The sequence below is a fragment of the Sulfitobacter sp. NFXS29 genome (assembly GCF_040148765.1).
Lineage (GTDB): Bacteria > Pseudomonadota > Alphaproteobacteria > Rhodobacterales > Rhodobacteraceae > Sulfitobacter.
The window spans coordinates 167,988-223,143 of record NZ_JAGDED010000005.1; the positions used below are offsets into that span (position 1 = coordinate 167,988).

At 62.5% G+C, this 55,156-nt stretch carries 59 protein-coding genes and 2 tRNA genes (2 of these 61 only partly in view); 34 read left to right on the forward strand and 27 right to left on the reverse strand.

All coding sequences use genetic code 11. The features are described from left to right. The 7 genes from J3456_RS10410 to J3456_RS10440 form a co-directional block, all read right to left on the reverse strand. Window positions 1-243, reverse strand: the 5' portion of a protein-coding gene (locus J3456_RS10410; protein ID WP_349580191.1) for a hypothetical protein. Its footprint begins 264 nt before the window's first position; 243 of the gene's 507 nt are visible here — the first part of the coding sequence; the start codon lies at window positions 241-243; the stop codon falls past the left edge of the window. Window positions 244-490: 247 nt separating this feature from the next. After that, window positions 491-961, reverse strand: a complete 471-nt coding sequence (locus J3456_RS10415; protein ID WP_349580192.1) for an Hsp20 family protein — start codon at window positions 959-961, stop codon at window positions 491-493. A 149-nt stretch (window positions 962-1,110) separates the two neighbouring features. Continuing rightward, the gene (locus tag J3456_RS10420; protein ID WP_120349946.1) at window positions 1,111-1,941 is read right to left on the reverse strand and encodes a trypsin-like serine peptidase; all 831 of its coding nucleotides are present in this window, start codon (window positions 1,939-1,941) and stop codon (window positions 1,111-1,113) included. A gap of 49 nt (window positions 1,942-1,990) precedes the next feature. After that, the gene (gene glcF / locus J3456_RS10425) at window positions 1,991-3,319 is read right to left on the reverse strand and encodes a glycolate oxidase subunit GlcF (RefSeq protein WP_349580194.1); all 1,329 of its coding nucleotides are present in this window, start codon (window positions 3,317-3,319) and stop codon (window positions 1,991-1,993) included. Between the two features lie 10 nt (window positions 3,320-3,329). Next, window positions 3,330-3,701, reverse strand: a complete 372-nt coding sequence (locus J3456_RS10430) for a hypothetical protein (RefSeq protein ID WP_349580195.1) — start codon at window positions 3,699-3,701, stop codon at window positions 3,330-3,332. Then, a complete protein-coding gene (locus J3456_RS10435; protein WP_349580196.1) occupies window positions 3,698-4,813 on the reverse strand; it encodes an FAD-binding protein in 1,116 nt (371 codons plus the stop codon). The genes J3456_RS10430 and J3456_RS10435 overlap by 4 nt, the downstream gene beginning before the upstream one ends. Further along, entirely contained in the window at window positions 4,810-6,261 is a 1,452-nt protein-coding gene (locus J3456_RS10440) for an FAD-linked oxidase C-terminal domain-containing protein (RefSeq protein ID WP_349580197.1), read from the reverse strand. The genes J3456_RS10435 and J3456_RS10440 overlap by 4 nt, the downstream gene beginning before the upstream one ends. A 185-nt stretch (window positions 6,262-6,446) precedes the next feature. On the opposite strand from J3456_RS10440, the gene J3456_RS10445 reads away from it, so the two are divergent. Next, entirely contained in the window at window positions 6,447-6,803 is a 357-nt protein-coding gene (locus J3456_RS10445) for a hypothetical protein (protein WP_349580198.1), read from the forward strand. 10 nt (window positions 6,804-6,813) lie between these two features. Here the strand turns inward: J3456_RS10445 and rlmH are convergent, their stop codons facing one another. The 3 genes from rlmH to J3456_RS10460 all read right to left on the reverse strand — a co-directional run bounded on the left by rlmH (window position 6,814) and on the right by J3456_RS10460 (window position 9,219). Further along, a complete protein-coding gene (gene rlmH, locus J3456_RS10450) occupies window positions 6,814-7,284 on the reverse strand; it encodes a 23S rRNA (pseudouridine(1915)-N(3))-methyltransferase RlmH (RefSeq protein WP_349580199.1) in 471 nt (156 codons plus the stop codon). A gap of 23 nt (window positions 7,285-7,307) precedes the next feature. Next, window positions 7,308-7,679, reverse strand: coding sequence for a ribosome silencing factor (gene rsfS / locus J3456_RS10455; protein WP_067631153.1), 372 nt, complete (start codon window positions 7,677-7,679; stop codon window positions 7,308-7,310). A 184-nt stretch (window positions 7,680-7,863) separates the two neighbouring features. Further along, on the reverse strand, window positions 7,864-9,219 hold the full coding sequence (locus J3456_RS10460) for a mechanosensitive ion channel family protein (RefSeq protein ID WP_120349938.1): 1,356 nt from the start codon (window positions 9,217-9,219) through the stop codon (window positions 7,864-7,866). A 278-nt stretch (window positions 9,220-9,497) separates the two neighbouring features. Here J3456_RS10460 and leuC point away from each other — a divergent pair, with 278 nt between their 5' ends. Then, window positions 9,498-10,904: a 3-isopropylmalate dehydratase large subunit gene (gene leuC / locus J3456_RS10465; protein ID WP_349580200.1), complete on the forward strand. Its 1,407-nt coding sequence runs from the start codon at window positions 9,498-9,500 to the stop codon at window positions 10,902-10,904. A 38-nt stretch (window positions 10,905-10,942) separates the two neighbouring features. Here the strand turns inward: leuC and J3456_RS10470 are convergent, their stop codons facing one another. Next, a complete protein-coding gene (locus J3456_RS10470; RefSeq protein ID WP_349580201.1) occupies window positions 10,943-11,158 on the reverse strand; it encodes a hypervirulence associated TUDOR domain-containing protein in 216 nt (71 codons plus the stop codon). Window positions 11,159-11,238: 80 nt separating this feature from the next. Between J3456_RS10470 and leuD the strand changes: the two genes are divergently transcribed. The 5 genes from leuD (at window position 11,239) to J3456_RS10495 (ending at window position 15,382) form a co-directional block, all read left to right on the forward strand. Further along, window positions 11,239-11,844, forward strand: a complete 606-nt coding sequence (gene leuD, locus J3456_RS10475; protein WP_349580202.1) for a 3-isopropylmalate dehydratase small subunit — start codon at window positions 11,239-11,241, stop codon at window positions 11,842-11,844. Between the two features lie 275 nt (window positions 11,845-12,119). Beyond that, the gene (locus J3456_RS10480; protein ID WP_349580203.1) at window positions 12,120-12,950 is read left to right on the forward strand and encodes a hypothetical protein; all 831 of its coding nucleotides are present in this window, start codon (window positions 12,120-12,122) and stop codon (window positions 12,948-12,950) included. Continuing rightward, window positions 12,833-13,939: an endonuclease/exonuclease/phosphatase family protein gene (locus tag J3456_RS10485; RefSeq protein WP_349580204.1), complete on the forward strand. Its 1,107-nt coding sequence runs from the start codon at window positions 12,833-12,835 to the stop codon at window positions 13,937-13,939. The genes J3456_RS10480 and J3456_RS10485 overlap by 118 nt, the downstream gene beginning before the upstream one ends. A 70-nt stretch (window positions 13,940-14,009) precedes the next feature. After that, a complete protein-coding gene (gene leuB / locus J3456_RS10490; protein WP_259947081.1) occupies window positions 14,010-15,116 on the forward strand; it encodes a 3-isopropylmalate dehydrogenase in 1,107 nt (368 codons plus the stop codon). 189 nt (window positions 15,117-15,305) lie between these two features. After that, window positions 15,306-15,382, forward strand: a tRNA-Pro gene (locus tag J3456_RS10495). A gap of 52 nt (window positions 15,383-15,434) precedes the next feature. On the opposite strand, the gene J3456_RS10500 is transcribed toward J3456_RS10495, so the two are convergent. Next, entirely contained in the window at window positions 15,435-16,193 is a 759-nt protein-coding gene (locus J3456_RS10500) for a MauE/DoxX family redox-associated membrane protein (protein WP_349580205.1), read from the reverse strand. Between the two features lie 146 nt (window positions 16,194-16,339). Next, window positions 16,340-17,737: a sensor histidine kinase gene (locus J3456_RS10505; protein ID WP_349580206.1), complete on the reverse strand. Its 1,398-nt coding sequence runs from the start codon at window positions 17,735-17,737 to the stop codon at window positions 16,340-16,342. Window positions 17,738-17,955: 218 nt separating this feature from the next. Between J3456_RS10505 and queC the strand changes: the two genes are divergently transcribed. From queC to J3456_RS10530, 5 genes are all read left to right on the forward strand, one after another. Further along, the gene (gene queC, locus J3456_RS10510; RefSeq protein WP_349580207.1) at window positions 17,956-18,657 is read left to right on the forward strand and encodes a 7-cyano-7-deazaguanine synthase QueC; all 702 of its coding nucleotides are present in this window, start codon (window positions 17,956-17,958) and stop codon (window positions 18,655-18,657) included. Further along, a complete protein-coding gene (gene queD, locus J3456_RS10515) occupies window positions 18,657-19,010 on the forward strand; it encodes a 6-carboxytetrahydropterin synthase QueD (protein ID WP_349580208.1) in 354 nt (117 codons plus the stop codon). The genes queC and queD overlap by 1 nt, the downstream gene beginning before the upstream one ends. Further along, entirely contained in the window at window positions 19,007-19,714 is a 708-nt protein-coding gene (gene queE / locus J3456_RS10520; protein WP_349580209.1) for a 7-carboxy-7-deazaguanine synthase QueE, read from the forward strand. The genes queD and queE overlap by 4 nt, the downstream gene beginning before the upstream one ends. A gap of 15 nt (window positions 19,715-19,729) precedes the next feature. Further along, window positions 19,730-20,194 (forward strand): preQ(1) synthase, encoded by a 465-nt coding sequence (gene queF / locus J3456_RS10525; RefSeq protein WP_067624216.1) that lies wholly within the window; start codon window positions 19,730-19,732, stop codon window positions 20,192-20,194. A gap of 217 nt (window positions 20,195-20,411) precedes the next feature. Further along, a complete protein-coding gene (locus J3456_RS10530; RefSeq protein WP_349580210.1) occupies window positions 20,412-21,077 on the forward strand; it encodes a L,D-transpeptidase in 666 nt (221 codons plus the stop codon). Between the two features lie 46 nt (window positions 21,078-21,123). On the opposite strand, the gene J3456_RS10535 is transcribed toward J3456_RS10530, so the two are convergent. Next, window positions 21,124-21,396: a hypothetical protein gene (locus tag J3456_RS10535; RefSeq protein ID WP_349580211.1), complete on the reverse strand. Its 273-nt coding sequence runs from the start codon at window positions 21,394-21,396 to the stop codon at window positions 21,124-21,126. Window positions 21,397-21,504: 108 nt separating this feature from the next. Next, a tRNA-Arg gene (locus J3456_RS10540) sits at window positions 21,505-21,581 on the reverse strand. 172 nt (window positions 21,582-21,753) lie between these two features. Between J3456_RS10540 and J3456_RS10545 the strand changes: the two genes are divergently transcribed. Continuing rightward, entirely contained in the window at window positions 21,754-22,791 is a 1,038-nt protein-coding gene (locus tag J3456_RS10545) for a LacI family DNA-binding transcriptional regulator (RefSeq protein ID WP_349580212.1), read from the forward strand. Next, window positions 22,788-24,002 (forward strand): winged helix-turn-helix domain-containing protein, encoded by a 1,215-nt coding sequence (locus tag J3456_RS10550; RefSeq protein WP_349580213.1) that lies wholly within the window; start codon window positions 22,788-22,790, stop codon window positions 24,000-24,002. Before J3456_RS10545 ends, J3456_RS10550 begins: the two co-directional genes overlap by 4 nt. On the opposite strand, the gene J3456_RS10555 is transcribed toward J3456_RS10550, so the two are convergent. Further along, a complete protein-coding gene (locus tag J3456_RS10555) occupies window positions 23,999-24,694 on the reverse strand; it encodes an aspartate/glutamate racemase family protein (protein ID WP_349580214.1) in 696 nt (231 codons plus the stop codon). The genes J3456_RS10550 and J3456_RS10555 overlap by 4 nt on opposite strands. A 163-nt stretch (window positions 24,695-24,857) precedes the next feature. On the opposite strand from J3456_RS10555, the gene J3456_RS10560 reads away from it, so the two are divergent. The 8 genes from J3456_RS10560 to J3456_RS10595 all read left to right on the forward strand — a co-directional run bounded on the left by J3456_RS10560 (window position 24,858) and on the right by J3456_RS10595 (window position 32,504). After that, window positions 24,858-26,099, forward strand: coding sequence for an NAD(P)/FAD-dependent oxidoreductase (locus tag J3456_RS10560; RefSeq protein WP_349580215.1), 1,242 nt, complete (start codon window positions 24,858-24,860; stop codon window positions 26,097-26,099). Between the two features lie 38 nt (window positions 26,100-26,137). Next, window positions 26,138-27,127, forward strand: a complete 990-nt coding sequence (locus J3456_RS10565; protein ID WP_349580216.1) for a TRAP transporter substrate-binding protein — start codon at window positions 26,138-26,140, stop codon at window positions 27,125-27,127. A 76-nt stretch (window positions 27,128-27,203) separates the two neighbouring features. Next, window positions 27,204-27,728, forward strand: coding sequence for a TRAP transporter small permease (locus J3456_RS10570; protein WP_339637471.1), 525 nt, complete (start codon window positions 27,204-27,206; stop codon window positions 27,726-27,728). Window positions 27,729-27,732: 4 nt separating this feature from the next. Further along, window positions 27,733-29,049, forward strand: a complete 1,317-nt coding sequence (locus tag J3456_RS10575; protein ID WP_349580217.1) for a TRAP transporter large permease — start codon at window positions 27,733-27,735, stop codon at window positions 29,047-29,049. Between the two features lie 6 nt (window positions 29,050-29,055). Beyond that, entirely contained in the window at window positions 29,056-29,991 is a 936-nt protein-coding gene (locus tag J3456_RS10580; protein ID WP_349580218.1) for a hypothetical protein, read from the forward strand. After that, window positions 29,984-30,712 carry a 5-oxoprolinase subunit B family protein gene (locus J3456_RS10585; protein ID WP_349580219.1) on the forward strand — a complete coding sequence of 243 codons (729 nt, stop codon included), beginning with the start codon at window positions 29,984-29,986 and terminating at the stop codon, window positions 30,710-30,712. The genes J3456_RS10580 and J3456_RS10585 overlap by 8 nt, the downstream gene beginning before the upstream one ends. After that, window positions 30,709-31,740, forward strand: coding sequence for a 5-oxoprolinase subunit C family protein (locus tag J3456_RS10590; RefSeq protein WP_349580220.1), 1,032 nt, complete (start codon window positions 30,709-30,711; stop codon window positions 31,738-31,740). The genes J3456_RS10585 and J3456_RS10590 overlap by 4 nt, the downstream gene beginning before the upstream one ends. Beyond that, window positions 31,737-32,504, forward strand: coding sequence for a LamB/YcsF family protein (locus J3456_RS10595; protein WP_349580221.1), 768 nt, complete (start codon window positions 31,737-31,739; stop codon window positions 32,502-32,504). Before J3456_RS10590 ends, J3456_RS10595 begins: the two co-directional genes overlap by 4 nt. On the opposite strand, the gene J3456_RS10600 is transcribed toward J3456_RS10595, so the two are convergent. Next, complete coding sequence (locus tag J3456_RS10600; protein ID WP_349580222.1) at window positions 32,501-33,370, reverse strand: branched-chain amino acid aminotransferase; 870 nt, start codon at window positions 33,368-33,370, stop codon at window positions 32,501-32,503. The genes J3456_RS10595 and J3456_RS10600 overlap by 4 nt on opposite strands. A 171-nt stretch (window positions 33,371-33,541) precedes the next feature. Between J3456_RS10600 and J3456_RS10605 the strand changes: the two genes are divergently transcribed. The 5 genes from J3456_RS10605 to dxs all read left to right on the forward strand — a co-directional run bounded on the left by J3456_RS10605 (window position 33,542) and on the right by dxs (window position 37,966). Then, window positions 33,542-34,054 carry a MarR family winged helix-turn-helix transcriptional regulator gene (locus J3456_RS10605; protein ID WP_067264985.1) on the forward strand — a complete coding sequence of 171 codons (513 nt, stop codon included), beginning with the start codon at window positions 33,542-33,544 and terminating at the stop codon, window positions 34,052-34,054. Continuing rightward, window positions 34,051-34,752, forward strand: coding sequence for a response regulator (locus tag J3456_RS10610; RefSeq protein ID WP_349580223.1), 702 nt, complete (start codon window positions 34,051-34,053; stop codon window positions 34,750-34,752). Before J3456_RS10605 ends, J3456_RS10610 begins: the two co-directional genes overlap by 4 nt. A gap of 108 nt (window positions 34,753-34,860) precedes the next feature. Beyond that, window positions 34,861-35,103, forward strand: coding sequence for an exodeoxyribonuclease VII small subunit (locus J3456_RS10615; RefSeq protein WP_067264990.1), 243 nt, complete (start codon window positions 34,861-34,863; stop codon window positions 35,101-35,103). An 8-nt stretch (window positions 35,104-35,111) separates the two neighbouring features. After that, a complete protein-coding gene (locus tag J3456_RS10620; protein WP_349580224.1) occupies window positions 35,112-35,996 on the forward strand; it encodes a polyprenyl synthetase family protein in 885 nt (294 codons plus the stop codon). A 41-nt stretch (window positions 35,997-36,037) separates the two neighbouring features. Next, the gene (gene dxs, locus J3456_RS10625) at window positions 36,038-37,966 is read left to right on the forward strand and encodes a 1-deoxy-D-xylulose-5-phosphate synthase (protein WP_349580225.1); all 1,929 of its coding nucleotides are present in this window, start codon (window positions 36,038-36,040) and stop codon (window positions 37,964-37,966) included. Here the strand turns inward: dxs and J3456_RS10630 are convergent. From J3456_RS10630 to J3456_RS10660, 8 genes are all read right to left on the reverse strand, one after another. Further along, a complete protein-coding gene (locus tag J3456_RS10630) occupies window positions 37,963-38,559 on the reverse strand; it encodes an exopolysaccharide biosynthesis protein (RefSeq protein WP_349580226.1) in 597 nt (198 codons plus the stop codon). The genes dxs and J3456_RS10630 overlap by 4 nt on opposite strands. Window positions 38,560-38,585: 26 nt before the next feature. After that, window positions 38,586-39,440: an SDR family oxidoreductase gene (locus J3456_RS10635; RefSeq protein ID WP_349580260.1), complete on the reverse strand. Its 855-nt coding sequence runs from the start codon at window positions 39,438-39,440 to the stop codon at window positions 38,586-38,588. A gap of 51 nt (window positions 39,441-39,491) precedes the next feature. After that, a complete protein-coding gene (locus J3456_RS10640; protein ID WP_349580227.1) occupies window positions 39,492-40,190 on the reverse strand; it encodes a YjbF family lipoprotein in 699 nt (232 codons plus the stop codon). Further along, the gene (locus J3456_RS10645; protein WP_502989502.1) at window positions 40,187-41,818 is read right to left on the reverse strand and encodes a YjbH domain-containing protein; all 1,632 of its coding nucleotides are present in this window, start codon (window positions 41,816-41,818) and stop codon (window positions 40,187-40,189) included. The genes J3456_RS10640 and J3456_RS10645 overlap by 4 nt, the downstream gene beginning before the upstream one ends. Continuing rightward, the gene (locus J3456_RS19410; protein ID WP_502989503.1) at window positions 41,751-42,497 is read right to left on the reverse strand and encodes a YjbH domain-containing protein; all 747 of its coding nucleotides are present in this window, start codon (window positions 42,495-42,497) and stop codon (window positions 41,751-41,753) included. Before J3456_RS19410 ends, J3456_RS10645 begins: the two co-directional genes overlap by 68 nt. A 12-nt stretch (window positions 42,498-42,509) precedes the next feature. After that, a complete protein-coding gene (locus J3456_RS10650) occupies window positions 42,510-44,393 on the reverse strand; it encodes a polysaccharide biosynthesis protein (RefSeq protein WP_349580228.1) in 1,884 nt (627 codons plus the stop codon). Window positions 44,394-44,636: 243 nt separating this feature from the next. After that, the gene (locus J3456_RS10655) at window positions 44,637-45,248 is read right to left on the reverse strand and encodes a sugar transferase (protein WP_349580229.1); all 612 of its coding nucleotides are present in this window, start codon (window positions 45,246-45,248) and stop codon (window positions 44,637-44,639) included. Between the two features lie 10 nt (window positions 45,249-45,258). After that, on the reverse strand, window positions 45,259-46,143 hold the full coding sequence (locus tag J3456_RS10660) for an NAD-dependent epimerase/dehydratase family protein (RefSeq protein WP_349580230.1): 885 nt from the start codon (window positions 46,141-46,143) through the stop codon (window positions 45,259-45,261). A gap of 152 nt (window positions 46,144-46,295) precedes the next feature. On the opposite strand from J3456_RS10660, the gene J3456_RS10665 reads away from it, so the two are divergent. Beyond that, a complete protein-coding gene (locus tag J3456_RS10665; RefSeq protein WP_349580231.1) occupies window positions 46,296-47,414 on the forward strand; it encodes a polysaccharide biosynthesis/export family protein in 1,119 nt (372 codons plus the stop codon). Between the two features lie 6 nt (window positions 47,415-47,420). Here J3456_RS10665 and J3456_RS10670 read toward each other — a convergent pair whose 3' ends face one another. Continuing rightward, the gene (locus J3456_RS10670; protein WP_349580232.1) at window positions 47,421-48,665 is read right to left on the reverse strand and encodes a glycosyltransferase family 4 protein; all 1,245 of its coding nucleotides are present in this window, start codon (window positions 48,663-48,665) and stop codon (window positions 47,421-47,423) included. A gap of 123 nt (window positions 48,666-48,788) precedes the next feature. Here J3456_RS10670 and ade point away from each other — a divergent pair, with 123 nt between their 5' ends. From ade to msrA, 6 genes are all read left to right on the forward strand, one after another. Beyond that, the gene (gene ade / locus J3456_RS10675; RefSeq protein WP_349580233.1) at window positions 48,789-50,591 is read left to right on the forward strand and encodes an adenine deaminase; all 1,803 of its coding nucleotides are present in this window, start codon (window positions 48,789-48,791) and stop codon (window positions 50,589-50,591) included. After that, window positions 50,588-52,051, forward strand: coding sequence for an AMP nucleosidase (locus J3456_RS10680; RefSeq protein WP_067624625.1), 1,464 nt, complete (start codon window positions 50,588-50,590; stop codon window positions 52,049-52,051). Before ade ends, J3456_RS10680 begins: the two co-directional genes overlap by 4 nt. A gap of 127 nt (window positions 52,052-52,178) precedes the next feature. Further along, window positions 52,179-52,466, forward strand: coding sequence for an HU family DNA-binding protein (locus tag J3456_RS10685; protein WP_007118569.1), 288 nt, complete (start codon window positions 52,179-52,181; stop codon window positions 52,464-52,466). Between the two features lie 355 nt (window positions 52,467-52,821). Next, complete coding sequence (locus J3456_RS10690) at window positions 52,822-53,691, forward strand: DMT family transporter (RefSeq protein ID WP_067942611.1); 870 nt, start codon at window positions 52,822-52,824, stop codon at window positions 53,689-53,691. Window positions 53,692-53,770: 79 nt separating this feature from the next. Next, complete coding sequence (msrB, locus tag J3456_RS10695; RefSeq protein WP_067624619.1) at window positions 53,771-54,220, forward strand: peptide-methionine (R)-S-oxide reductase MsrB; 450 nt, start codon at window positions 53,771-53,773, stop codon at window positions 54,218-54,220. Next, window positions 54,217-54,726 carry a peptide-methionine (S)-S-oxide reductase MsrA gene (gene msrA / locus J3456_RS10700; RefSeq protein WP_067942613.1) on the forward strand — a complete coding sequence of 170 codons (510 nt, stop codon included), beginning with the start codon at window positions 54,217-54,219 and terminating at the stop codon, window positions 54,724-54,726. The genes msrB and msrA overlap by 4 nt, the downstream gene beginning before the upstream one ends. A 29-nt stretch (window positions 54,727-54,755) precedes the next feature. On the opposite strand, the gene J3456_RS10705 is transcribed toward msrA, so the two are convergent. After that, a protein-coding gene (locus J3456_RS10705) for a hydantoinase/oxoprolinase N-terminal domain-containing protein (protein ID WP_349580234.1) crosses the window boundary here: on the reverse strand, window positions 54,756-55,156 show its 3' portion. The gene runs 1,606 nt beyond the window's last position; the window shows 401 of its 2,007 coding nt (coding positions 1,607-2,007); the start codon falls outside the window, past its right edge; it ends in the stop codon at window positions 54,756-54,758.

The window sequence follows — 55,156 nt, forward strand, 5'->3', positions numbered from 1 at the left end:
CAGTGCAATATCGGCATCCGCATCAATGCCCGAGGTCGCGGTTTGGTCGATGGCCTGTTCGGTGGTCAAAGTGCCATTCACCTCGGCCCCGGCTGTGGTGTCCAGCTCTGTGCCCGCCAGATCGGCGGTCGCATCGGTGCCGACACCGGCGTCCAGCGTTTGTGCGGCAACTGGGGCAGCCATAAGGGCGGCGACAGCCGTCGTCAGGGTCAGCTTGCGTAGGGAATTTGCATAGTTAATCATGGTTCTTCCTTTCATTGCGCGTGCGGTACTCTGCACGCTGTTGCCCGGGCACGCCTGCCCGGTCCCCCACTCAACCCGACAGCTTTCGCATGGTTTCCCCCGCCCTGCTGCGCAGCAGAAAGCCGCCGTTTTCGCGCCGCACCCTCGGCAGATATTCTCCCACGAAGGGGCCCCCTCACGCGCCACAGCCAACAAAAAAAGGCCCGCCGGATAGCGGGCCTTCAAAAAGCTCGGAACGGAACCGTGCTTAGTTCACGGATTTGGCGTCAACCACGTCTTTGTCGATCGACTTCACCTCGGAAGAGATGGCGATCTGGCGTGGTTTCAGGGCCTCAGGCACCTGACGCTCAAGCTCGATATGCAACATGCCATTGGCATGGGCCGCGCCGATCACCTGAACGTGGTCCGCCAAATGGAAGCGGCGTTCAAAGGCGCGGGTGGCGATGCCACGGTGCAGGTAGGACTTGGCCTCATCCTCATCCGCCTTGCGGGCCGAGACGATCAGCGCTTTCTCCCGGACTTCGACGCTCAGGTCGCTGTCAGAGAAACCAGCCACGGCGATAGAAATGCGGTAGGCATCGTTATCGAGCTTTTCGATATTATACGGGGGATAGCTGGGGGTGGCCCCATCATTTGTCAGAACCCGGTCCATCATATTGGCGATCTGGTCGAAACCAACGCTGGAGCGGTAAAGGGGTGCGAAATCAAACGTACGCATGTGTTCATCCTCATCAGTGAGCGATTGACATATCGGGCCTTCCACCATTGGACAGGCCCGCGTTTTTAAACGCCGAAGCCCTATTGAGGCACCTCGGCAAAGCTCATGTGGGATGGGTTCTGCGCGCTTTCAAGTCTTGGGTCGCAGATTTAAGGCCGGATGAATTTCGCACCGGTGCCGCGCTCTTCTCCGACCCGGATGCGCTTGCCTGCGGGGTTGGAATCCAGAAACACACCTTTGCCCGCCACCAGTTCCGCTTGCAGCAGCGCCAAGGGCGCGCCCAAAGCGGTGCCGAGAGAGACCTGCGTGCCTTCGACCTCGGCCTTGGCCGAAACAACCGAGACGATATGCGCCTCGCCCGCGACAATGCTAAAGATCGGCGCGCCGCTGGAGCCGAAATCGACCGCGCAGGAGGTCACCAGTACCCCCTCCTGCTGGGCCAGCACCTTGCAGACCTCTTGCAGGGACGGCGCCTCGGCCCGGTCGCGGGCATAGCTGACCACACCCACACTGTCGCCGGGACGCGGGCGCGCGGCGGTGCCAAAGGGGCGGATCGTGGTGTTGCGGATCGGGCGAGAGAGTTCCAAGAGCGCCAGATCATTGCGCACCCGGCCCGAGGAGACCTCACCATCATAGACGTAGTCGGGATGCACCACGGCGCGGCGGATATCGCGGTAGGCCCCGGCGCGGCCATTGCGCCATCCGGCAAGGAATTGCACCTCGCCATGGTCGATCCGGGCCTTGGTTTCGCGGTCAAACAGGCAATGCGCGGCGGTCAGCACCAGACGCGGAGCGATCAACGTGCCGGTGCAAAACCCGGTGCCGCCGATGTCGAGACGGCCCACGGCTTCCCAAGCAGCGGCGTCCACACCGTTGTCGAGCGCCTTGAGCGCACTGTCTTGGGCCAGCGCCGCCGTGGCGAGGGTAAATACGCCGAGAATAGCCGCCAACAATTGTCGCAAAATGCACCTCAAAACCATGTCCACTTTGGCGGATATAGGGGAGTTGCGGCGAAAATACGGCGCAGGCTTAACGCAAACGCGGCACCTGCGCGGGCGCATCGGGATCACGGCTGAGCGCGGGTGGTTTCGGCCCGCCGCAGGCCCAATCCAGCAGTTCGACGCTATGCACCACCGGCACCCCGGTGCCCGAGCCGATCTGCATCATGCACCCGATATTGCCCGCCGCGATGACGTCTGGGGATTTCGCCTCTAGCGTCTTGATCTTGCGCTCTTTCAACTGCGCCGAAATCTCGGGCTGCATCAGATTATAGGTGCCCGCCGACCCGCAGCAGAGGTGACTGTCCGCCGGTTCCACCACCGTGAAACCGGCCTGTTTCAGCAGCGTCTTTGGTGTGGCCTTGATCTGCTGGCCGTGTTGCAGCGAGCAAGCCGCATGATAGGCGACGACCATGCCCGGCTCAGCCGGTTCGACAAAAGGCAGGTCTAGATCCGCGAGCAGCTCTGTCACATCCTTTGCCAAGGCCGAGATCCGCGCTGCATCCGCGGCCAGCGGGTCATTGCGGAACATATGGCCGTAGTCCTTGACCGTGGTGCCACAGCCCGAGGTGTTGATCACGATGGCATCCAGCCCCCCGCCATCCATCTCAGCACGCCATGCCCGGATATTGCGCGCGGCATGGGCGTGGCTTTCATCGGTCTTGCCCATGTGATGCGTCAGAGCGCCGCAACAGCCCGCGCCTTCGGCCACCACCACCTCGCAACCCGCGCGGGTCAGCAACCGGATCGTCGCGTCATTGATATCGGTGTTCAGCGCCTTTTGTGCGCAGCCGGTCATCAGGGCCACACGCCGCAGCGGTTTGCCCTTTGCCGGGAAGCTTTGCGGATCGTCATTGCGGCTGACCGGAGGGATCGTTTTTGGGGCCATCTCAAGCATGGCGCGCAGCCGGGCGTCCGGCATCAGCCGCGCGAAGGGCCGCCCGATCTTGGCCCCCAAAAGCGCCAGTCGAAAGCGTGTCGGATAGGGGAGGATCCGCGCCAGCATCCAACGCAGCGCGCGTTCGCCTAGGGGCCGTTTATACCGTTCCTCGATGTAGCTGCGGGCGTGGTCGACCAGATGCATGTAATGCACGCCCGAGGGGCAGGTCGTCATACAGGCAAGACAGGACAGGCAGCGGTCGATGTGCTGGACCGTCTTTGGGTCAGGATCGCGGTCGTTCTCAAGCATGTCCTTGATCAGGTAGATACGCCCGCGCGGGCTGTCCAACTCATCGCCCAAGACCTGATAGGTCGGGCAGGTCGCCGTGCAGAAACCGCAGTGCACACAGGCGCGCAGAATGTCGTTGCTGCGCTGCGTGTCAGGATCCTGCAGTTGCTCGGGGGTAAAGGTGGTTTGCATAGATGCTCCGTTACGATGTGCTGCGCATCAGATTGGCGAGGACAAGGCCGAACCACGGCACCGTTGTGCCTATGGCCCCCAAAACCCCGCTCCACCGGCGCATGGCGGGGCGCGGATCGGCGCGGCGCAGTGCTTGGACGACCAGTGCGATCACCCCGATCCAAGCGGCCCAGAGGGTGAGGGCGATGACCCCCAGCAACCACGGGCTGTCGCTCCAATAGCGCAGCAGTCCATAGCGCAGGCCGGTGGCGAATAGAAAGGTGGCCAAGACCATCGCCCCCAAAGTGCGGACGGCCCGCAGGGAAGGCGGCACGGAGATCAGCGCCTTGAACAGAAACGGGCCAATCAGAAAAACGATGAGAAAGACCAGCACCAATGTCATGGGGTCAGCGCCAAAGCTTCGGCGTTGAAGATGCCGCGCGGGTCGAACTTGGCCCTCAGCCCCGCCGTCAACCGCGCCACCCCCGGCGCTTCGGGTTCCTGCCGGGGCAGCGTCTGCGCCGCGCTCTCGGCCCGCAAGAACGTCGCGTGACCGTCATACCGGCCCAACCGGGCACGCAGGTCTGTGCCGGGTGCCATGCACAGCCAGATCAGCCCCCCAGCCCAGTCATAAAGATGTGCCTCGGCCCCGGCCTTTGCCGCTAGCGCCGATGCCTCAGTCGGGCGGCAGTGCACCCGCCAGACATCCCCCGCCGCCCCATGAAAGGCCGCAACATCGCGCAAATCGCGCCAAAGGGTCGCGGAGGGCTCTGCGCCCAGCACCTCAAGCTCGGCCCCCGTTGCGGCCAGCAAATCCTTCAGCCGCCCCGTTCGGTAGGAGACCGAGGTCTCAAACCCCTCCAACCGCAGAAATGACAGCCCCTGCGCCGGATCATGTGCCGCGCCGGTAACCTCAAAGGGGCTGCGCATGGCCAGCGCCATGGCGGCGATGGCAGCGGCGTCGTCCAGCCCCGAAAGCACGAGCGTTGCGCTGGTTTCCGGGGTGGGCAGCACCTTTAGCGAAACCTCGGTCAGCGCGCCCAATGTTCCACGCGACCCGGCCATCAGCTTGACCAGATCATAGCCGGTGACGTTCTTCATCACCCGGCCCCCGTTTTTGATAACGCTCCCCTGCCCATCGACAAAGCGCACGCCCAAAAGGAAGTCCCGCGCCGCGCCGATGGCAAGCCGCCGCGGGCCGCTAACGTTCGCCGCAAAAACCCCGCCGATGGACGGCGTGCCGCTGCGGCCCATAAGCGCGCGGTGGTCCATCGGTTCAAAGGCGAGCCGCTGCCCTTCGGCGGCCAGTGTCGTCTCAATCTCGGAGACCGGCGTGCCCGCCTGCGCCACCAGCGTCAGCGCGCCCGGCTCATAGAGGCTGATGCCCCGCAATCCGGCAAGCGACAGGTCCGCCCCCGGCCCGGCCATGCCGCGCGTATTGCCGCCCCGCAGGGACAAGGGCGCCTGCGCGGCTCGGATCGCCTCGACCACTTCTGCTTCGGTCGTTACCGTCACGCGGCCACCGATGCGCCGCTGCCGCGCCGCCCTTCCGTGACATCCAAAGGAAAGACCTTGGCCGGGTTCAACAGCCACGCCGGATCAAACACGTCCTTCACAGCCAACTGCGCCTCCAGATCCGCCGGAGCATACTGCACATGCATCAGATCGCGCTTTTCGATGCCCACGCCATGCTCTCCGGTCAGACAGCCGCCCGCCTCGACACAAAGCCGCAGGATATCCGCGCCGAAGGCTTCGCATTTTTCCAGATCGCCGGGTTTGTTGGCGTCAAACAGGATCAGCGGGTGCATATTGCCGTCGCCTGCGTGAAAGACGTTGCCGACTTTAAGGCCATAGCTGTCCGACATCTCGCCAATGCGCCGTAGCACCATTGGCAGTTCGTTCACCGGGATCGTGCCATCAAGGCACATGTAATCGTTGATCTGCCCCATCGCACCAAAGGCCGATTTGCGCCCCAGCCAGATCGCCGCGCTTTCTTCGGCGCTGGTGCTTTCGCGCAGTTCCACCGGGTTGTGGTGGCGGGCGATCTCGGTGATCAGGGCAAGCTGGTGGTCGATCTCGGCGTCGGAGCCTTCGACCTCGACGATCAGCAGCGCCTCGCACATCGGGTAGCCTGCATGGGCAAAAGCCTCCGTTGCCTCGATACAGGGGCGGTCCATGAATTCGATCGCCACCGGCAGCACCCCGGCCTTGATGATGTCGCTGACACAGGCCCCCGCCACGGCGTTATCGTCAAAGCCCATCAGCACGGGCCGCGCGCCTTCGGGCTTGGGCAGAATCCGCAGCGTCGCCTCTGTCACCACGCCCAGCTGACCTTCGGAGCCGCAGACCAGCCCCAGAAGGTCCAGCCCGCCTGCATCCATATAGCCGCCGCCGATCTCTACCACTTCGCCATCCATCATCACCATCGTAACGCCCAGCAGATTGTTCGTGGTGACCCCATATTTCAGGCAATGCGCCCCGCCTGAGTTCATCGCGATATTGCCCGCGATCGCGCAGGCCAACTGGCTGGACGGGTCAGGGGCGTAGAAAAAGCCATCCTCCTCTACCGCGCCGGTCACGCTGAGATTGGTGCGCCCGGTTTGCACCCGCATCAGGCGGTTGTCATAATCGACCTCAAGCACTTCGGCCATCCGCGCCACGCCCAGCACCACACTATCGGCGGTCGGCAGCGCCCCACCGGCAAGCGAGGTGCCCGACCCGCGCGGCACGACAGGCACGCCTTCCTCATGACATATCCGCAGCACGGCGGAGACTTCTTGGGTGCTGGCCGGAAGGGTCACGGCCAAAGGGGGGCATTTATAGGCCGTGAGCGCGTCGCATTCATAGGCGCGGGTCTCATGCTCGTCGTCGATGACGGCATTGCGGGGCAGCGCCGCACGCAGCCGCGCCACAACTCGCGCCTTGCGCGCAATGATCCCGGCATCCGGTGTTGGCATCTGCATCGCGGTCCCTCCTCTTGACCCGCAGCATAAAGACTATGCCGCCGGTTTGACCAGACTGCCGCGCGCTTGGTGCAATTGCACCACTAATTTGCAGCCTCACGGTGAATTGCGCGGAGCCGCCCTGTGCTTGCCTTGGAACCCTTCCGAAATGCGCTATATTCAGTTTGTTGTTTTATTGGTGCCACATGTTCAAACGCAGCCTCATTCTCTCCCTATTGGCAGTTGCCATGCCGGCCTTGGCCGATCCGCCCGACATTTTGAATGTCACGGTCGATCGACAGGGGGATCTGTGGAAATTTGACGTTACCATCCGCCACAACGACAGCGGTTGGGATCACTATGCTGATGCTTGGCGCATTCTGGACCCCGAGGGGGAGCCTTTGGGCACGCGCAATCTGGCGCATCCGCATACCAAAGAGCAGCCCTTCACCCGCTCGCTGTCGGGCGTGCGCATCCCGGATGGGATGACTGAAGTCAGCATTCAGGCGCGCGACAGTGTGAGTGGCTGGTCGCCGGAATTGGTGACGATCCCGCTGCCCTGATCCCTAAGCCTCAGACCCGGTGATAAGGCCCGCCCGATAGAATCGCGGCGGCGCGGTAAAGCTGTTCGGCCAGCATGACCCGCACCAGCATATGCGGCCAGACCATCTTGCCAAAGGACAGCGCGTGATCCGCCTCGGCTCGGAGACTGGGATCAATGCCATCCGCCCCGCCGATGACCAAGGCCAAATCGCCCCGCCCGGCATCACGCCATGTGCCAAGACGTTCGGCGAAAGCGGGGGAGGTTTCGACCTTGCCGCGCTCATCCAACACGCAGATCACCGCCCCTTGGGGGATGGCGCGCCGCAGCAGAACGGCCTCGGCAGCCATGCCGCCGTTTTTCTTATCTTCCATCTCGACCACACGCGCAGGGCCAAGGCCCAGACCGCGCCCGGTCCGGTCGAACCGGGTGAGATAATCATCGACAAGAGTTTTTTCGGGACCGGCGCGAAGCCGGCCCATAGCGCAGAGATGTACCCGCATGGCTTAGTCCCGCAAAAGCAGGATCAGTGCGGCATGACCGCAGCCGCGTCTTCGCCGCCCAGCCACATCTTTTCGAGCTGGTAGAACTCACGCACTTCGGGGCGGAAGACATGCACAACAACGTCGCCTGTGTCGATCAAGACCCAGTCGCCTGTTTCGCGGCCTTCCATCTTGGACGTACGTCCGGTGGCGTCTTTGACGGCCTGTGCCAGCTTTTCCGAGATCGCCGAAACCTGCCGCGTGGAGCGGCCCGAGCAGATCACCATATAGTCGCCGATGGCCGTTTTGCCGCGCAGATCGATCTGCACGATGTCTTCGGCCTTGTCGTCATTCAGCGAGGAAAGGATAAGCGCCAGCAGGTCGTCGCTGGTTGCGATTTGCGAGGCGGCAGTCATTGCGGCCCCATGGTCAGCAGCCTGCGCTGCGTCAACGTTAAGAGACAGGACATTGTCCTCCTTCGTAATACACCGCCAATGCTGAACGCTTGCCCCGGTGCCGAGCCCCCCTAATTTAGCGATATAGGCCAGATTTTTCAATGGACCCTATGCGCTCCACGTGAACCGGGGCGCAAATCCCCGCCTAGTCAGGCAAATTCTCGGCCGCCGCCACCCTTGAGAGCGCCAACTGACTGTCTTCGATGACTTTCACCTCGCGCTGCGGGAAGGGGATGGAAATGTCGTTTTCCTTGAACGCATCCCAAAGCGCCAGATAGACATTGCCGCGAATGTTGGTCAGCCCGCCGGTCGGATCCTTGATCCAGAAGCGCAGGATGTAATCCACCGACGAATCGCCAAAGCCCACGATGTGACAGACTGGCGCCTTGTAGCTCAACACCCGGTCGACCCCCTTGGCCGCATCGACCGCCAGCTTGCGCACCACATGCGGATCATCCGAATAGGCCGTGCCGAAATAGATATCGAGGCGCACAAAGTCATTGGAATGCGACCAGTTCACCACTTGGCCAGTGATCAGGTCTTCGTTCGGGATCAGGTATTCTTTGCCGTCCCGCGTGACCACAGAGGCATAGCGTGCGCCGAGCGTTTGGATCCAGCCGAAGGTCTCGCCCAGACTGATCACGTCGCCCGGTTTGATCGACTTATCCAGCAGAATGATCACGCCCGAGACGAGGTTCGACACGACCTTTTGCAGACCAAAGCCAAGGCCCACACCGATCGCACCCGAGAGCACCGCCAGCCCCGTCAGATCAATCCCCACCGCCCGCACGCCGATAAAGAACGCCAATCCATAAAGCAGGATCTGCACGCCCTTCACCGCCAGCACCTGCATCGACGGGCTGATGTCTTCGTTCTTACGGATCGTCGCAGCAGTTGTCGTGCTGGCAAGCCGCGCCATGGTCAGCAACGCGCCGACCACCACCAAAGCCGTCAGGACGGTCAATACCGAAAGCCGGAACTCCCCAATCGTCAGCGCCACGTCATCCAGAAACACCGCCACATCATCCGCGACATTCAGCATGTAGAGCGTGGCATAGATCCACAGCCCCCATGTCACCATGCGCCGCAGCGGGCGGTTGCGCACCAGACGCGCGGCAAAGGCGATGCCGACATAGATCGCCGCCAAAGTCGCCGCCAAACCGATAAGATAAGACCGCGATGGCCAAGTGACGTTCTGCATCACCTGATACAAAAGCCCCGCCAGCAGCGCGAACCACATCAGCCCCAGCCGCCGCTTGACCTGCACCACCACCCGCAACTGCCACTTGGACCACCCTTCGCGCGAGCGGACCCAGTTTTGCAGCATCACGCCGGTGACCCGATGCAAAATCCACGCCAGCGCAACCAAGGCCAGCAAGATCAAAATCTGGTTCTGCCGCCAACCGGGGCTTAGGACGCTCTCACCAAAGCCGAGAACCCCATCGAACAAAGCCTGAAGCGAAAGAAGGAAGTTCGAGAAAGGGTGGGACTCAGGGATCATGTACGGCCTTTGCAACTCAGGAAGATCACGGTTGCACAGGCTCTTCGTCAGAGCAAGAACCGCCGCGCGACCGGCCCCGCACACCGCCCCACGATGCCACCTTGCGAGACTCGCTCAGGGTCTATATCCAAGGCCCCATGATACTGGTGTTTGATCTTTGCGACCGTGCGCGTCTGCGCGAACGCTTTTTCGGCGCGACGCATAGCGTTCTGGCCCGACTATAAGCCAGCCCTCTCAGCCACACCCATAGCCATTCCAAACCACGGGAGAGGACCATCATGTCCCCCAAGACGCTTTACGATAAAATCTGGGACGCCCATGTCGTCCACGAAGCCGATGACGGCACTTGCCTGCTGTATATCGACCGTCACCTCGTCCACGAAGTGACCAGCCCGCAGGCCTTTGAAGGGCTGCGCATGTCGGGCCGCACCGTGCGCGCGCCAGACAAAACCATCGCCGTGCCAGACCATAACGTGCCGACCACCGAAGGCCGCGAAGACCCCGCTGCCATGACCGAAGACAGCCGCATTCAGGTCTCCGCGCTGGACACGAACGCCCGCGAGTTCGGCGTGCATTACTACCCGGTGTCGGACATCCGTCAGGGTATCGTGCATATCGTCGGCCCCGAGCAGGGCTGGACCCTGCCCGGCATGACCGTCGTCTGCGGCGACAGCCACACCGCGACCCACGGCGCTTTTGGCGCGCTGGCCCACGGCATCGGCACATCAGAGGTTGAACACGTTCTTGCCACCCAGACGCTGATCCAGCGCAAGGGCAAGAACATGAAGGTCGAGATCACCGGCAAGCTGCGCCCCGGCGTCACGGCCAAGGACATCACCCTTTCCGTCATCGGCGCCACCGGCACAGCGGGCGGCACCGGCTATGTCATCGAATATTGCGGCGAAGCGATCCGCGACCTGTCGATGGAAGGCCGCATGACCGTCTGCAACATGGCGATCGAAGGCGGCGCGCGCGCGGGCCTGATCGCGCCGGACGAAAAGACCTTTGAGTATTGCAAAGGCCGCCCCCACGCCCCGAAAGGTGCACAATGGGAAGCGGCGATGGACTGGTGGAAAACGCTCTTTTCTGACGAAGACGCCCATTGGGACAAGGTCGTGACGCTGAAAGGCGAAGACATCGCGCCGGTCGTCACATGGGGCACCTCGCCCGAGGACGTGCTGCCGATCACCTCCACCGTGCCCGCGCCCGAAGACTTCAAAGGCGGCAAGGTCGATGCGGTGAAACGTGCGCTGGAATATATGGACCTGAAACCCGGCCAGAAACTCACCGATATCCAGATCGACACCGTCTTTATCGGGTCCTGCACCAATGGCCGCATCGAAGACCTGCGCGCCGCCGCTGCGGTGCTGAAGGGCAAAAAGATCAAGGACGGTCTGCGCGCCATGGTCGTGCCCGGCTCGGGCCTTGTGCGCGCACAGGCCGAGGAAGAAGGACTGGCAGATATCTTCCGCGAGGCCGGTTTCGAATGGCGTCTTGCGGGCTGTTCGATGTGTCTGGCGATGAACCCCGACCAGCTTGCCCCCGGCGAACGCTGCGCGGCCACATCGAACCGGAACTTTGAGGGGCGTCAGGGTTATAAAGGGCGCACGCATCTCGTGTCGCCCGGCATGGCCGCGGCGGCTGCTCTCACTGGCCATCTGACCGACGTGCGCGAATTGGCGTGATCGACCGGGGAGTGGATACCGGGCGCGTTGCGCAGAGCTCAGTCGGCCTTGCGCAGCTCGCTGCCAGACTTCAGCACTTCGCTGCCGTCGTCCTGCTCGATCTTATAGGCCGGTTCGTCATCACTCGCTTTGCGGGTCACCTCGCTGCCCTGCAGCTTCAGCTTGATCTTCTGCGTGTATTTCTTGACGATCTTACCGGTCCCGGTGCCATTGCCCCAGTCCCACTCCACTTTCGTGCCGGTTTGGTACGACATGCCATGCCCTCCTAATACTCCATTTGCTTAGAACGCGCCGCTCAGCAGCGCGGTTCCCGCACTCTCCGAAGGATACCCCGATGGAAAAGTTTACAGAAATCACCGGCACCGCGGCTCCCATGCCGCTGGTGAACATCGACACCGACATGATCATCCCCAAAGTCTTTCTCAAAACGATCAAACGCTCTGGCCTTGGTGTGAACCTGTTCGACGAAATGCGCTATGACCGCGAAGGCAACGAAATCCCCGATTTCGTGCTGAACCAGCCCCAGTACCGCGATGCGCAAATCCTCGTGGCGGGCGACAACTTCGGCTGCGGCTCCTCGCGCGAACATGCGCCCTGGGCGATCAAAGATTTCGGCATCCGCTGCGTCATCGCGCCCAGCTTTGCCGATATCTTTCACAACAACTGCTTCAAGAACGGCATCCTGCCCATCGCCTTGCCGCAAGAACAGGTCGATTTGCTGATGAAGGATGCCGAAAAAGGATCCAATGCGCGGATGACCATCGATCTCGAAGGTCAGACCGTAACGACCTCCGACGGTGAGAAATTCCCCTTCGAAGTGGACGCTTTCAAAAAACATTGCCTGCTCAACGGCTTGGATGACATCGGCCTGACGCTCGAAAAGGGCACGGCGATCGATACTTATGAGGATTCGCTCAACCAGAGCCGACCTTGGGTCTAAGGCCCACTTCTAAACTCAACTTGTGGGCGTAAATCCAGCGCCCACAAGATGTTGCGGCCTGCCATCAACCTGCCATGGAATTGATGCAAGAACGCACCACCCTTTCCCTCAAAATACCCCAGAATCCTGCTCTTCTCCATGCGGAGCCTTGAGGCGCGCGCGGAAAGAAGGCAAAAATTGGACAAGAATGAGGCAAGGCCCAGCAATCGGGGCCATCAAGTTGGGACAAGCACGCGGCAATGTATCGCGTCTGGCCAGTTTGGAAGGGCAGAACAGTGATCGGACGAATGACAGGCGCGGCGACGCGTGGCCTATTGGTGGCGCTATTGATAGCCACACCTGCGCTCCTTTTGCCGGGTGCCGAAGCGGAATCGAGCCAGATCACCGTGCTCCTTGCCTGTATCGCGTCGATCCTGACCTTCATGGAATACAACTCGCGCCAACCGAGCATCGTCGAATTTCGCGATGCGCCGCCCTTCAATCGGCTGCGGTTCATCAGCCTGCTGTTCACGATCCTCGTGCTGTCCCTCATTGCGCGGGGCCAAGCGGCACCCACCCTGCTGACAGGCGCACTGACCTCGCTCGGCGTGATCTTGGGCAACGCGCTTGATTTCCCTTATTCTCCGGTGCGGCTGGTGGTGCTGATGATGCCCGCCGATGCCCCCTATGAGGCGGTCAATCTGATCCGCACGGCAGCGGGACTGGCCTACCTCGTTTCGCTGATCGCATTGGCGACCTTCGTGGTGCTGGTGCGGGTCATGGGCTGGCCCGCCCGTCAAGGCGCCTTTAACGTCTGGGTGAATCTGCCGCTCTTTGACCCAACCGCCGGGGGCGACGTGCTTTACCGTCTGCAACGCGATGCACGGATCAACATCGCGCTTGGGTTCTTGTTGCCCTTCATCATCCCCGCAGTGGTCAAAGCCACTGCCGATCTGCTAGATCCGATCTCACTGAGCAATCCGCAAACCATGATCTGGACGATAAGCGCATGGGCATTCCTTCCGGCCAGTATGATCATGCGGGGCATCGCCATGGGGCGCGTGGCCGAGATGATCCACGACAAACGCCGCCGCGCCTACGCCGAAGCGCATATGCAGGCCGCCTGATCCGCCTGCTGCTGGCATTTCTCCTGCTGGCCGGTTTCGCGCAGGCCGAGCCGCTGCGCATCGCCACCTTCAACACCGAATTATCACGCAAAGGGCCGGGTTTGCTCCTGCGCGACATCCTGCGCGGCGATGACCCAAGCATCGCTTCGGTGGTGCAAACCATCGCCGCCGCCAATCCCGATATCATCGCCCTCCAAGGCATCGACTATGACCTCGAACGCAGCGCCCTCAACGCTCTTGCCGACGCCCTCACCGCCGCAGGCGCGCCCTACTCCCACCGTTTCGCCGCGCCCCCCAATGCAGGCCGTCAAAGCGGCGCGGACCTCGACGCAGACGGCAAACGCGGTGGCCCCCGCGACGCCCAGGGCTACGGCCGCTTCTTCGGCCAAGGCGCCATGGCGATCCTCTCACGCCATCCCCTTCAGACAAAAAACCTTCAGGACTTCAGCCCCCTCCTCTGGCGCGACCTCCCCGGCACGCTCTACCCGATGATCGACGGCACCCCCTTCGGCGGAGCCGAAGCCCACGCCACGCAACGTCTGTCGTCCAACAGCCACTGGTCCCTGCCCGTCAAACTGCCCGACGGCCTAATCACCCTGCTAACCTACCACGCCACCCCGCCCGTTTTCGACGGCCCCGAAGACCGCAATGGCCGCCGCAATCACGACGAAACAGCCTTCTGGTCTCACCACCTTGCCGGAAACATCGGCACCCCGCCTACACATCCCTTCATCCTCCTTGGCGATGCCAACCTCGACCCGATCCGCGGTGACGGGCGCGGCGAGGCCATTGCCGCCCTGCTGGCCCACCCATCCATACAAGACCCGCTGCCCGACCAACCCACAGTCGACTGGTCGCAAACCGGCCCGATGCGCGTCGACTACATCCTGCCCTCCCGCGACTGGCAGGTGCTCGACGCCGGCCTGATCTGGCCCGAGGGAGAAGACGCCAGCCGCCACGCCCTCGTCTGGGTCGACCTCACCCGCTGACGCGCCGCTATCTTGACCCTCCGGAACCCGCAGGCTACCCAATCTCCAACCGTATTTTCAGGAGTTTCCCATGGCCAACCCATCCTTGCTCATCCTCCCCGGCGACGGCATCGGCCCCGAGGTTATGGCGCAGGTCACGCGCATCATCGATTGGTTCGGCGAAAAGCGCGATTTGGCCTTCGACGTAGAGCATGATCTGGTCGGCGGTGCCGCCTATGACAAACACGGCACGCCCCTGCACGACGACACGATGGCCCGCGCCCTTGAAGTCGACGCGGTGCTTCTGGGCGCCGTCGGCGGCCCGAAATACGACGACCTCGACTTCTCCGTGAAACCCGAACGCGGCCTTTTGCGCCTGCGCAAGGAAATGGACCTCTTCTCCAACCTGCGCCCGGCACAATGCTTTGACGCGCTGGCCGATTTCTCCTCGCTCAAGAAAGACATCGTCGCGGGCCTCGACATCATGATCGTGCGCGAACTGACCTCCGGCGTCTACTTCGGCGAACCGCGCGGCATCTTCGAGGAAGGCAACGAACGCGTCGGCATCAACACGCAGCGCTACACCGAAAGCGAGATTGAGCGCGTCGCCCGCTCCGCCTTTGAACTCGCCCGCCGCCGGGGCAACAAAGTCTGCTCCATGGAAAAAGCCAATGTCATGGAAAGCGGCATCCTGTGGCGTGAAGTCACCCAACGGGTCCGCGATGCCGAATACCCCGATGTCGAACTCAGCCATATGTACGCCGACAACGGCGCCATGCAACTGGTCCGAGCCCCCAAACAATTCGACGTCATCGTCACCGATAACCTTTTCGGCGACATCCTCAGCGACTGCGCCGCCATGCTCACGGGCAGCCTCGGCATGCTGCCCTCCGCCAGCCTCGGCGCGCCCAATGCCGAAGGCCGCCCCAAAGCCCTCTACGAGCCCGTCCACGGCTCCGCGCCCGACATTGCAGGCCAAGGCAAAGCCAACCCGATCGCCTGTATCCTCAGCTTCGCCATGGCGCTCCGCTACTCCTTCGATCAAGGCGAAGAAGCGGCCCGTTTGGAAAAAGCCGTCGAACAGGCACTGGCCGATGGTGCTCGCACCCCCGATCTGATGGGCCCCGAAGGCGGCACCCCCATCACGACCGAGGAAATGGGCGACGCGATCCTCAAAGCGCTCGACGCGAGCCTCTAAAGAAACGCGGCGGGGTTCACGCCCCGCCCCTTCCCCCTTCATCCTTTCTTAAATACCCGCGGGGGAGCAGCCAAAGGCTGCGGGGGGCAGCGCCCCCAATTGCGCCCGATATCCCCATCCGCACCGCAAAATCCCTACAACTGACCAATTGCCAATTACGCCACGCTGCGCTATGCGCTGCACATCGGTCGGGCTGTAGCGCAGCCTGGTAGCGCACCTGCTTCGGGAGCAGGGGGTCGGAGGTTCGAATCCTCTCAGCCCGACCAGATATCCCCCAGATACCAGCCTACGTCCAAACCTCGGCCCGCCCCGATCCGCTTAGCCGTAGACCTTGATCAACATCCAAATCCCCATGCCCAGCATCATGACGTTCTCGGTAAGCGAGACGAACCCGAGCGGCACATTGCTTGAGCCGCCCACACAGGCGCATTTCAACTCGCGTTTGTCGACATAGACCGCCTTGATCACCGACACCGCGCCGATCGCGCCGATGACAATCGCGACGGGGGCCGACAGCCATGTCAGCGCACCGGCTGTCATCAGGATACCAGCCAGCGCCTCGCCAAAGGGGTAGACCTTGCCATAGGGCACCCAACGCTGCGCCAGCAGGTCGTAGTTCAAAAACATCGTCGAAAAGCTCTCGATGTCCTGCAACTTCTGTACGGCAAGGAAACACATCGAGATCGAGATGAACCATTCAAATGCCCGCAGGGTGAAGATGCTGCCAAAGGCGTACCAAGAAAGGCCCAATGCCATCAGAAAGGCCACGCCAAAAATGGCGATGACGGGCTGATAGCTGGTGTCCGACTGCTCTTCCTTGGGCTTGTCCAGACCGAAATGCACACGCAGATCGTCGTAGCCGCCTATCCGCTCACCATCGATAAAGGTCTGCGGCGTGGTGTCCACACCCTCTTTTGCCATGAAGGCGTCGGTCTCTTCGCGCGTCGTCAGGTGGTGATCTTCGACGTGATAGCCCTGCCGCTCCAGCAGGTCTTTGGACTTCAACCCGAAGGGACAGAGGTGCTGCTCCATCACCATCCGGTAAAGCTTTGCGGTCTTGTCCTGTGCTTCGGCCATCCTAGCCTCCTATTGCTTCTCCAAACGACGTGTCTGGGGAAGGAACAAGTTTCCAGCGCAGGAGAGTTCCGCAAAAGCGCCATTTAGCGCCACCGGGAACGGTCCTTGCGGGCATCCATCCCCCGAGGCGCAAAGTCGCGTGAGCTTCAGGCCACCTTGCCAAGATGCGCGGCGGGGATCGTCACGGTCCAAGTCAGCGCGTCTTCACTGATCACCGTATCCGCCGCGCCATTGACCATCGCGGGGGCCAATACGGAAAGCACCTTACTGCCAAAGCCAGACGCTTTTTTAGCGGAGGGATCAAATGTGATGCCGGTCTCGACCCACTGGAAACGCAGACCGCCCTTTTCGGTATGCGACCAATGGCACTGGATATCGCCGCGCCCGCCGCTCATCACACCGTATTTGGTGGAATTCGTCGCCAGTTCGTGCAGCGCCATACCGATCAGTTGCAAAGCCTGCGGCCCCAATGCGACGGTGGGGCCCGCCACATCCACCCCCTTGCCTTGCAAATGCAAGAAGGGGTCCAATTGCGCCCGGACCAGTTGCGCAAGGTCCACGGAGGACCATCCACCATCGACCAGCAAATCGGTTGAGCGGGCCAGCGCCTGAATACGGTCCCCGAAGGATTTATTGAACTCTGCCAGCGAGGCGGCCGAACTCGCCGTTTGGCGCTGCATCGCCGTCACCAAAGACAGCATGTTCTTGGCGCGGTGGATGACCTCGCGCGAAACAAGATCGCGCACCTCTTCAGCTTTGCGCGTCGCGGTCACATCGTGGTGGATATTCGAGATCGAAACGATATCCCCCGATAGCGTCCGGATGGGCGTGCAGGCGATTACGACCTGCCGCTCGGTGCCGTCCTTGGCGACCCGCACCGCATCGAACTGGCGCAGCTTGCCCGCCATGATCTGATCGCGATATTCAAGCACCCGTGTCGGCCAATCCGGCGGATACAAAAGCTCGACCGACCGGCCCAATGCCTCCTCTTCGGTATAGCCATAAAGATGTTCGGCGGCGGGGTTCCAACTGATGATACGGCCTTCCATATCATAGGTCAGGATCGCTTCGCCCGTAGTGGCCACGAGGGCGGCAAAGGTTTCCGCCTGCACATGGGCACGCTCGATATCGTCATGGGCCATGCGGCGCGTGGTGACATTGCGGTGCTGCAACAGCAGGCAGGGCGCGCCTTGGATTGTCATGCGGTTGGCGTTCAGTTGAAACCAGCGCCGCACGCCCGGCCCATCACAGGGGTATTCCCCCTCGAATGAGGCACCGGTTTTCAGCGCTTGGCGCAGCCCGTCCAGAACGGTTTCCGCCTGAACCACCGCATCCATCACCGCCGCTTTGCAGATGTCAAAGTAATTGGCCCCGACATAATGCGACCCGGCGTCCCCGCCGTTCTCTTCGCAAAAGATCTTCCACGCCATATTTACCGCGACAATCTCGCCGGTGGCGTCAAGGATGACCACTTCGTCGGTCATCGCCTCAATCAATTCATAATGGCTGGCGTCGAGCGCGACGCTATGGCTGCTTTTCAACATATGTTCACCTTAGCGCGGATTCGGCTCTGGCTAAAGTTAACTTAGGTTTAATCACTAAGGCCAAAGTCCTTATTTTAACGGGCTCTGACAGGGCCCTCCCGGCCCCCATGCCTGCGACCCCGCGCCGCTGCCCGGAAGGCTTGCAATCCCTGAAGATTCTGAAATAAGCCCCGCCATCCGGTCGCAGCCTACCCGGACATCAAAACAAGGGCCCCAGAATGAAAACACTTGTCATCTGCTCAGGCGGACTCGATTCCGTGTCGCTTGCGCATATCACCGCCGCTGAGCATCACCTCACCCGGCTTGTCTCTTTTGACTATGGTCAGCGCCACCGCAAGGAGGTCGACTTCGCCGAAGCCGCCGCCAAACGGCTTGGCGTGCCGTTCCACCTGATCGACATGCGCGGCATCGGTGCTGCGCTGTCAGGCTCCGCACTGACCGACGATATCGACGTGCCCGATGGGCATTACGCCGAAGACACGATGAAGATCACCGTCGTGCCAAACCGCAATGCGATCATGCTGTCTATCGGTTTTGGCATCGCAGCAGCACAGGGCGATGAGGCCGTGGCGACCGCCGTGCATGGTGGCGACCACTTCATCTATCCAGACTGCCGTCCTGGTTTCACCCGCGCCTTCGACGCGATGCAGCAGGCCGCACTCGACGGCTATGCCGATGTGCGCCTGCACACGCCATTCGTCGAGCACAGCAAGGCCGAGATCGTCCGCCAAGGCGCGCGCCATGCCACGCCTTTCGCCGAGACGTGGTCTTGCTACAAAGGCGGCGCGGTCCATTGCGGGCGCTGCGGCACCTGTGTCGAGCGGCGCGAAGCCTTTCATTTGGCCGATGTCACCGACCCGACGGTCTATGCCGACCCGGACTATTGGACCACGGCACTCGCCGCACGAGGGGAAGGCTGATGTTCCGTATTCGCAAAGAATTCCACTTCTCCGCCAGCCACCAGTTGACCCACCTGCCCGACGACCACCAATGCGCGCGGCTGCATGGGCACAACTATATCGTCGTGGTCGAACTGGCGGCCGAGACCCTCAACGCCGACGGTTTCGTGCGCGATTACCACGACCTGAAGCCGCTGAAGTCCTATATCGACGATCACTTTGACCACCGGCATCTGAACGATGTGATGGACGGCCCCTCCACTGCCGAGAACATGGCAAAGCATTTCCACGATTGGTGCGCCGCGCGTTGGCCCGAAACCTGCGCGGTGCTGGTCAGCGAGACCCCTAAGACATGGGCGGAATACCGGCCATGACGCTGCGCATAGCCGAGATTTTCGGCCCCACCATTCAGGGCGAAGGCGCGCTGATCGGGGAACCGACGGTATTCGTTCGCGCGGGCGGCTGTGACTATCGGTGCAGCTGGTGCGACAGCCTGCACGCCGTCGACAGCCAATACCGCCATAGCTGGGCCCCCATGTCGACCGAGGATATCTGGCGCCGGATACGCAAACTCTCCAAGGATCAACCGCTGACCGTCTCCCTTTCCGGTGGCAACCCGGCAATTCAGGATTTCGGCCCGCTGATCCGGATGGGGCAGGCCGCGGGCTACCGTTTCGCCTGCGAGACCCAAGGCTCCATCGCGCGCCCATGGTTTGCCGATCTTGATACGCTGGTGCTTTCTCCCAAACCGCCCTCGAGCGGTGAGACTGTCGATTGGGATGCCTTCGACGCCTGCCGGGCCTTCGGCGCTCAGGCGCGCCAACAGGTGATGAAGATCGTGATCTTCGATGAGATCGACTACCACTGGGCCCGCGAAGTGCATGCGCATCACCCCGATATCCCGCTCTACCTCCAGCCCGGCAATCCCGAGGTCGACCCCGCCACGCCGGTTGACCCGCAGGTGCTGGCCGACCGTCTGGGTTGGCTGACCGACCTTGCCATGACCGATCACTGGTTCGCCCCCCGTATCCTGCCGCAGCTTCACGTCCTGATCTGGGGCAACAAGCGCGGCGTCTGACCGATGGAGACACCTATGTCCGAAGACATCTACAGCAATCTCAAACAACTCGGCGGTGAGACCCGCATTCCCGCCAGCCCGGAAGAGGCCGAGCTTGAGCGGGTGCCGAACCCGCAGGCCGATGTGGCCTATAACGTGCGCTTCACCGCGCCCGAGTTCACCTCGCTCTGTCCGATGACCGGCCAGCCGGACTTTGCGCATCTGGTGATCGACTATGTGCCCGGCCCGTGGCTGGTGGAATCCAAATCGCTCAAACTTTTCCTGACCTCGTTCCGCAATCACGGCGCTTTCCATGAGGACTGCACGGTCTCCATCGCGCGCCGCTTGGCCGATTTCCTTGATCCGCAATGGCTGCGGATCGGCGGCTATTGGTACCCGCGCGGCGGGATCCCCATCGATGTCTTCTGGCAGACCGGCCCCCTGCCCGAGGGCGTCTGGATTCCCGATCAAGGGGTGCCGCCCTACCGGGGCCGTGGCTGAGCGGGCGCCCCCGCCCTTTACCCCACCCTCACCCCCAGTGCCTTCGGGGCGCGCGACCCCCTGCGCGCCCCTGTTTTCGTGAAAACCGTGTGTTTTAGATCACATTCTCTTTAGCAACGGCCTTCTTCCTTGAACCTCCGGCGGGGGAAGGCCGTTAGTCTTTCATACACGCATACGACCCTGCCCTGCGCAGAGAGGTCAACCACGGAGCGACCACATGCTGACAAGACGTCATTTTATTCAGACCACCACCGCGCTTTTTTCTGGCGCGATTGCCACTCCTTTGATGGCACGCACCCGCCCCAGCGACGCGGAGAAAGCCGCTTGGGACGCGCGGATCACCCCGGCGGGGTTTGACCCGGCGACCAGCAACCCTTGGGGCGTCCACCCGCGTTTCCTGCCGCAGCGGGTTGTGGCGAACGACAATTTGCGCGTCGGTGACGTTCACGTCGATGCCGTTGCACGCTATATCTATCATATCGAAGAAGGCGGCACCGCGATGCGCTACGGCGTGGCGATCGCGCGCGGCAATCTTTATGAGCCCGGCACCTACACAATCAAACGCAAAGTCGAATGGCCGCATTGGACGCCCACCCAAAACATGATCAAGCGCGATCCCGAGCTTTATGCGGGTCTCGAAGACGGCGTGCCCCCCGGCCCTGAGAACCCCCTCGGCTCGCGGGCGCTTTACCTATTCGAGGGCAACCGCGATACCTATCTGCGCATCCACGGCACACCTGAGCCGCGCAGCATTGGCGGCCGGGCCAGCTCTGGCTGTGTGCGGATGATCATGGCGCATATTAACCAACTCTACCCGAATGTGCGAACCGGCTCGACGGCCTATCTCTATTCAGCAGAAGAAAGCGTCGTCGCGCGCAGCTAAGCCGCGACGCAGGACGGGGACCGCCAACAGGCGGCCCCCGTTCTCATTAGGCTTGGCGTTTGGTGCAAATCGGATTGCCGCCCACCGCCCGCAGCGGCACCATTGTCGTCTCAACCGGACCGCTGTGCTGATACCAATAGCAGCCATCCTCGGGCAGAAGACGCGCCGTCGACAGGTCTTGGTTCGGCGCGGCAAGGCTCACCACCGACTCTGGCAGATTGCCCACCCGGTTCGACCCGCCCTGTGGCGCGGTCGCGGGCACCGTACATCCGGCAACAGCCAGCAAGGCCGCCCCGATCACGAAAGTTCCTGTTTTCATCAAAGCCTCTGCCATTCCTGATTATCCCGCGCAATCTGACAGACCGGTTGGGGATTTCAAGCAACAAGGGGGTGAATGGGGCAGAAGTTGGCAGTCGCGCAAGACGCATGGCGACCCCGGCAGGATTCGAACCTGCAACCTGCCCCTTAGGAGGGGGCTGCTCTATCCAGTTGAGCCACGGGGCCGACAGGGGCGGTTTAGCGTAAGCACGGGGCGATGTCATCGGCAGAATGGCAACCGATTGGTGCGGTGCCCCGGCCCGACTGCACGACCCAACTGCACGGCCTGACTGCGGCAGTGCTTGATCGCGCGTCCCGCTTCGCGCTACCTATGGGTGAGGCAAACAGGAAAACCAAATTGAGCACACCCCCCAAACGCCCGTTGACCCTGCGTGATGTATCCGATGCTTGCGGCGTTTCCGAGATGACGGTCAGCCGTGTCCTGCGCAAGCGGGGCGACGTGTCGGAAGCCACCCGTAACCGCGTTCTCGCCGCCGCCAAGGCGCTTGGCTATGTGCCCAACCAGATCGCCGGATCGCTGGCCAGCCAGCGCGTGAACCTTGTGGCGGTGGTGATCCCGTCCCTGGGCAATATGGTGTTTCCCGAAGTCCTGAACGGCATCAATCAGGTGCTTGAAGACACGCCGCTGCAGCCGGTCGTGGGGGTGACGGATTACCTCCCCGAAAAGGAAGAGCGGGTGCTCTATGAGATGCTCTCGTGGCGGCCCTCGGGGGTGATCATCGCGGGGCTGGAACATTCCGACGCCACCCGCGCCATGCTGCGCAACGCCGGCATTCCCGTGGTCGAGATTATGGACACCGACGGCAAACCCGTCGACGCGATGGTGGGCATTTCGCACCGCCGCGCGGGGCGCGAGATGGCGCAGGCGATCCTGCGCGAAGGCTATGAGCGGATCGGTTTCATGGGCACGAAAATGCCGCTGGATCACCGCGCCCGCAAACGGTTCGAAGGTTTCACCGAAGGGCTCGCCAAGGCAGGGGTGGAGATCGAAGACCGCGCCTTTTACTCCGGCGGCTCCGCATTGGCCAAGGGTCGTGAGATGACGCAAGAAATGTTGGAACGCTCACCCGACCTCGATTTCCTCTATTATTCCAATGACATGATTGGCGCGGGCGGTCTGCTGCATCTGATTGACCAAGGCATCGATATTCCCGGGCAGATCGGTTTGGCGGGGTTCAACAACGTGGAACTGTTGCAAGGTTTGCCGCGTCAATTGGCGACGATGGATGCCTGCCGGAACGAGATCGGTCAGGCAGCGGCGCGGATCATCCTCAACCAGACCCAGCCCGAGCCGGACCCCGAGATGCAGACCCAGATTACCCTGACCCCGACACTGTCGCTGGGCGACACCCTGCGCCGCCGCCGTCAGGGGTGAGCCGCCCAAGGCTCGCCAATGCCGCCGCGCGGCAGTTGTTTCTGGCGCGTCACTTGCTGTCCGACCTGCCGCAGGGCCCGGCCAAGGGCGCGGCACTGCTCAAGCTGATCCATGACTTGGGGTTTGTGCAGCTCGACAGCATCAATACCGTGGCGCGGGCGCATGATCTGATCCTCTTTGCACGGCGCCCTCGGTATCGCCCCGCTGCCCTGAAACGGCTCTATGAAAAAGACCGCGCGCTGTTTGAGCATTGGACCCATGACGCCGCCGTCATCCCGATGGAATTCTACCCCCAGTGGCACCTGCGCCGCACCCGCGATGCGGCAAAGCTGCTGGGCCGTTGGAAGGACTGGCAGCGCCATGATTTCGAAGCGCAGATGCAAAGCGTGCTGGCCCAGGTCCGCGCGGAGGGCAGCGTCACCTCATCGGATGTGGGTCGGGAGGAGCCGCGCAGCAGCGGGGGCTGGTGGCAGTGGCATCCGTCGAAAACCGCTCTGGAATATCTGTGGCGCAGCGGCGCGCTGGCCGTGACCGGGCGCGAGGGGTTTCGCAAACGCTATGATCTGACGGAACGGGTGGTGCCCGCCGCGCTACATGATCCGGCCAACGCCCCCGATACTGGGCAGACAATCGACTGGTGCTGCGCTCAGGCACTGGCGCGTTTGGGCTTTGCTACGGCGGGGGAGCTCGCGGCCTTCTGGGCGCATATTTCTCCCGCCGAGGCGCGCGGATGGTGCGCGGCCGAACAGGCCGCCGGGCGGTTGGAGGAGATCGACATCGAGGCCGCCGATGGCAGCCTGCGTCCGGCCTTCGTCCGCCCCGGTTGGGCCGAAGACCCCGCCCTCACCCGCGATCCGCCGAAACGTCTGCGCGTGCTCAGCCCCTTCGACCCGGCCCTGCGCGACCGCAAACGCGCGGCACGGCTTTTCGGCTTCGACTACCGGATCGAGGTCTTCGTGCCCGAGGCGCAGCGTAGATACGGCTACTATGTTTTCCCCCTGCTGCAGGGCGACAGACTGGTGGGCCGCGTCGATATGAAAGCGCATCGAGACGTGGATGAGCTGCGCATCCTCGCGCTGTGGCCCGAGCGCGGCATCCGCTGGGGCAAGGGGCGGCGGGTGGCGTTTGAGGCGGAAGTGCACCGGCTCCTGCCCCTCGTCGGGGTGAGCAAAGTTCGCTTTGCCGACGGCTGGCTGCGCGCGCCGCTTTAGGCGAAACGGGGCGGCAGCAGCCCTGCGTGAAACCAGTTGAGATAACTGTGGATCGAATGCACGGGCCGCCCGGTCGCCGTCGCGATGTCGGGGGCGTATGGCACCATATTTGTGCACTCCAATAGGATCGCGCCGACATCGGCCTGTGCCTCCACCAACCGCTGCGCGGCCTGCACCATCTCGGCCCGCGCCTGCGGCACATCAAGGTCGGGCAGATTGCCAAGGATCGTCCGGGCGAAACTGCTGCCTTCCAACCCCACCACCGGGCTGCCTTCGGGCACGCCCGCCGCGCGCAGATGGGCAGGCGAAAGGGTGCTGGCCGAGATCGTCAAAACCCCGACCCTTCGGCCGGGCGGCAGGCAAGCCGCGATCTGCCCGGCCTGCTCTAACGCCGAGGCGGCAACGGGCACGCCCAACGCTTTGGCCAGACGGGGCCGGATCAGGGCCAAGAACCCGCAGGTGGTGGCGATGCCGGTGCAGCCTTCGGCGACCAGGTCCCGGCCCACCGCGATAAAGGCCTGCACAAAGGGTTCGATATCATCGCAAACGATGGCTTCGGGCGTGGCCCCCGGCACAACGGCATAACGCACCGGAAAGGGCCAACTGCCTGCATTGCCGACATCGCCCAGAATGCGGGGGAACCGCGTGTCGAGCATCAGTATCCCCAACCGCGCGCCTGTCTCGTTTGCCATATGCCCTCCGTTTGGGCGCAGGGTGCCTTTGCGGGCAGCGGGAGACAAGTGAAACTCGAACGATGACATTTTATCAGCATTTTGTTGACGTGGTGATTTTTTATGTAAAGATGCCCCAAAGGAACCCAGCCATGACCCAACGCGAAATCGAAAGCCGCCACCCATGAGCCAGCATGTTGTCGTTATCGGCGCCGGGATTGTCGGCGTCTCTGCCGCAATCTGGCTGCGCCGCGCCGGAGCGGAGGTGACGCTGCTGGACCGGTCTGAGCCGGGGCGCGGCACGTCGCATGGCAATGGTGGCGTGCTGGCGGCAGCGGGCGTTGCGCCGGTGACCGGGCCGGGCCTGATGCGGAAATCGCCGGGGATGCTGCGCGACCCCGAATTCCCGCTATTTCTGCGCTGGCCCTATGTCCCGCGTTTGCTGCCATGGCTGCGTCGCTACATGAGCCACGCCAATGATGCCGACACGCGCCGCATCTCTGCCGGGTTGGCGCCCATCGTCGGTGACAGCGTGGCGCAACACAAAGCGCTCTGCGCCGATCTGGGGTTAGAGGATTGGGTTCGCGATAGCGACTACTGCTTTGCCTATACCAGCCGCGCCGCTTTTGAGGCCGAAGGTTATACATGGGCGCTGCGGGAGGATGCCGGTTTCGTGCCAGAGCTCATCGAAGGTGGCGCGGTGCAAGAGTTCGACCCGGCCTATGGGCCGCAAATCACCTGCGTCGCCCGGTTGGCCGACCACGGTTTCATCGCCGACCCCGGCGGCTATGTCCGGGCGCTGGCCAAGGCGTTTGAGCGGATGGGCGGCACTATTAAACGGGCCGAGGTTGAGGACATCACGATCCTTGATGAAGAGGTCACCTCGGTCCTGACCGACCAAGGCCCGCTGCCCTGCGACGACGTGCTGTTGGCCACCGGCGTCTGGTCGAAACCGCTGATGCGCAAGCTTGGGATCAATGTGCCGCTGGAATCCGAACGCGGCTATCACATCGTTTTCAAAGATGCCCAAGGCGGCCCGTCGCGCCCCACCATGATGGCGGCGGGCAAATTCGTCGCCACGCCGATGACTGAGGGGCTGCGCTGCGCCGGGATCGTTGAATTCGGCGGGCTGGAGGCGGGTGCGTCTAAAGCACCGCTCGCACTGCTGCGCCGCCAAGCCAAAGCCGCCTTTCCCAACCTCACCGCCGAAGATGAAATCGAATGGCTGGGGCACCGACCCGCCCCCAGCGACTCGCTGCCCCTGATCGGGCAGATCGGGACGAGCCGGGTCTATACTGCCTTCGGGCATCACCACATCGGGTTGACGGGCGGCCCAAAAACGGGCCGACTGATCGCCGGATTGATCACGGGGCAACCGCCCAACACGGATCTTGCCCCGTATCACCCCCAGCGCTTCGACAGATAACGCCAAGCGCGCACGCAAATAAACAAGGGAGAAACCAAATGACACTGACAGCAAGACTGATGGCCGGCGCGGCGATGGCCGCCCTGACACTCGGCACCGCCATGCCCGCCTTCGCGGCCGAGAAATGGGACATGCCGATGGCCTATTCGGCCTCGAACTTCCATTCCGAGAACGGCGTGCAATTCGCCGAATGCGTGACCGAAGCCACCGGCGGCGAGATCGAAATCACCGTGCATCCGGGCGGCGCGCTTTTCGCCGGGGCCGACATCAAACGCGCGATCCAGACCGGTCAGGTCCAACTGGGCGAGCGTCTGCTCTCTGGCCACCAGAACGAGAACGCGGTCTTCGGCTTTGACTCCATCCCCTTCCTCGCGCCGTCATTCGAAGCCAGCGCGCAGCTCTGGGAAGCCGCCAAGCCCAAAGTCGAAGCCGTGCTGGAAGAGCAGAACCTCGTCCTGCTTTACAACGTGCCATGGCCACCCCAAGGGCTCTACTTCAAGAAAGAAGTCGGCTCGGTCGAGGATATGAAGGGCGTGAAATTCCGCTCCTACAACAACACCACCGCGCGTTTGGCCGAACTGACCGGCATGTCGCCGGTGACCATCGAGGCCGCCGAAGTCAGCCAAGCCTTCGCCACGGGCGTTGCGGAATCGATGATCTCTTCCGGGGCCACCGGCTATGACCAGAAGGTCTGGGAAAGCCTGACGCATTTCTACGAAGTCGACGCTTGGCTGCCGCGCAACTACGTGATGGTGAACGCCGATGTCTGGGCAGAAGTCACGGACGCCAACAAAGAGGCGATCACCACCTGCGCCACCGAGGCCGAAGAGCGCGGCCTGCAAGCCTCCAAGGACTACACCCAGTTCACTTATGACGGGCTGCGCGAAGGCGGCATGAACGTGGAGCCTGCCAGCGAAGAGCTGATGTCCGGCCTGCGCGAAGTGGGTGAGACCATGACGCAAGAATGGCTCGAAGCCGCGGGCGAAGACGGTCAGGCGATCGTCGACGACTACAAGGCGATGCAATAATCACAAAACCTGCGGCGGCCCGCTATTCGGGCCGCCGTTCTCATGCCGGGGCATGACTTGACGGAGGGAGAGCCAGATGAAGGCGCTGCGCAGACTATTGGACGGGCTTTACATCGGGGCGGGGGCGCTGGCGGCGCTCTGTCTGGTGGCCATCCTCACCTTGATCGTGGCCCAGATGGTCGCCCGTTGGACCGGCAATGTCTTTCCGGGTGCTGCCAGCTATGCGGGTTATGCCATGGCCGGGGCCAGTTTCCTCGCCTTCGCCAATGCGCTGAACCGCGGCTCGCATATCCGCGTGTCGATCCTGCTGAACGCCCTCAGCGCGGGCGGGAAACGGCTGCTTGATATCTGGTGTTTCGCCGTGGCGGCGGCGGTCGCCTGGTACTTCACCTATTACGCCTATTGGTTCGTCTATTGGTCGTGGAAATTCAACGAGGTCAGCCAAGACCAAGACGCCACCGCGCTGTGGATACCGCAATCCGTCATGGTCATCGGCGGCGGCATCCTCGCCATCGCGCTGACAGACAACCTTCTGCATCTCATCTTCAAGGGCGACCACCGCGTCACCCGTGACCTAGTCGATCAAAGCTTCGGGGAATGACGCCATGACTGAGATCTATGCCATCACCCTGTTTCTGATCGTCCTGTTTTTCCTGCTCGGCACCGGTGTTTGGGTCGGCCTCGCGCTGATGGGCGTTGCCTGGGTGGGGATGGAGCTTTTTACCACCCGCCCCGTGGGCGACACGATGATCACCACGATCTGGGCCAGCTCCTCTAGCTGGACGCTCACCGCGCTGCCGCTCTTTGTTTGGATGGGCGAGATCCTTTACCGCACGCGGCTGTCGCAAGACATGTTCAAGGGGTTGTCGCCTTGGCTTGCGAAACTGCCGGGCGGGCTGGTGCACACCAACATCGTCGGCTGTACCGTGTTTGCCGCTGTCTCTGGCTCCTCTGCTGCGACGCTGACCACCGTGGGGAAAATGTCGATCCCCGAACTGCGGGCGCGCAACTATCCTGAGAAGATGATCATCGGCACGCTGGCCGGGGCTGCCACATTGGGCCTGATGATCCCGCCTTCGCTGGCGCTGATCGTCTACGGGGTGACGGTGAACGAAAGCATCACCAAGCTCTTCTTTGCCGGCGTCATGCCCGGCCTGCTGCTGGCACTGATGTTCATGGGCTATGTCGCGATCACCAGCAAGCTGTCGAAAGACTGGAACCCCGACGTCGAAACCGAGATGACCTTTGCCGAAAAGCTGCGCAACTCACGCTTCCTGCTGCCGGTCTTTGCGCTGATCTCGGTCGTGATCGGGTCCATGTACCTCGGCTTTGCCACCGCGACCGAGGCTGCCGCTATCGGCGTCATCGGCTCCCTGACGCTGGCGCTGTTCCAAGGCTCGCTGAACTGGCACAGCTTCCGCGAGAGCCTGATGGGCGCGATGCGCACCTCCGCCATGATCGCACTGATCCTTGCGGGCGCGGCGTTCTTGAAACTGTCGATGGGGTTCACCGGCCTGCCCCGTGCCTTGGCCGACGGGATCGCGGCGATGGAGCTGTCACGGTTTGAGCTGCTGATGGCGCTTTTGGTCTTCTATATCGTGCTGGGCATGTTCCTCGACGGGATTTCCTCGGTCGTGCTGACCATGGCCGTGGTGGAGCCGATGGTGCGCGGCGCAGGCATTGACCTGATCTGGTTCGGCATCTTCGTCGTGGTCGTGGTTGAGATGGCGCAGATCACCCCGCCGATCGGTTTCAACCTCTTCGTGCTGCAAGGCATGACCGATCACGAAATGGGCTATATCACCAAGGCCGCGCTGCCGATGTTTGCCATCATGGTCTTCATGGTTTTCGTGCTGATCTGGTTCCCCGAAGTGGCCACATGGTTGCCTGAAAACCTGCGCAGCGGCCCGGCCAGCGGGTGATCCAACATGCTGCATATCCTCAGACTGGCCTCGCGCCATGCGCGGGCCTGCCTGATCGTCGGACTGCTGGCAGGGTTGGCTCTGCCCAGCCTTGCGGCGGCGCTGGCCGACTGGCTGCCGCAGATGGTGGCTGCGCTGCTGACGATCACCGCACTCAGGATCGGGCATCGCGCGGCACTTGGGGCTGTACGGGATTTGCTTTGGGGGCTGGCCTCGGTAATCGCCTTGCAGACGGTGCTGCCGCTGGCGCTGCTGGGGGGCTTCGTGCTGGCCGGGCTGGGACAGACCCCCGCCGCACTGGCGGTGACGCTGGCCGCCGCGGCCCCGGCACTGACGGGCAGCGTCAACCTTGCCTTGTTGCTGCGGCTCGATGCGGGGCGGATGATGCAACTGATGGTGCTGGGCACCGCCGCTTTTCCGCTGACGGCACTGCCGGTCTTGGCTTTGCTGCCGCAACTCGGACCAGCCTCGGACGTGACCCAAGCCGCGCTGCGTCTGTTGGCAGTGATCCTTGGGGCGACGGGCTTGGGCTTTGCCCTGCGCCATGTCCTCCTGCCGCGCCCCTCAGCGCGTCAGATCGAAGCGCTCGACGGGGCGTCGGTGCTGGCCTTCTCGGTCATCGTCGTCGGGCTTATGGCGGCACTCAACCCCGCCCTGCGCAGCGATCCCTGGGCGGTGGCGGGCTGGACGGTGCTGGCCTTCGCCCTAAGCTATCTGTTGCAGGCAGGCACATTGCTGCTGACGCGCCGTGGCCCCCTGCATACCGTGGCCGGCCCGCTGGCGATCGGCGCGGGCAACCGCAATATCGCGCTGTTCCTCGTCGCACTCCCGCCCGAGGTTCTGGCGCCCTTGATGATCTTTATCGGCTGCTGGCAACTGCCGATGTATCTGACCCCGGTGCTGCTGCCGCGCCTTTACGAAAGGATGCTCTCCAATGACTGACTGGCCCCGCATCCGCAGCGTTGGCCTCTCTGGCCTGTTGATCACCTTTGCCGAGAAGATGTCCGAACCCGCCAACCGCGCCGCGTTGGCATTTCGCGCGGCGGTAGAGGAACAGGATTGGCCCGAAGTGACCGAGACCAGCACCTCGCTGGTGTCGACTTTCGTGCAATTCGAAGTCTCCCAAGACGCCATCGCCACCATGACCGACCGCCTCCACAATCTGCTGCAAACACGCGATTGGTTCGCCGAAGCCCTGCCCGCCGGGCGCACACTGTGGCATGTGCCCACTGTCTATGGCACCGATCTGGCCCCCCAGTTGGAAGAGGCAGCGGAGGCGGCGGGCCTTGACCCTGACGCGGCAATCGCTGAGCTGTCGCAGTCCCGCGTGCGCGTGCTCACCATCGGCTTCGCCCCTGGCCAGCCCTATATGGGTGAGCTGGCCCCGCATTGGGATATCCCCCGCCAACAGGGGCTGACAAAGTCCGTGCCACCTGGGTCGCTGGTGGTGGCGATCCGACAGTTGATCATTTTCACCAATGCCTCCCCCACCGGCTGGCGGCACATCGGCCAGACCGCCTTTCGCACCTTCCGCCCCGGCAGCGAGATGCCCTTCCCGCTGTCCCCCGGCGATGAGCTGATTTTCCCGTCGATCACACGGCAAGAGTTTGACCGCATCGCCGATGATCCCACCGGCGGTGCCGAGCGGGAGGCGCTGACATGAGCGGCACGCTGACCATCCTCCAAGCTGGCCCGGCGATGACGGTCCAAGACCTTGGCCGCCCCGGCTACCGCGCCCTTGGCCTGACCCATGGCGGCGCGGCGGACCCGACCGCCCTGCACGAAGGGGCCGCCCTGTTGGGGCAGGACCCGAACTCTGCCGCGCTTGAGATGGCGGGCAGTGGTGGCAGTTTCCAAACCGATCAAGACACCCGCATCGCGCTGACCGGCGCGCAGATGCAAGTGAGCATCGACGGCGAACCGATTGCATGGAACGCCAGCCACCTACTTCCTGCCGGGGCCAAACTAACCATCGGCGGCGCGCGAGATGGGGCTTACAGCTACCTGCATGTGGGCGGCGGCTTTGATGTTGAGCCGGTTATGGAGTCCCGCTCCAGCCATTTGGCCGCTGGCATTGGCGCGCTGCTGCAAAGTGGTGAGACCCTGCCGCTGGGGGCGGACAAGGGCGGAGAGACGAACCAGACCCTGCCCCGCGATAGCCGCTTTGGCGCGGAGCATTTGCGCATCGTCGCCTCCATGCAGACCGACGCCTTTGACGACGCGACCCGCGCACGGTTTGCCGACACCACCTTCCGCCGCGATGCCCGCGCCAACCGCATGGGCGCGCGGATGGATCACGAGGGCGAAGGTTTTGCCACCGGCGGGCAGCTTACCATCGTCTCTGAGGTCATCACCCCCGGCGATATCCAGATCACCGGCGATGGCGCGCCCTTTGTTCTGATGTGTGAATGTCAGACCACCGGCGGCTACCCCCGCATCGGCACGGTGATCCCCTGTGACCTGCCCATCGTGGCGCAGGCGCAGCCCGGTGCTGCGCTGCGGTTCGAGTTCATTGACCTCGACGAAGCGCTGGCCGCCGAGACACGCCACCGCGCCGACCTTGCCGCCCTGCCAAAACGCTGCCAACCCCTGCTGCGCGATCCCGCGCGCATCCGTGATTTGCTGGGCTATCAACTGATCTCAGGCGTGGTTTCGGCCACCGCCGATCCATTCGAGAAGGATAAGACATGACCACCGTCGATCTTAACGCCGATATGGGCGAAAGCTTTGGTCCTTGGACGATGGGCGACGACGCGGCGCTGTTGAAGGTCGTTACCTCGGCCAATATCGCCTGCGGCGGCCATGCGGGCGACGCGGATGTGATGGCGGCCACGATGCGGATGGCGCATGAGAACGGCGTCGGCATCGGCGCGCATCCGGGTTTCATGGATCTGGCGGGCTTCGGGCGCAACCGCCTCTCGGTGCCGCGCGGGACCTTGCAGAACCAAATCCGCTATCAAGTCGCCGCCAGCACCGGCATGGCCCGCAGCGTCGGTGCCGATGTGCGGCACCTGAAGCTGCATGGCGCGCTGGCGAATATGGCGTCCGAAGATGAGGGCTTGGCCCGCGATCTTTATGAGGCGGCGCTGAGCGTGGCCCCCGACCTCATCGTTATGGTGCTGGCCGCCACGGCGCAGGAACAGGCGGTGAAATCACTGGGGTGCAAATGGGCCGGAGAGATCTTCGCCGACCGTGCCTATAACGACGATGCCACGCTGGTCGATCGCAGCAAACCGGGCGCGGTGATCCATGACGCAGACCGCGCAGCCGCCAGAATGGTCGCGATGGTCAAAGCGGGCGCGATCATCACCGAGAGCGGCAAACATATTCCCACGCGGATCGACACGATCTGCTTGCATGGCGACACCGCAGAGGCCGTTCAAATCGCAACCGCCGTCCGCAAGGGTTTGCAGGACGGCGGGGTAACTTTGGCAAAGTTCGGCGGCAGCGTTTAGCTGCGCACCAGCTTTTCATAGTCGGTGGCGATTTCGCGCGTCAGCGCGCCGACCTCGAACTTCCAGTCGCCGATCTGGCCCACCGGGGTCACTTCGGCGGCGGTGCCGGTCAGCCAGCACTGCTCAAAGCCTTCGAGTTCCTCGGGCATGATGTGGCGCTCGTGGACGGTGATGCCCTTGTCTTTCAACATGCCGATGACGGTCTGACGGGTGATGCCGTTGAGGAAGCAATCGGGCGTCGGCGTGTGCACTTCGCCATCCTTGACGAAGAAGATATTCGCGCCCGTCGCTTCGGCCACATAGCCGCGGTAGTCATACATCATCGCGTCGGAACAGCCTTTGGCCTCAGCCGCATGTTTGGACATGGTGCAGATCATATAAAGACCCGCGGCCTTGGCGTGGCTTGGGATCGTCTCAGGCGAGGGGCGCTTCCATTTGGAGATGTCGAGCTTGGCGCCCTTCATCTTGGCATCGCCGTAATAGGCACCCCATTCCCATGCCGCGATGGCCAAGCGCACCGGGTTGCGGGCCGAGGCGACACCCATGTCTTCGCCCACACCGCGCCAGGCAACTGCGCGCACATAGGCGTCTTGCAGGCCAGAGGCGGCAAGGACTTCGGCCTTGGCGGCTTCGATCTCGTCAATCGTGTAGGGGATTTTAAAGTCGATCATTTCGGCCGAACGCTTCAGACGCTCGGAATGCTCACGGCTTTTGAAAACCTTGCCGTTATAGGCGCGCTCGCCCTCGAACACCGAAGACGCATAGTGCATCGCATGGGTCAGGATATGGACATTGGCATCGCGCCAATCCACCATTTTGCCATCCATCCAGATGTACCCATCTCGGTTGTCATATCCGCCTGCCATGGTGTTTCCCTCCCAAATGACGCGCTATCTTTTCAAAAATTGCGCAAAAATCGGCAGATGCAGACATTTAATTGCGCAAAACACGGGATTCGATAGCCTTTCACTATTGGAATGTCAACAACGCTGACGTAAACTGATCCCCAACAGGCCCGAGAGAGATTGAGATATACTATGGCTGACGGGCGGATGATGGCCCCTAGCAGCGGCGACAGCCTGCTGTTTTTGACCGACGAACAACTGCGGCAGGGGATCGAGGCGATGTTCTTCGCCTATCGCGGTTTCACTGCCGATCCCGACAGGATTCTGGCCGATATGGCCTATGGCCGCGCGCATCACCGCGCCATCCACTTTATCAACCGCGCGCCGGGCACAACCGTGAACAACCTGCTCAACATCCTTGGGGTCACGAAACAATCGCTCAACCGTGTCTTGCGCACGCTGATCGCCGATGGTCTGGTGCAAAGCAAGGTTGGCCGCAATGACAAGCGCGAGCGGCATCTGTTTCTGACCGACGAAGGTCGCAAGCTGGAACAGGAGCTTTCCGATGCGCAGCGCGCAAGGATGCGGCTGGCCTTTCGCACCGCCGGGCCCGAAGCCGTGGCCGGTTTTAGAACGGTATTGGAGGCCATGATGGACCCCGAGATGCGCCAGAGCTTTGACCGGCTGCGCGAAAGCGCCCCATGAACGAACTTGACGCGCACCTGCTGGTTGTCGACGACGATGAGCGCATCCGTAGCCTATTGAAAAAATTCCTGATGCGGCACGGCTTTCTGGTCAGCACGGCCCGCGACGCTGCCCATGCGCGCCGGGTGCTGGCGGGGTTAGAGTTTGACCTAATCGTGCTCGACGTAATGATGCCCGGCGAAGACGGCATGGCGCTGACCCGATCCCTGCGCGAAACCCTGCAAACGCCGATCCTGCTGCTGACCGCCAAGGGCGAGACCGATAACCGTATCGAAGGGTTGGAAGCCGGGGCCGATGATTACCTGCCCAAACCCTTTGAGCCCAAGGAACTGCTCCTGCGCATCAACGCGATCCTGCGCCGGATGCCCGACACAAGCGCCGCCGACGCCGCGCCAAAAGTGCTGTCGCTCGGCGTGATCCGCTATGACATGGAGCGGGGTGAGATGTGGCAGGGCGACGATCTGGTGCGCCTCACCGCGACCGAAGTGCAACTGATGAAGATCTTCTCCGCCCAGCCCGGTGTCGCGCTCAGCCGGTCCAAACTGGTCGAAGAATTGGGCCGCGACCGGGGTCAAGCGCAGGAACGCGCGGTTGATGTTCAGATCACCCGCCTGCGCCGCAAGATCGAAAGCGATCCGAAACAGCCGCAATACCTCCAAACCGTGCGCGGCGCGGGCTATATGCTGGCCCCGGACTGACCCGACCCTTTAGCGAAACACATAGGTAAAATTCATAATGCCAGCCCGCTGGCAATGCCCGGCGCGAAGCACTATTGTCGCGCGAAATTCCGACCAACGAGGCGCGCAATGTCTGACACACCCGTAGAAGAGATGAACTTTGAGACCGCCATGGCCGAGCTTGAGAAAGTTTTGGGCCAGCTTGAAAACGGTAATGTCGCATTGGACGAAAGCATCGCGCTTTACGAACGCGGGGCCAAGCTTAAGGCGCGCTGTGAAACCAAGCTGAAAGAGGCCGAGGAAAAGGTCGCCGCGATCACCCTTGATGGTGATGGCAACCCCAATGGGCTGAAACCCGTCGAAGGGCTTTGACCGGCTGCATGACCTTCCAGCCCACCCCCCATCCCTTGGCAGAGGCGCTTGCCCATGCCCGTGATCTGGCACAGGCGCAGATCGAAGCGGCCTTGGCCGAGCGCAAAGGCGCGGTGGCCGAGGCGATGCGCTATGCCTGCGGCGGTGGCAAAGGGCTGCGCGCCTTTCTGGTGATCGAATCTGCGCGGCTGCATGGCATCGCCCCCGGCATGGCCGCCCCAGCCGCGGGCGCGATTGAGGCGCTGCACGCCTATTCGCTGGTGCATGACGATCTGCCCTGTATGGACGACGACGACCTGCGCCGGGGCCAGCCCACGGTGCACCGCAAATGGGATGAGGCGACCGCCGTTCTCGCTGGGGATGCGCTGCAAACGCTGGCCTTTGAACTGCTTGGGCAAGTGGCCTGCCCTGCAGAGGCGCGGCTGGCCTTGATGACGAGCCTCGCCCAAACGGCAGGCGTCGGCGGCATGGTCGGCGGTCAAGCGCTGGACATCGCCGCCGAGACCGCGCCCACCCCATTGTCGCTGGCCGAGATTACGGCGCTTCAGGCAGGCAAGACCGGCGCTTTGATCGAATGGTCCGCCATGGCCGGGCCGCGCATGGCCGGGGCCGATGCCACGGCGCTTGGCCAATATGCCAAACACCTTGGCCTCGCCTTTCAAATCGCTGATGATATTCTCGATGTCGAAGGCGACGCCGAGACCGTGGGCAAAGCCGTGGGCAAAGACGACGCAGCGGGCAAAGCAACCTTTGTGTCCCACCTCGGTCTGGCCGGGGCCAAGACCCGCGCCGCCGAATTGGTGGACATGGCCTGTGACGCCCTATCTGAATATGGACCAGAGGCGCAGAGCTTGCGAGCCGCTGCTGCCTTCGTTATTGCCCGCGACAGCTAGCCGGGCGGCACATGCGCCAATGCGGCACCAGAGAGGCCCCGATGAGTGACAAACCCGCCACCCCCCTGCTTGATCAGGTCACCCGCCCTGCGGACCTGAAACGCCTGTCCGATGCCGAACTGACCCAAGTCGCGCGCGAGTTGCGGGCCGAGACGATCTCGGCCGTGTCGGAAACCGGCGGACACTTGGGCGCAGGGCTTGGCGTGGTGGAGCTGACCGTGGCGCTGCATGCGGTCTTTGACACCCCGCGCGACAAGATCATCTGGGACGTCAGCCACCAATGCTACCCGCATAAAATCCTCACCGAACGCCGCGACCGTATTCGCAGCCTGCGGATGAAGGACGGGTTGTCGGGCTTCACCAAACGCAGCGAATCCCCCTACGACCCCTTCGGCGCGGCGCATAGCTCGACCTCGATCTCGGCTGCGCTCGGCTTTGCCGTGGGCCGCGATCTGGGCGGCGTGATCCCCGAAGGACTGGGCGACGCGATTGCCGTGATCGGCGACGGCGCGATGAGCGCGGGCATGGCCTATGAGGCGCTCAACAATGCAGGCGATCTGAAAAAACGGCTGATCGTCATCCTCAACGACAACGAGATGTCCATCGCCCCGCCCGTGGGCGCGATGTCAAGCTACCTCAGCCGCCTCTACGCCGAAGCGCCGTTTCAGGACTTCAAAGCCGCCGCCAAAGGCGCGGTGAGCCTGTTGCCCGAACCGTTCCGCGAAGGCGCGAAACGCGCCAAGGATATGCTCAAGGGCATGGCCGTCGGCGGCACCCTGTTCGAGAACCTCGGCTTTTCCTACCTCGGCCCGATCAACGGGCACGACATGGACCAGTTGCTGCCCGTGCTGCGCACCGTGCACCAACGTGCGACGGGGCCGATCCTGATCCACATCCAGACCCAAAAGGGCAAGGGCTATGGCCCCGCCGAGGCCGCGCGCGACCGGGGCCATGCCACGGCCAAGTTCAACGTGGTGACGGGCGAGCAAAAGAAAGCCCCCTCCAACGCGCCGAGCTATACCCGCGTTTTCGCCGACAGCCTGCTGGCTGAGGCTGCTGTGGATGACAAGATCTGCGCCGTGACCGCCGCGATGCCCGACGGCACCGGGTTGGACCTTTTCGCCGAACGCTACCCCAGCCGTTGCTTTGACGTGGGCATCGCCGAACAGCACGGCGTGACCTTTTGCGCGGGGCTGGCGGCGGCGGGGATGAAACCCTTCTGCGCGATGTATTCCACCTTCCTGCAACGCGGTTACGACCAAGTCGTGCATGATGTCGCAATTCAGCGTCTGCCCGTGCGCTTCGCCATCGACCGCGCCGGGCTGGTGGGGGCCGATGGGCCAACGCACGCGGGCGCATTCGACGTGGCCTTCCTTGCCAACCTGCCGGGTTTCGTGGTGATGGCCGCCGCGGACGAGGCCGAGTTGCGCCATATGGTCGCCACCGCCGCTGCCCATGACGAAGGCCCCATCGCCTTCCGCTATCCGCGCGGCGAAGGGCGCGGGGTCGAGATGCCAGAGCGCGGCACGCCACTGGAAATCGGCAAGGGCCGGATGATCCGGGAGGGCAGCAAGGTTGCGCTCTTGTCCTTTGGCACGCGGCTCGAAGAAGTTGAGAAAGCGGCAGAGCAGCTTGCGGCCAAGGGCATCACCCCCACCATCGCCGATGCGCGTTTCGCCAAGCCGCTGGACCGCGACATGATCCTGAAACTGGCCGAAGACCACGAAGCACTGATCACCATCGAAGAGGGTGCCGTGGGCGGCTTTGGCAGCCATGTGGCGCAACTGCTGGCGGATGAAGCTGTCTTTGATAAGGGGCTAAAATTCCGCTCCATGGTGCTGCCCGATACTTTCATCGATCAGGCCAGCCCGGCGGATATGTATGCGGTGGCCGGGATGAACGCGGAACAGATCATCGCCAAAGTCCTTGAGGTGCTCGGCATCGGCGATCTGGACGCGCAGCGCGCCTAGCTGCTGGCGGCGGTCAGCACCAGCAGGGCGCCCGCGCTCAGCGTGATCGCCACGCAGAGATAGCCCAAAAGCACAAACAGCCCGTCGCGGGTAAAAAGGCCGAACACCAGCAGCGCCACGGTGGCAGCGCCGAGCGATGACATCATCGGCAAGACCTCCATAAAGGGCCAGCCGAGCGGGATGATCGTGACCACGACAAGCGTGATGAACCGCATCGGGCCGGTGGTGAGGAACTGAAGACGCGGCTTGCAGCGCCCGTCGACAAAGGCGCAAGGACGGCGCAAAAAGCGCACGCAGCCGCTCAACCGATGGCCCGCCACTTCACGCCGCAACAGAAACTGCGGCATCCAAAGCCTGCGCCGCCCGGTAACGGCCTGCACCGCCAAAAGGATGATCGTCACTGCCGCAAGGGTCGAGACGCCGGGAATCCCCGATAGGGGCGAGACCAGCAACAAGGCGACAATCAGGATCAGCGGTGTGATGGAACGGTCGCCGATCTCATGCAGCACATCGTTGATCGATACCGTCTCCTTCTCTGCCGCGCGCTCCATACTGTCGAGCAGATAGGCCAACGTGTGTTCGTCTTGACGCATTCGGTGCCTCGGGCGGTGCCACGGGTTCAGTCATCCGCCCCCAGCAGCGCGGCCAGACCCGAGCGATAATCAGGGTAGATCGGTTGCCAGCCCAACGCCGCCTTGGCGTGATCGTTCCGGACCTTCTTGCTCTCCGCATAAAAGCTGCGGGCCATGGGGGTCATCTCGGCCTCGTCGAAGTTCACCGCCGGGGGCAAGGGCAGGCCCAAAAGAGCGGCAGCGTGGCCGATCACATCTTGGGGCGGAGCGGGGTCGTCATCACACAGGTTGTAGATCGCCCCCGGCTGCGGTTTTGCCAACGACAATTCCAGCGCTTGGGCGATATCCTCCACATGGATCCGCGAAAAGACTTGGCCCTGCTTGATGATGCGCCGCGCCGTGCCCTTGCGCACCTTGGCAAATGGCCCGCGTCCGGGGCCGTAGATGCCCGCCAGCCGAAAGATATGCAGCGGCAGTCCGGGGATCGCGCCCCATGCCGCCTCGGCCTGCACCCGCGCCGCGCCGCGTCGGGTGGAGGGGGCGAGCGGCGTGGTCTCGTCCACCCAATCGCCGCCGTGGTCTCCGTAGACGCCCGTGGTCGACAGATAGCCCGCCCACCGCAGATGCGGGGCAGCAGCGGTGACCTGATCCTGCAACTCCAGCAGGACCGGATCGCCCTCCGGCCCCGGCCCGGCAGAGACCAGCAGGTTCGGCACCTTTTGCAAAAGCGGGCTCAGATCGTCGCCGGGCCAGAGCATCGGCTCCACCCCCGTCGCGGCAATCTCTTTAAGCTTTTCGGGGCTGCGCGTGGTGCCGATGATGCGCCAGCCCTGCGGGATCAACCGGGCGGCCAATGCGCGCGCGCTATAGCCATGCCCAAGGGAAAGAAGCGTTTTATCCATCTCGCCAAAGTGGCCCGCGCGGGCTGCGATCACAAGCGCCAAGCGGAGATTTTAATCTTTCAAAAGGTCGATCGCCATATAGCCGAATTGCGGCCCGGCCCATTGCCGCGAACGGCGGAGTTTGCCGGTACCGACCTCGGCCCAATAGTCATTGCTGAAGGTCGTTGTGCCATAGACGCAATCCTCACGGAAATGACGCACGGACAGGCGACGGTCCACGATCTGGATCGTTTCCGGCCCCAGATGGGTTACATCGCAGGCAAAGGGCACCGTCTGTGCCGTGCCATCCAGCCGCGCCAGCGTGATCAGCCTTTCGCCGCCGCCACCCTGCCCGTCTAGCGCCGCGATCACCGTTTGCGCTTGGGCCGAGCGCATATCGCCACCAAGCCCCTTGGTGCCAACCAGCACGCCTTCGCGCAGGACAATCTGAGCCTGATCCGTGGATTGCCAGACCTCGACCATCCCCGGCGTGCCATCAGACCGCCGAGCGACACGTTTCAGAAAGTCCTGCAGCCCGGTGTTTTCCGGCACCACCTGCATGACCGCGCCGGGCGTCTGATCCAGCAGCGTGCGGGTCACTGTCACCCGCCCCTTGGCTGGCGCCTCGGGCCCGGTGCGGTCTTTGAGAATGCTAAACAACGTGCTGCCCGCGCTAAACAGCGGGCTGCGTTCCTCTTCGCGCCCTCCGCCCGCGCAGGCGCTCAGGGTAAGGCTGGCGATCAACAAAAGACCGGTTGCAAAATGCTTCATTCCCAGACCCTCGACCATTGATCTTCCAGTGAATTGCGATGGCCACTGCGCACCTGTTCATAAAGCCGGCCCGGCACCTGAAGCCGCGCCCCGCCATCCCGCTGGATCGGTCGGATCGTGGTAGACACGCTGCGTTTGTCCGGCTCGCCCAAGAACCAACCGATGGGGATCGTCAGGTTGATGCCCTTTTCAAAAGACCCCTCGCCAAACTCTTCGGCCGAGACATCCGTGATGGTGAAAAAGCCGCCGACCTTCCAGCCGTTGGTAAATTCGCGCGTCAGGGTCACGGTCGCACCGACATCACCGGCCAGATAGCGGCCCACGTCCAATTGACCATGATAGCCGCCGCCAAAGGCGTAATAGGCCGAGACATGGCCCGTCGCCACGCTGTAATCGAGAAAGCCCAAAGCACCGTCGTAATCGCGCTGCTTCACGTAATTCGCCTCGACCCCAAGAGCGAGATTGCTGTTCACGGGTTTCCACAGCAATTCGGCCGAGACGCCTCCGAACATCCGTTCAAGATAGCCTGCCGTGACCCGCGCATAGAGGTCATTTCCGGGCTTCCATTGCTTGCTCACATAGGCATTGTCGATGATCGTCTCGCCTTCGCGGGCATAGCGCGGCCCCTCAGTACGGACGGTCGGAAGCCTTGAATTGCTCGGCGTCGTCTTATCGCCCACAGAGCCAAAAAGACGGTGCTTCAGACCGCCTGCGACGGTCCAGCCCGGCGCGGGGCGATAGCTGGCCGTGACCTCCACGCCGCCATCCAGGCGAACCGGCTCTTCCGGGTCGAAATAGCTGGGTGACAGATAGGGGCCGATGGACCAGGCGAAATCCGGGTAGAGGTCGTCATTTTCCATCGCGCCGGGCAGCCGGGGAGTGGCCTCACCGATGCCTGCCACCGCCAGCAGCGCGTCAGCGGCCTGCGGGTCAAACTCCAAAGCCTCAAGGTCAGAGCGGCGCAGGGTCACGGCGGATTGCGCCAAACCCTCTTCGACCAAGACGACGCGGAAGGTCTCAACCGAGGCGGGCAGCACCCACGCCAGTGCGCGCGCACCACGCCCCACAGCGACCGCCGGGGCCTGATACCGGTCATTGCGCAACCGCAACTCGGCCTTCGCGGAATCAAGCGTCAGCGCCACGAGGGAAAGACCGCTGGCATCCAGTACCTCTTTCACCTGATCGCGCAGGCTGCGCTGCTGGTTGGTGCTGGCGGCCCATTGCGTATCCCAAGCCGCCGGAGAGGTGGCGCGGCTGGGGCGTACCTTGAGCGGCGCGACCGGGGTAATCTTGACCGGCGTCAGCGGCTTGCGGGGGTTCAACTGGTATTGCAGGTTCACCCCGATCTCGGACCCATAGAGATAATAGGCCCCCAACCGCAGCCCGTCGGAATATTGGTATTCGGTGCCGAAGTTGAACTGCGATTTACGGGTAAAGATCTCGCGCGAGCCGTCTTCGGTCTCATAGGCGTCGGAACTGTATTCCGCCTTGAGGGTCCAACGGTCATTCACCGCCCACTCTACCCCGGCGAAGGGCGCAGCCGACCCGCGAAACCATTGATCAAACGAAGGTTTGCCCCCCCGTGCTGCCCCCGACAAAAGAGCCGCGGTTGCCACCAAAGGGCGCACCGATGCTGCCGTGGCTGCCCAGACGCCCCCACCCCAGACCGCCGGTCACCTTGACGCGCCCGGGCAGCAGCGTGTTGTCGAAAGTCTTGGTCGCGACGACATATTCCCCCGCGTAAATCCCAGTGCCTGCGAAATCCTGCAGACCTACGGTGATCGCAGGCCAGAAAGCGTCTTCCTTTTTCAGCATATAGCGCAGGTCAAAGCTTCGGTCGCGATAGGTATCGAAATTGCCGGGAACGACATCGGTCCAATCCCGAATTCCAACGTAGCGAAAGCTGGCCGACAGGCGCGGTGTGGCCTGAAAGGTCAAGGTGGTGCGCGTCATACCTGCAAAGTTTGAGACCCCGATGGCAAGCTGCCCGTCCGGCAGCGCATGAGCGGTTGGCATATCGACCAGACCCGGCGAGCCGTAAAAGTTGAGCGAAGGACGCTCGGGGGTTTCAAAGATGTCGTAGGTCGGATCAGCCAGCGCAACACCGGGCAGCGCCACCCCCGCCAAGAGCATCGACACCAGCGGCCCACGGTTCAGCCTACGCATTCCTGTTTTCGTCCGCTGATCCACAAAGCGCCCCTTACCTGCGATATTGTTGGCTAGATTTGGCACGGACAGCCCCTGCAAATCAATCTCTGTCCCGCCACCGTTTTGCCGCGCGCCGCGACCGCGGCAATATCGCGACATGTAACGGTCCGGTCAGGAGGATTTTCTCAGCGCCTCGGACGGGGCGAAGCCTTCGACCCAGCGGTAGACAACCTGACGGGCCAGATCTTCGTCATTGGCGACAAGTGCTTCGCGCAAGTCCCGCAGGACCGAGGCGATTTCCAGTTCGTTCAATCCGTTTTCCCGCGCGGAATAGATCTTGGGATGCGCCGTGTTGATAAGCAAACCGCTCAGCGTCAGCTCCTCTGTCATCTTCTCGCCGGGGCGCAGGCCGGTGATCTCGATCTCGATATCGCCATCGGGGTTGTCTTCGTCTCGAACGGTGTATCCGGCCGTTTCAATCACTTGCCGCGCAAGTTTCAAGATGGGCACGGGCTTGCCCATGTCCAGAACAAAAACCTCGCCCCCTTGGGCCAACGATCCGGCCTGCAAGACCAGACGCACGGCCTCTTCCACCGTCATAAAGTAGCGCGCCACGCCCCGATCCGTCACCGTCAACGGGCCACCGCGGCTAACCTGCTCTTGAAACAGCGGCACGACAGACCCGGACGACCCCAACACATTGCCAAAGCGGACCATGGAATAGATGACACCGCCCTCGCCGCCATATTTGCGCGCCATATCCTGAATGACGAGTTCGGCAAGCCGCTTGGACCCGCCCATGATATTGGTCGGGCGCACGGCCTTGTCGGTCGATACCAGAATGAAACGCTCCACGCCCGCGCGGGCGGCCTGCTCGGCCAGCGCCTGTGTGCCCAGAACATTGTTCACCAGCCCTGAGAGCGGGTTCGCCTCGACCAGCGGGACATGTTTATAGGCCGCGGCATGAAGGATCACATTGACCCCGTGCTGCGACAGCACTTTGCGCAGCTGCCGGGTATCCGTAACCGTACCCAGGACCGAGATGATTTCGATGTCGCTGCCCTCGGCCAACTGCCGGATCTCCATGTCGGCGTTGTAGAGGGCCAGTTCGCTTAGTTCGAAAAGCACCAGTTTGGTGGGCCGACAAAGCAGAACCTGACGGCAAAGCTCCGACCCGATGGAGCCGCCCGCACCAGAGACGAAAACCACCTTACCGGCATAGCTCTCTCCGCCTTCGTTGATCAAAGGGGTGATTTCATCGCGGTTCAGGAATCGACGCGGAGAAACGGGGGAAAGCTTGTCGACCAAAGCCTCTTCGCCGATCAGCTGCGCGAAGGACGGAAGGGTCTGCACCTCCAGACCCAGCTTCTCCAACCGTCGGGCGATCTGCGCCTGCTTGGGGGTGCTTAGCGAGGGCACGGCCAGCAACACGCGGTCGATCTGCTTTTCGACGACAAGTTCAGCGATGCCGCGCGAGGAATAGACCGGCAGTTTTGAGACGTTGAGCCCCTGCAGCGCAATGTTGTCATCGACAAAGGCGATAGGCTCAATCGTTTCATGGCCGCGCAGCGCCGAGACCAGCTGTGTCCCCGTGGTGCCCGCGCCATAGATCAGAACACGGCAGCGCGCGTCGCCGGTTCGGTAGATTTGCAGCACGATATGCAACAAGATTACCCGCGACAGCACCACCAGAGAGAAAAAGATCGCCCCGAACATGACATGCACGCCCAGCGGGAAATCCAGCCCCAGAAGGGACGCGCCAACCAGGGATACGCCCGCTAGGGTGGTCCCCAAAATTGCGGTGCTACCGACCGCTGCGGTCTCATAGGCGTTCAATTGTGTGCTACAGACCCCCAAACGGATCGATACGAGCACACCAACGATCAGAGTAAGCGGTAGAACCGGAGCATAGTTGGCGAGTGTTTCGAGAAGGTGCTCAGGCAGCCCGCGCACAGCCAAGGCGGCAATTGTGGAAACAACGATCAAAAGGGAGTCGAGCGCCAGCATGATCACGCGCTTTTGCCGCTTGGTCAGCGACTTGATGATGCTCAGCATGCGCCGTCTCCTGTCTACGTGTATATTAGCGACCGCGATGCGCCCGATACGTATTAGTAGCTCTCTTCCGTCCATGAAGCTCTTTCTGAGCACCAACAAGCGTAAAAACAGTAAATAGCGCTCAAGGTGTCACCAATCGAACCCGGATTCGCTTAAATTTTCAGCAGACAATGCCATGATTTCGTAAAAAACACCAATTCTTAACTAATCTGCCCCCGGTCATGTTGCGAACCACCGCAAACCTCATCTGCGCCTAAAGAGGTTGCTAATAGTTTGAAACACCAGATCAAAGTCGTAACACGTGCTTTGATGGCGCTGATATATCAGATCAAGTTGGGCTTTGCGCGGGACGCAGATGCGACAATAGACACGGTCGGTCTCTTCCGGGGTCTCGCAGCGCGACAACAGCCGTTCTTCGTGTTTGTGAAACCGGATCGTGGCCAACCCCGTCACGCCAGGCCGGGATTTCAGAACCTCGGCATAGACCTTGGGAAAACGCTCCACATATTCGCGCAGCGGCGGACGCGGGCCGACAAAGCTTAGATCGCCGCGCAGGATATTCCAAAGCTGGGGAAACTCATCCAAGCGCCGCGCCCTGAGCCATGCGCCGGTGGGAGTGATCCGCGCGGCCTTGTTGCCGCCCGATACGCCCTGATCCTTCTCTGCCACGGTCATCGTACGCAGTTTCCAAAGGTTGAAACTCTGCTCAGGCGCTTTCATCCGCTCGGCCACATGAAAAAGGGGCCGCCCCTCTTTCAGCAGCAGCCAGACCAGCAACCCCAGCAGGATCGGCCCCAAGATGATGACAAGCAGGCTGGCGAAGAACAGATCGAAGATGCGCTTGCGCCACGTCATTGAAGGGTCTTCATCGTTTATTCGTATCCTGCTGCCATTCACGTACCAAACCGGCGGGCGTTTGAGTTTCTGGCGTGAAATCGACGTGGCATTCAAGCGCATTCGTATCCAGCCGCACCTCAGGAATGGCGGTGGCCGGGGCCGGTTTGGGCTGCCACGCCAGCCCCGCCGCATCGAGCAGTGCCCCCATTTGCACCGCGCCGGGGGCCGCGATATTCAAAACGGTCGGCAGGTCGTCCACATGGCAGAGCGCGCAGAGCACCCGCGCCAAGGTCACCGGCCCGATGTAGCTGCGGCTTGGCGTGGCGCCATCGGGGAAGCAATCAATCTGCATTTTCGGTTGCCAACCGCCAAGGATCGCATCCGCACCGGCCACATTGCCGATCCGCAGCGCGGTGACGGCAGTCTTGCCTTGCGCTTCTCGCACCGCCTGTTCCATCGCCAGCTTCTGCCTGCCGTACTCCGAAAGCGGAGCGCAGGGCATATCCTCTCGCAGGGGGCCGTCTTGCGCGCCATAGACCGCTGCGGAAGAGGCAACAAAAAACCGGGGGACCGCCGCCGCCTCTGCCAGTTTCAGCGCGGCGAGGGCGAGGGTGACGTTATCCTCCAGCGCTGCGCCGCAGGCCCCCGCCCGGGCCGGGGTCACCCCGGCCAAAGCGATCACCGCCCGCGCCCCACGCGCGGCGGAAATCGCCGCATCGCTTGGCCCCTCTCCCGCTGCTGGCAGATCGAAATTGTAAAATCCGGGTCGTGGCTGACGCGACTGGCTGCGCAGAGCCTCCGGTTCAGGCCAATGACGGCGCAGCATGCTGCCCAAACGCCCCGTCGCGCCCAGCAAGAGAACCCCGTCAAAATCCGCCCGGCCGCTTGAAACCGCGCTGTCTTTTGTAGTCATTGACGCCATAGGTTCAGCCTCTATCCTGAGGGACTAGAATTTCGGATGGGGGCCGGGTTTACAACATCCTTTGCAAGCCGCCAATTAACACTGCATACAGGCACAAGTACCCCGGTTTACCGGTGAAACACCAGAAAGCGACTGCGCATCTCATGAAGCACCTGAGCAAACTGTTCCTCTTGGCCCTGATGACCTTCTCGCTGGCGGCATGCAGCAACCTTCCACGTGGTGCAGCCATCCAAAAAGAAGTCACCGAGGAAGCGGCCGCGCCGGATGCCGATATCGCCGTTTACCCCGTCACCCGTGCCTTCCTGCCCAGTGTTGCTCAGTGGCCCCGCACCGGCGAAAGACGCCATGGCTGGATCGGTGCCAGCCGAGGGTCGAACGCCCAAGTCATCCGCCCCGGTGATCGGCTGGACATTCTGGTTTGGGACAGCAGCGACAACTCGCTGCTGACTTCACCAAGCCAACAGGTTGCCACCCTGTCCGGCATTCGCGTCTCGGAGAGCGGGACGATTTTCATGCCCTATATCGGCAAGGTTCAGGTCTCGGGCCGGACCCCGGATTCAGCGCGGCAATTGCTTCAGCGTCGGCTTGAGACGATCGTGCCTTCGGCACAGGTGCAACTGGCCATGACCGAAGGGCGCAGCAACTCCGTCGATCTGGTGAGCGGCGTGAGCAGCCCCGGCAACATCCTGATGCCCGACAATAACTTTACGGTGCTGGCGGCGATCTCGGCTGGTGGCGGGGTGCAAAGCGGCATCGAAAACCCGCAGGTCAAACTGATGCGCGGCTCAAACATCTATACCACGTCGATCAACCGGCTTTATGAAAACCCCAGCCTTGATACCCGGCTGATCGGGGGCGACAAACTGATCATCGAGGATGACCGCCGTTACTTCCTGTCGCTGGGTGCCGCCGGAAGGGAGGCACAGTTTCCCTTTAACCGCGATGAGGTCTCTGCGCTGGATGCGCTGGCGATCATCGGTGGGGTGAACGAATCCCGCGCCGACCCCGAGGGCATTTTGATCCTGCGCGAATACCCCGCCAGCGCGGTCAGCGCCGGGGTGCGCGGCCCGCGCCGCACGCGGGTGGTGTTCACACTGGACCTGACCACATCTGACGGGCTGTTCTCGGCGCGGAATTTCCACATTCAATCCGGCGATCTGGTGCTTGCGACCGAAAGCCCACTGTCGGACACGCGCACCATTCTGGGCCTCGTCGGATCGGTCTTTGGGCTGGTGAACACCGCTGGAAACCTTGGCAACTGATCCCGGCTAGCTGATCCGTTTGCTGTCGGGCACCAATGCGCTGATCCGCGCGAGGTGTTCGGGCAGGCAGCGGGTAAGGAAATCGTAATGCTCAACCACATGCGCCCGCGCCGCCGGGCCGAGATGGGCGTGGTCCCGCGGATTGGCAAGCACCTCCACCACCTGCGCCGCCAGCGCATCGGGGTCAAAGAAATCCACCAGCAGCCCGGTCTTGCCATGGCTCACCGCCTCGCGCACCGGGGCCACATCAGAGGCCACGATCGTCGCTTGCATCGACATGGCTTCGAGCAGGGACCAAGACAGCACAAAAGGCATCGTCAGATAGATGTGACAGCGGCTGATCTGCACAAGCTTCTTGAAATCGGGGTATGGCACTTTGCCCACAAAATGCACCCGCTCCCAATCGACCTTGCCCTGCAGCTCTGCCGCCATCTCTCCGCGCAGCCCGCCGGGATGGTCGCTTTGCTTGCCGTAGGACACCTCATTGCCGCCGACGATCACCACCCGCGCAGTGGGCCGCTCGGCCAAGATACGCGGCAGAGCGCGCATCATCGTGTGAAAGCCCCGCGTCTTTTCCAGATTGCGCGCGACATAGGTGATGATCTCATCCTTGCGCGTCACGGGCTCGGCCAGACGCCCCAACCGCAGGCTAACATCCGGGTCGGGCAATAGCTGATCGGTGCGGATGCCGTCGTGGCAGACATAAAGCTTGCGGTGAAAGCTTTCGGGGAAACGGTCACGTTGCCAATGGGTCGGACAGTGGCCCAGATCGACGGTTTCGATATTGGCCAGCGGCACGATATTGCGCGCATGGTTAAGATAAGGCGCATGGGCCGAGATTTTCTCGGCTGGATCAAAACCGACCATCCCACCGGTCATGTTATAGTAATACTCGAAATAGCCGATGATCGGCACATCGGACCAAAGCTCTTTGAAAAAGCTTAACTCCCCCCAACCGACGTGGCCGATGATGATGTCGGGGCGAAAGCCCTCTTGCGTTTCGATCTGCCGGGCCGCGTTGACGGCCCCGAAACCATTGCCCGAGGCTTCTTCCCACACGCGCGACAGGCCATAGGCTTTGTCGTCGGGCCGATGATGGGGGCGGTAGACCCGGGTTTCGACGCCGGGCAGTTTTGGGGCGTTCTGACGCTGGGTCAGAAAATAAATCCGATGCCCGCCCGCCTGCGCCAGCAATTGCACCAACTCCCGGTATTGGCCGGGCATGTTCTGGTGCACAAAGAGAAAATTCATATAATTGTTCCGTAAATGCCTTGCGCGCCAGTTAGCCGCAAGCAGCGCGTTCTGGCAACATCGCGCGCCCTATCCGATGGCGTGATCGCTTGAACCTCCCCCGGCCCTATGTCACCTTTGGACATGACAGATAAAACGTTCCCCTCTTGGCCCGATGTGGCCGCGCAATTGGTCGAGGTCGCCGCCGGGCGGCGCGCGGCCGATACGATCATCACCGGCGGCATTTGGGTGAATGTGCACACCCGCGAATGCCTGCCCGATCACGACATCGCCATCGCCGCCGGGCGCATCGCCTTTGTCGGGCCGGACGCCAGCCACTGCCGCGGCGATGATACCCGCATTATCGAGGCCAATGGCCGCTATATGGTCCCCGGTCTTTGCGACGGGCATATGCATATTGAATCGACCATGCTCACCCCGGCGGAGTTCGCCCGCGCGGTGATCCCGCATGGCACGACTTCCGCCTTCACCGATCCGCATGAGATCGCCAATGTGCTGGGGCTGAACGGCGTGCGGATGATGCATGACGAAGCGCTGTCGCAGCCGATTAACATCTTCACGCAAATGCCCTCCTGCGCGCCTTCGGCCCCGGGGCTGGAAACCACGGGTTTTGAGATCACCGCCGAAGACGTGGCGGAAGCAATGGCATGGCCCGGCATCGTGGGCTTGGGCGAGATGATGAACTTCCCCGGTGTCAGCAACGCCGACCCGCAGATGCTGGCCGAGATTGCAGCGACCCAGCGGGCGGGCAAGACCGTGGGCGGGCATTACGCCTCGCCCGACCTCGGCCCCGCCTTTGCCGCCTATGTGGCGGGCGGTCCGGCGGATGACCATGAGGGCACCTGCGAAGCCGACGCGGTGGCGCGGATGCGGCAGGGCATGCGCTCGATGATCCGGCTCGGCTCGGCGTGGTATGACGTAAAGACACAGATCACCGCGATCACCGAAAAGGGGCTCGATCCGCGCAACATGATCCTGTGCACCGATGACAGCCACTCGGGCACCATCACCAACGAAGGGCATATGAACCGGGTGGTGCGTCATGCCATCGACTGCGGCTGCGATCCGTTGATTGCCTTGCAAATGGCGACGATCAACACCGCGACGCATTTCGGGTTGGAGCGGGAGATCGGCTCACTCACTCCGGGCCGTCGTGCTGATGTGATCCTGACCTCGGATCTTGCGAGCTTCCCGGTAGAGACGGTGATCGCACGCGGCGACGTGGTGGCGGAAGATGGCAAATGCCTTGTCGATTGCCCGCATTTCGACTGGCCTAACACTGCTCGCCAGACCGTAAACATGGCCCGAGACCTGAGCGCCGATGACTTCGACATCGCCGCACCCGAAGGCGCGAACGCCGTCACCGCCAATGTCATCGGCGTAGTCGAAAACCAAGCGCCCACACGCGCGCTGAAGTTTGAACTGCCCGTGACCGAAGGCCGCGTGCAGGGCACTGGCGAGGTTTGCCAGATCGCACTGGTCGAACGCCACCGCGCCACCGGGAGGGTGACCAACGCTTTCGTCTCGGGATTCGGCTATGAGGGGCGCATGGCCATGGCCTCGACCGTGGCGCATGACAGCCACCACATGATCGTCGTGGGCACCGATGCCGAGCAGATGGCGCTGGCCGCCAACCGGCTGCGCGAAGTCGGCGGGGGCATCACGATCTTCCGCGAGGGCGAGGAACTGGCGCTTGTCGCCCTGCCCATCGCCGGGCTGATGTCAGACCGCCCTGCCGCAGAGGTCGCCGCCGATGCCAAAGCCCTTGTGCAGGCGATGATCGACTGTGGCTGCAAGCTGAACAACGCCTATATGCAGCATTCGCTTTTGGCCCTTGTGGTGATCCCTGAGTTGCGGATCTCCGACCTTGGGCTGGTCGATGTGCAGAAATTTGAAATCATCCCATTGTTAGAGCCGCAAACATGACAACGATCCTAACCCCGGACACCCCGAACCCGGAAAGCTTCCGCGATGCGACAGCTGCTGTCGACCGCCTGACCGAACTTTATCAGCAGGCCACGACCTTCCTGCATGATGCCTTTGCCAAGGCGATGGAGACCTCGGCCCCCGATGCCCGCGTGCGTGCCTTTTATCCCGAACTGCGGTTTCGCACCTCGTCTTACGCCCATGTCGATACGCGGCTTTCCTTCGGCCATGTCTCCTCTCCCGGCACCTTCGCCGCGACGATCACCCGGCCCGATCTGTTTCGGAACTACCTGATCCAGCAAATCGGCCTGTTGATCGAAAACCACGATCAGCCGGTGATCGTCGGCCCCTCGACAACGCCGATCCCGGTGCATTTTGCCATGTCCGGCGATAATGCGCTGAACGTGCCGCAGGAAGGTGCTGCCGATTTCACCCTGCGCGATGTCTTTGACGTGCCGGACCTGTCGACCACCAATGACGATATCGTCAACGGCACCTATGTGCCCGAGGACGACGTGCGCCCGCTCGCGCCCTTTACCGCGCAGCGGGTCGATTACTCCCTCGCCCGGCTGGCGCATTACACCGCCACGGACCCCGAGCATTTCCAGACCCATGTGCTGTTTACGAACTACCAGTTCTATGTGACCGAGTTCGAGCAATACGCCCGCGAGATGCTGCGCGACCCCGAGAGCGGCTATACCGCCTTTGTCTCCACCGGCAATGCTGAGATCACCGATCCCGATGCGCCTTTGGCCGAGACGCTGAAGACCCCGCAGATGCCGACCTACCACCTGAAACGCGCCGACGGTTCGGGCATCACGCTGGTCAATATTGGCGTCGGCCCGTCCAACGCTAAAACGGCGACGGACCACATCGCCGTGCTGCGCCCCCATGCTTGGCTGATGGTCGGCCACTGTGCCGGGCTGCGCAATACGCAGGCACTGGGCGACTTTGTGCTGGCGCATGGCTACCTGCGCGAGGATCACGTTCTGGATGACGACCTGCCCGTCTGGGTGCCGATCCCGGCGCTGGCCGAGATCCAGATCGCGTTGGAGCAGTCGGTGGCGCAGGTCACGCAGTTGGAGGGCTATGAGCTCAAGCGCATTATGCGCACAGGCACCGTCGCCACCATCGACAACCGCAACTGGGAATTGCGCGACCAATCCGGCCCGGTGCAACGGTTAAGCCAATCCCGCGCCGTGGCGCTGGATATGGAAAGTGCCACCATCGCGGCCAACGGTTATCGCTTCCGGGTGCCCTATGGCACGCTGCTGTGTGTGTCAGACAAACCGCTGCACGGAGAGTTGAAGCTGCCCGGCATGGCCTCGGACTTCTACAAGACCCAAGTCGCGCGCCATCTGATGATCGGCATTCGCGCCATGGAACTGCTGCGACGTATGCCATTGGAGCGGATCCACAGCCGGAAACTTCGATCCTTCGACGAAACGGCGTTCCTATAGGGGTTAAAACAGCGGAAAATCGCATGTTTTCGCGTTTATAGCGCCACAATTCGTTGTGTTATCCCACAACATACCGTTACATTCCGGCCATGAGGCCCTAAAAAGCGGGCAGTCTAAGGAGAATAAAATGGCAAAACCGATGACCAAGACCCAGCTCGTTGCTGCTCTGGCAGAAGAGATGGACACCGACAAGAAATCCGCAGGCGCAGCGCTCGACGCCGTTTGCAACCTGATCACCCGTGAAGTGTCCGCCGGCGGTGCCGTGACCCTGCCGGGCGTTGGCAAAATCTATTGCCGTGAGCGCCCCGAGCGGATGGTCCGCAACCCCGCCACTGGCGAGCAGTTCAAGAAAGACGCCGACAAAGTGGTCAAGATGACCATCGCGAAGGCGCTGAAGGACAGCGTGAACGAGTAAGCCACTGGCTGAATGTTTACGGAAGGGTCGCCCTTGGGCGGCCCTTTTTTGTTGGCCACGAGGGCCATCGCCTGCCCGCGGGTCGGCGATCCAACCTTCTGACGTTGCCACTTTATGGCTCAGCCGTGATGTGCGCTCTCAATGTCGCGCCTAACCTCAACAAATCGCCTACCCGGTCGCACCAGCGGTGCGCCCAAACTACCACAGCACGCCTCTGGCGTGGCGGGCGGGCAGGCGATGGCCCGGCGCCTGCGGCTTGATTCCGGGCGGGGTGGCATACTTACCAGTTTTCCGCACCTTGCCCTCCCCCTTCAAACCCGCCATTGCTTAGCAAGTTCAGCACAGGAGGCACCTCATGGACATCCGCGCAATTCTCATGGGACTGGCCTTTGCCGTCATGTGGTCCTCGGCCTTCACCTCTGCCCGTATCATCGTGATGGACGCCTCGCCCCTGCTGGCCCTCTCTCTACGCTACCTGATCTCCGGCCTGATCGGTGTCGGCATCGCGCTGGCCTTGGGGCAAAGCTGGCGGCTCACCCCCGCGCAGTGGCGGGCGACGATCATCTTCGGCGTGCTGCAAAACGCGGTCTACCTCGGCCTGAACTTCATCGCCATGCAAACGATCGAAGCTTCTCTCGCCGCGATCATCGCGTCCACCATGCCGCTTCTCGTGGGCTTCGCCGCATGGGCGTTTTTGGGCGAAAAGCTGCGCCCCTTGGGCATCGCGGGACTGTTTGCCGGTGTCATTGGCGTCGCCATCATCATGGGCGCGCGTTTGGGTGGCCAAGTCGACCTCTATGGCCTCATCCTCTGCGCCATCGGCGTGGTGGCCCTCACCGCGGCCACCCTGCTTGTGCGCGGCGCGACATCGGGCGGCAACTTCCTTATGGTGGTGGGCCTGCAAATGCTTGTCGGCTGCGTGGCCCTCTCCATCGCCACCCTGCTGTTTGAGACACCCCGCATCGACCCCAGCCTACGCCTGACACTCGCCTTCGCCTATACCTGCCTCGTGCCCGGCCTTGCCGCCACCGTGGTCTGGTTCTGGCTCGTGAACCGCATCGGCGCCACGCGGGCGGCGACCTTCCACTTCCTCAACCCGTTCTTTGGCGTGGCCATCGCGGCCCTGCTGCTGGGCGAAACGCTGGGACCGCGCGACATCCTTGGCGTTGCCATCATCGCAGGCGGCATCCTTGCGGTGCAGATCTCGCGGCAACGCAAAGCATAACGCCAGTGTGAGCCGCAAACCCTTTGAATTTCACCGCCACACCCCATCTAATAGGCCAAGCCCATGAATGGAGGACGCCATGCCCCAATACGAGAAAACCAACGCCGCGATTGATGCGCTGAGCCCCGAAGAATTCCATGTCACCCAACGCAGCGGCACCGAACGCCCCGGCACCGGCAAATACCTGAACAACAAAGAACCGGGCATCTACGTCGACATCGTCTCGGGCGAGCCTTTGTTCGCCAGCGGTGACAAATACGAAAGCGGCTGTGGCTGGCCGAGCTTTACCAAACCGATTGTGCCTGCCTATGTCGAAGAGTTGGAAGACGCCTCGCTCGGCATGGTCCGCACCGAGGTGCGCAGCAAACACGGCGACAGCCACCTTGGCCACGTCTTTCCCGATGGCCCACCGGATCGCGGCGGGCTGCGTTATTGCATCAACTCCGCCTCTTTGCGCTTCGTCCACCGTGACGACATGGAAGCCGAAGGCTATGGCGAGTATCTCAACCAAGTGGAGAATGTGACATGACAACCGAACGCGCAGTATTGGCCGGTGGCTGTTTCTGGGGGATGCAAGATCTGATCCGCCGCCGCCCCGGTGTGGTCTCGACCCGCGTCGGCTATACCGGCGGCGACGTGCCCAATGCGACCTACCGCAACCACGGCACCCATGCCGAAGGGATCGAGATTAACTTCGACCCTGAAAAGACCTCCTACCGCGAGTTGCTGGAGTTCTTCTTTCAGATCCACGACCCCACCACGATGAACCGTCAGGGCAATGACCGCGGGATGAGCTATCGTTCCGCGATCTACTATGTCGACGATGAACAAAAAGCGGTCGCCGAAGATACCATCGCCGATGTCGAAGCCTCTGGCCTGTGGCCGGGCAAAGTCGTGACCGAGATCGAACCCGTTGGCGATTTTTGGGAAGCGGAGCCAGAGCATCAAGACTATCTGGAACGTTTGCCCAATGGCTACACCTGCCATTTCCCGCGCGCCGATTGGGTGCTGCCCAAACGCGCAGCGGCTGAGTAACAATGCTGCCCCCGGCCCCGCGCCGGGGGTTAGCCCGCCGCAACGCGCGGCCGCCCCGAGGCTTCGACGGTAAGCGCGGCCTCAACAAAAACCTCCCGCCCCTCAATCTCCGCCATACAAATATCGCGCGTCACATGACACTCGATTTGTGCGGCCCCGGCTGACTCGGCCCGCGCGCTAGCGGTTTCGGTCAAAGCAGTCTCTGCTTCGGCCAAAGCGCGTTCGGCACTCGGGAAATCCTGTGGACCATTGGCCAGATGAACGCGAAACACCCCTTCTTGCGGGACGGTGACGGTGCCGCTTTCACGCATGATCACCCGCCCCACCACCGCACCGATGGCATTGGCGACATGGGCGTGGTCAGGCAGGATCATCTCGCTCCCCAGTCTCTTTCCTACCGCCGGGTAGTAGGTCGCCGCCGAAGCGCCTA

What these genes read in the sequence shown, in the direction of transcription:
- msrA (WP_067942613.1), top strand. Translation starts at nt 54,217, where the DNA reads ATGACAACCGAACGCGCAGTATTGGCCGGTGGCTGTTTCTGGGGGATG.
- J3456_RS10630 (WP_349580226.1), bottom strand. Translation starts at nt 38,559, where the DNA reads ATGCGTCAAGACGAACACACGTTGGCCTATCTGCTCGACAGTATGGAG.
- J3456_RS10690 (WP_067942611.1), top strand. Translation starts at nt 52,822, where the DNA reads ATGGACATCCGCGCAATTCTCATGGGACTGGCCTTTGCCGTCATGTGG.
- J3456_RS10650 (WP_349580228.1), bottom strand. Translation starts at nt 44,393, where the DNA reads ATGCTGAGCATCATCAAGTCGCTGACCAAGCGGCAAAAGCGCGTGATC.
- J3456_RS10430 (WP_349580195.1), bottom strand. Translation starts at nt 3,701, where the DNA reads ATGACATTGGTGCTGGTCTTTCTCATCGTTTTTCTGATTGGCCCGTTT.
- glcF (WP_349580194.1), bottom strand. Translation starts at nt 3,319, where the DNA reads ATGCAAACCACCTTTACCCCCGAGCAACTGCAGGATCCTGACACGCAG.
- J3456_RS10535 (WP_349580211.1), bottom strand. Translation starts at nt 21,396, where the DNA reads ATGAAAACAGGAACTTTCGTGATCGGGGCGGCCTTGCTGGCTGTTGCC.
- J3456_RS10595 (WP_349580221.1), top strand. Translation starts at nt 31,737, where the DNA reads ATGACCACCGTCGATCTTAACGCCGATATGGGCGAAAGCTTTGGTCCT.
- J3456_RS10565 (WP_349580216.1), top strand. Translation starts at nt 26,138, where the DNA reads ATGACACTGACAGCAAGACTGATGGCCGGCGCGGCGATGGCCGCCCTG.
- rsfS (WP_067631153.1), bottom strand. Translation starts at nt 7,679, where the DNA reads ATGACTGCCGCCTCGCAAATCGCAACCAGCGACGACCTGCTGGCGCTT.
- leuD (WP_349580202.1), top strand. Translation starts at nt 11,239, where the DNA reads ATGGAAAAGTTTACAGAAATCACCGGCACCGCGGCTCCCATGCCGCTG.
- J3456_RS10485 (WP_349580204.1), top strand. Translation starts at nt 12,833, where the DNA reads ATGGGCATTCCTTCCGGCCAGTATGATCATGCGGGGCATCGCCATGGG.
- J3456_RS10415 (WP_349580192.1), bottom strand. Translation starts at nt 961, where the DNA reads ATGCGTACGTTTGATTTCGCACCCCTTTACCGCTCCAGCGTTGGTTTC.
- J3456_RS10665 (WP_349580231.1), top strand. Translation starts at nt 46,296, where the DNA reads ATGAAGCACCTGAGCAAACTGTTCCTCTTGGCCCTGATGACCTTCTCG.
- dxs (WP_349580225.1), top strand. Translation starts at nt 36,038, where the DNA reads ATGAGTGACAAACCCGCCACCCCCCTGCTTGATCAGGTCACCCGCCCT.
- queD (WP_349580208.1), top strand. Translation starts at nt 18,657, where the DNA reads ATGTTCCGTATTCGCAAAGAATTCCACTTCTCCGCCAGCCACCAGTTG.
- rlmH (WP_349580199.1), bottom strand. Translation starts at nt 7,284, where the DNA reads ATGCGGGTACATCTCTGCGCTATGGGCCGGCTTCGCGCCGGTCCCGAA.
- J3456_RS10655 (WP_349580229.1), bottom strand. Translation starts at nt 45,248, where the DNA reads ATGACGTGGCGCAAGCGCATCTTCGATCTGTTCTTCGCCAGCCTGCTT.
- J3456_RS10605 (WP_067264985.1), top strand. Translation starts at nt 33,542, where the DNA reads ATGGCTGACGGGCGGATGATGGCCCCTAGCAGCGGCGACAGCCTGCTG.
- J3456_RS10635 (WP_349580260.1), bottom strand. Translation starts at nt 39,440, where the DNA reads ATGGATAAAACGCTTCTTTCCCTTGGGCATGGCTATAGCGCGCGCGCA.
- J3456_RS10440 (WP_349580197.1), bottom strand. Translation starts at nt 6,261, where the DNA reads ATGCAGATGCCAACACCGGATGCCGGGATCATTGCGCGCAAGGCGCGA.
- J3456_RS10585 (WP_349580219.1), top strand. Translation starts at nt 29,984, where the DNA reads ATGACTGACTGGCCCCGCATCCGCAGCGTTGGCCTCTCTGGCCTGTTG.
- queE (WP_349580209.1), top strand. Translation starts at nt 19,007, where the DNA reads ATGACGCTGCGCATAGCCGAGATTTTCGGCCCCACCATTCAGGGCGAA.
- J3456_RS10420 (WP_120349946.1), bottom strand. Translation starts at nt 1,941, where the DNA reads ATGGTTTTGAGGTGCATTTTGCGACAATTGTTGGCGGCTATTCTCGGC.
- J3456_RS10460 (WP_120349938.1), bottom strand. Translation starts at nt 9,219, where the DNA reads ATGATCCCTGAGTCCCACCCTTTCTCGAACTTCCTTCTTTCGCTTCAG.
- J3456_RS10575 (WP_349580217.1), top strand. Translation starts at nt 27,733, where the DNA reads ATGACTGAGATCTATGCCATCACCCTGTTTCTGATCGTCCTGTTTTTC.
- J3456_RS10680 (WP_067624625.1), top strand. Translation starts at nt 50,588, where the DNA reads ATGACAACGATCCTAACCCCGGACACCCCGAACCCGGAAAGCTTCCGC.
- J3456_RS10640 (WP_349580227.1), bottom strand. Translation starts at nt 40,190, where the DNA reads ATGAAGCATTTTGCAACCGGTCTTTTGTTGATCGCCAGCCTTACCCTG.
- leuB (WP_259947081.1), top strand. Translation starts at nt 14,010, where the DNA reads ATGGCCAACCCATCCTTGCTCATCCTCCCCGGCGACGGCATCGGCCCC.
- J3456_RS10615 (WP_067264990.1), top strand. Translation starts at nt 34,861, where the DNA reads ATGTCTGACACACCCGTAGAAGAGATGAACTTTGAGACCGCCATGGCC.
- J3456_RS10560 (WP_349580215.1), top strand. Translation starts at nt 24,858, where the DNA reads ATGAGCCAGCATGTTGTCGTTATCGGCGCCGGGATTGTCGGCGTCTCT.
- msrB (WP_067624619.1), top strand. Translation starts at nt 53,771, where the DNA reads ATGCCCCAATACGAGAAAACCAACGCCGCGATTGATGCGCTGAGCCCC.
- J3456_RS10445 (WP_349580198.1), top strand. Translation starts at nt 6,447, where the DNA reads ATGTTCAAACGCAGCCTCATTCTCTCCCTATTGGCAGTTGCCATGCCG.
- J3456_RS10620 (WP_349580224.1), top strand. Translation starts at nt 35,112, where the DNA reads ATGACCTTCCAGCCCACCCCCCATCCCTTGGCAGAGGCGCTTGCCCAT.
- J3456_RS10660 (WP_349580230.1), bottom strand. Translation starts at nt 46,143, where the DNA reads ATGACTACAAAAGACAGCGCGGTTTCAAGCGGCCGGGCGGATTTTGAC.
- J3456_RS10580 (WP_349580218.1), top strand. Translation starts at nt 29,056, where the DNA reads ATGCTGCATATCCTCAGACTGGCCTCGCGCCATGCGCGGGCCTGCCTG.
- ade (WP_349580233.1), top strand. Translation starts at nt 48,789, where the DNA reads ATGACAGATAAAACGTTCCCCTCTTGGCCCGATGTGGCCGCGCAATTG.
- queC (WP_349580207.1), top strand. Translation starts at nt 17,956, where the DNA reads ATGAAAACACTTGTCATCTGCTCAGGCGGACTCGATTCCGTGTCGCTT.
- queF (WP_067624216.1), top strand. Translation starts at nt 19,730, where the DNA reads ATGTCCGAAGACATCTACAGCAATCTCAAACAACTCGGCGGTGAGACC.
- J3456_RS10570 (WP_339637471.1), top strand. Translation starts at nt 27,204, where the DNA reads ATGAAGGCGCTGCGCAGACTATTGGACGGGCTTTACATCGGGGCGGGG.
- J3456_RS10590 (WP_349580220.1), top strand. Translation starts at nt 30,709, where the DNA reads ATGAGCGGCACGCTGACCATCCTCCAAGCTGGCCCGGCGATGACGGTC.
- J3456_RS10530 (WP_349580210.1), top strand. Translation starts at nt 20,412, where the DNA reads ATGCTGACAAGACGTCATTTTATTCAGACCACCACCGCGCTTTTTTCT.
- J3456_RS10470 (WP_349580201.1), bottom strand. Translation starts at nt 11,158, where the DNA reads ATGTCGTACCAAACCGGCACGAAAGTGGAGTGGGACTGGGGCAATGGC.
- J3456_RS19410 (WP_502989503.1), bottom strand. Translation starts at nt 42,497, where the DNA reads ATGTCGCGATATTGCCGCGGTCGCGGCGCGCGGCAAAACGGTGGCGGG.
- J3456_RS10555 (WP_349580214.1), bottom strand. Translation starts at nt 24,694, where the DNA reads ATGGCAAACGAGACAGGCGCGCGGTTGGGGATACTGATGCTCGACACG.
- J3456_RS10500 (WP_349580205.1), bottom strand. Translation starts at nt 16,193, where the DNA reads ATGGCCGAAGCACAGGACAAGACCGCAAAGCTTTACCGGATGGTGATG.
- J3456_RS10600 (WP_349580222.1), bottom strand. Translation starts at nt 33,370, where the DNA reads ATGGCAGGCGGATATGACAACCGAGATGGGTACATCTGGATGGATGGC.
- J3456_RS10505 (WP_349580206.1), bottom strand. Translation starts at nt 17,737, where the DNA reads ATGTTGAAAAGCAGCCATAGCGTCGCGCTCGACGCCAGCCATTATGAA.
- leuC (WP_349580200.1), top strand. Translation starts at nt 9,498, where the DNA reads ATGTCCCCCAAGACGCTTTACGATAAAATCTGGGACGCCCATGTCGTC.
- J3456_RS10610 (WP_349580223.1), top strand. Translation starts at nt 34,051, where the DNA reads ATGAACGAACTTGACGCGCACCTGCTGGTTGTCGACGACGATGAGCGC.
- J3456_RS10685 (WP_007118569.1), top strand. Translation starts at nt 52,179, where the DNA reads ATGGCAAAACCGATGACCAAGACCCAGCTCGTTGCTGCTCTGGCAGAA.
- J3456_RS10670 (WP_349580232.1), bottom strand. Translation starts at nt 48,665, where the DNA reads ATGAATTTTCTCTTTGTGCACCAGAACATGCCCGGCCAATACCGGGAG.